Genomic DNA, 57,671 nt, shown 5'->3' with positions numbered 1-57,671 from the left:
ACGAACGCATCGCCGCCGCCGGATTCGCCTACGGCCCCGCCTTCCGCGGGCTGCGCGCGGCCTGGCGCGACGGTGACGACGTGTACGCGGAGATCGCCCCCGAGGACGGCGAGCACCTCCAGGGCACCGACCGCTTCCGCGTGCACCCCGCCCTGCTCGACGCGGCACTGCACACGGTGGCACTCGCCGCGGCCGAAGGCGCCGGCACCGTCCTGCCGTTCACCTTCTCCGACGTCACCCCGCACTCCGCAGGCGCCACCGCCCTGCGGGTGCGCCTCACCCCGGCCGGCGAGCACACCTACCGGGTGAGCCTGCTCGACGGCGCCGGACAGCCGGTCGCCGACATCGACGCGCTCGCCCTGCGCCCCGTGGACACCAACACCCTCCCCTCCGCCCCCGGCCGGGGAGCACTCCACCGCGTCCGCTGGACGCCGCTCGGGCTCGGCACCCCGCCCGCGGACACACTCCACCTCGTCGGCGAGGTGAACCCGCCCGCCACCGAGGCACTCGCGAGCGCCGTCCGCCACACGGACGCCACCGCGCTGCACACGGCCACGGCCGGGGCAGCCGTACCGGCGACGGTCCTGGCCGCCGTGCCCACCACCGACCCGGACGCCGACCTCACCGCGGCAACCCGGCACACCACCCGTCACGCCCTCGCCCTGGTCACCGACTGGCTCGCCCAGGACGGCCTGGCGGGCTCCCGGCTGGTGGTGCTTACCCGGCACGCCGTCACCACCGGCCCCGAGGACGCGCCGCGCACGGACCCCGCACAGGCCGCCGTCTGGGGCCTGATCCGCGCGGCCCGCGCCGAGAACCCGGGCCGGTTCGCGCTCGTCGACCACGACGGCAGCGCCGCCTCCCTGGCGCGGCTGCCGGCCGTACTGGCCCTCGGCGAGAGCGAGATCGCCCTGCGCGACGGCACCGCGCTCGCCCCCCGGCTCACCCCGGTGAGCGGGCCCGCCGAAGCCTCCGACGGCATCCCCGCGGACGGCACCGTGCTGGTCACCGGAGCCGGCGGCGTCCTGGGCCGGGAGATCTCCCGCCACTTGGTCACCGCCCACGGAGTCCGCTCGCTGGTGCTGGCCGGACGCCGGGGCGCGGCGGCCGAGGGCATGGCGGAACTCCGCGACGAACTCGCCGCCCTCGGGGCCCGGATCACCGTCGCGGCCTGCGATGTCGCCGACCGCGACGGACTCACCGCCCTGCTCGGTGACATCCCCGCCGACCGCCCGCTGTCCGCCGTCTTCCACACCGCGGGTGTCCTCGACGACGGCATCGTGCAGTCACTGACCCCCGAACGCGTCGACACGGTGCTGCGCACCAAGGCCGACGCCACCGTCCTGCTGGAGGAACTCACCCGCGACAACGGCGCCACGCTCGTCCTGTTCTCCTCCATCGCCGGCACCCTCGGCGGCGTCGGACAGGCCAACTACTCGGCCGCCAACGCCTTCCTCGACGCCTTCGCCGCCCGCCGTACCGCCGACGGGCGCCGCGTACAGTCCCTCGCCTGGGGGCTGTGGGCCCAACGCAGCGGCATGACAGGCAAGTTGGGTGAGGCAGACCTGCGCCGTATCGCCCGCAGCGGAGTCCGTCCCATGGCGACCGACGACGCGCTCGCCCTGCTCGATCTGGCGCTGCGCTCCCCGGAGCCGTACTACGCGCCCGCCGACCTCGACCCGGCGGCGCTGCGTGCCTCGGACGGATCGGTGCCCGACATGGCCGCCGGCCTCGTCCCGGCCCGCACCCGACGCCCTGCCGCCCCCGTGGACACCGCGCCGACGGCACCCGCCGGAAGCGAGCTGCCCGCCCGCCTCGCCCAACTCCCGTCCGGCGAACGGCACACCGCGGTCCTGGACGCCGTACTCGCCCAGGCCGCCCTGGTCATCGGGCTCGACAGCCCGGACTCCCTCGACCCTGAAGGAGGGTTCCTGGACAGCGGGTTCAACTCGCTGACCGCGGTCGAACTGCGCAACCGGATCGGCGCCCTCGCCGGAGTACGGCTGCCCGCGACCCTCATGTTCGACTACCCCACCCCGGAGCGCCTCGCCGCGCACCTCCTGGAACGCATCGACCCCGGAACACCGTCGGCCACCTCGCCGGTCCTCGATCAACTCGACGCGCTGGAAGCCCAGTTCACGATCACGGAACTGGACGCGGGCGTGCAGGAGCGGCTGCGCGGCAGGCTCAACGGCCTGCTGGCCCGACTGGACGCCGCCGGCGGACAGCCGACGCAGGCCGCGCCCGAGGACGAGGTCTCCGACGACGAACTGCTCGCCTTCCTGCAAGGCGACCCCGACCAGACCTGAATCCACAGGACCCGTCCGGGGCCGGACAACACCGTCCGGCCCCGGACGACCGCCACTCCAACTCACCACCAGCCACCCGTCACCTGGATGGAACAGTGAAGGCTCTCGTGCTCGCGGGGGGATCCGGTACGCGACTGCGACCGATCACCCACACGTCCAGCAAGCAGTTGGTGCCGGTCGCCAACAAACCGATCCTCTTCTACGGCCTCGAATCGATCGCCGCGGCGGGCATCACCGACGTCGGCGTCATCGTCGGCAGCACCGCCCCGGAGATCGAGGCCGCCGTCGGCGACGGATCCGCCTTCGGCCTCAAGGTCACCTACATCCCGCAGAGCGAGCCACTCGGCCTCGCCCACGCCGTGCTCATCGCCCAACCCTTCCTCGGCGACGACGACTTCGTCATGTACCTCGGCGACAACTTCGTCCTCGACGGCATCACCGACGTCGTCGACGAGTTCCGCAAGGACCCGCGCGACGCTCAGGTCCTGCTCACCCGCGTCAGCGACCCCACCGCCTTCGGCGTCGCCGTCACCGACGACAACGGCAACGTCCTCTGCCTGGAGGAGAAACCCAGCAAACCGCGCAGCGACCTCGCCGTCGCCGGCGTGTACCTCTTCACCACCGCGGTCCACGAAGCGGTACGGGCGATCCGCCCCTCCGCCCGAGGTGAACTGGAGATCACCGACGCCCTGCAATGGATGATCGACCAGGGCATGGAGGTCCGCTCCACGGTCATCACCGGCTACTGGAAGGACACCGGCAACGTCGCCGACATGCTGGAGGTCAACCGCACCCTCCTCGAACGCCTCCAGCCCAGCGTCGACGGCTACGTGGACGACGAGAGCGAGATCATCGGGCGCGTACGCATCGAGGCGGGCGCCGAGGTCCGGCGCTCCCGCATCGTCGGACCCGTGATCATCGGCGCCGGCAGCATCGTCAGCGACTCCTACGTCGGCCCCTCCACGTCCGTCGCGGAGAACTGCCGCATCATCCACAGCGAGATCGAGTACTCGATCGTGCTGCGCGAGTCGTCCTTCGACCGCATCCGGCGCGTGGCCGCCTCCCTCATCGGCCGCAACGTCAAGGTCACCCTCGCCCCCGGACTCCCCGCCACTCACCGCCTGGTCATAGGCGACCACGGGTACGTCCAGTTCTCCTCATGACAACGATCCGCCTCCTCGTCGTCACCGCCGTCGACGCCGAACGCGACGCCGTCGCCCGCGGCCTCGGACCGGTCGAGCCGGCCGGGCGCGGCGACCTGCCGGGCCGCGAACTGCTCCGCGTCACCTGCGCCACGGACGGTGTCCCGGCGCAGGTCGGCCGGACAGTTGGCGGCCCTGGCCCCGGCTCCGTCCGGCACCGGCCGCTCACCGCCGACCTGGTGGCCGGGGGAGTGGGCCCGGCGGCCGCAGCCGCCGCGACCGACGCGGCGCTCACCGCTGCCGCCGTCCGCGGAGACCCCTATCACCTGGTCATCTCCGCGGGGATCGCGGGAGGCTTCGCACCCGTCGCCGACGTCGGCTCCGTCGTCGTCGCCGACCGCGTGATCGCCGCCGACCTGGGCTGCGAGACCTCCGACGGGTTCCTCTCCGTGGAGAGCCTCGGCTTCGGAACCTCCGAACACACCTGCGCACCCCACCTCTCGGCCGCCGTCGCCCGGATGCTCGGCGCCGTCCACGCCCCCGTCCTGACGGTCTCCACCGTGACCGGGACCGCCGAACGCGCCCGAGCCCTACGGCAACGCCACAGAGCGGCGGCCGAGGCGATGGAGGGCTTCGGCGTCGCCGAGTCCGCCGCCGTCCACGGCATCCCCCTGCTGGAAGTGCGCACGATCTCCAACCCCGTCGGCCCGCGCGACCGTGCGGCCTGGCGCATCCCCGATGCCCTCACCGGCCTCCGGGACGCCTTCACCGGCCTGCGGAGCGTCCTCACCCAGGGCGCCCCACCGCCGTACAGCTGAACGCCCCAGCCCCCAACAGCCGTGCGTCCAGCGGCTGTTCGGTTACCCGGCCTGCCGCGGCCGTCTCCTCGGACACCGCTCCGGCCTGCGCTAACGACGAACCGCCCATGATTTCCAAGGGTTTCCCCAGACAACCCCGCCGGGTGCCGAAAAAGGGTCCAGGGCCGGGTCATGCTGTCCCCACCGCACGAGGAGAACACCACCGGCCTGCCGCCCAGGGGCGCCGGTCGGCCCGCGCGGACAGCACGTTCCGTCAGCGAACCGAACAGCATGGGGGCAGTCCATGACGAATGAAGCGCAGCTTCGGGACTACCTCAAGCGGGTCACCGTCGATCTCCACAACACCCGCCGCAAACTGCGGCAGTTGGAGGCCCGTGAGCAGGAGCCCGTCGCCATCGTCGGTATGAGCTGCCGCCTCCCCGGCGGCGTCCGTACCCCCGATGACTTCTGGGACCTGCTCATCTCCGGGACCGACGCGGTGACGGACTGGCCCGCCGACCGCGGCTGGCCGACAGCGCCCGGGACGACCGGCGGCGAAGCGCGCCGACGCGGCGGCTTCGTCCACGACGCCGACCGGTTCGACCCCGCCTTCTTCGGCATCTCCCCGCGCGAGGCACTCGCCATGGACCCGCAGCAGCGCCTGCTGCTCGAAGTGGTCTGGGAAGCCTTCGAACGCGCCGGAATCGACCCCGCGACCCTGCGGGGCAGCCGCTCCGGAGTGTTCGTCGGCTGCAGCGACCAGGGCTACACCTCCGGCCTGCGCGAAGTCCCCGACGACGTCCGCGGACACCTCCTCACCGGCAACTCCATGTCGGTCCTCTCCGGCCGGGTCGCCTACACCCTCGGCCTGGAGGGCCCCGCCGTCACGGTCGACACCGCCTGCTCCTCCTCCCTCGTCGCCCTCCACCTCGCCGCCCAGTCACTGCGCTCCGGCGAGTGCTCCCTCGCCGTCGTCGGCGGCGTCACCGTCATGTCGAGCCCCGGCGCCTTCATCGAGTTCGACCAGCAGGGCGGTCTCGCCGGAGACGGCCGCTGCAAGGCCTTCTCCGACGACGCCGACGGCACCGGCTGGGCCGAGGGCGCCGGCACCATCGTCGTCGAACGGCTCTCCGACGCCCGCCGCAACGGCCACCAGGTCCTCGCCGTCCTGCGCGGCAGCGCCGTCAACCAGGACGGCGCCTCCAACGGCCTCACCGCCCCCAACGGCCTCGCCCAGCAGCGCGTCATCCTCGCCGCCCTCGCCAACGCAGGCGTACCCGCCGCGGAGATCGACGCCGTCGAGGCGCACGGCACCGGCACCTCACTCGGCGACCCCATCGAGGCCCAGGCCCTGCTGGCCACCTACGGCCAGGGGCGCCCCGCGGACCGGCCGCTGCTGCTCGGCTCCGCCAAGTCGAACATCGGCCACACCCAGGCCGCCGCCGGCGTCGTCGGCGTCATCAAGTCCGTCCTCGCCCTGCGCCACGGCGTCCTGCCGCCCACCCTGCACGCCGAACACCCCTCCACACACGTCGACTGGACCGCGGGCCACGTCCGACTGCTCACCGAATCCGCCGACTGGCCCCAGGCCGACCACCCGCACCGCGTCGGCGTCTCGGCCTTCGGCGTCTCCGGCACCAACGCCCACGCCGTCATCGAGCAGGCACCCGAGCCCACCGAGGACGAGACCACCCCGCCTCCGGCACAGCGCACCACCCTGCCCGTGCTGCCCTGGCCCCTCTCCGCCCGCGACGAAGACAGCCTCCGCGCCCAGGCCGGCCGCCTCGCCGCCCAGCTGGCCGCCCACCCCGACACCGACCCCTACGACCTGGCCGCCGGCCTGGCCACCACCCGCCCGTCCTTCGAGACCCGAGCCGTCATCCAGGGACACGACCGATCCGAACTCCTCGACGCCCTCTCGGCGTTGGCCTCGGGCCAGCCCGATGCCCACACCCTGATCGGAACCGTCAAGGAAGGCCGGACGGCGTTCCTGTTCTCGGGTCAGGGTGCGCAGCGGGTCGGGATGGGGCGCGAGTTGTATGACGCGTTCCCGGTGTTCGCCGATGCCTTCGATGCCGTGTGCGCTCTCGTGGGCGAGGAGTTGCGGGAGGTCGTGTTCGGTGACGACGCCGACCGGCTGAGCCGTACGGAGTGGGCGCAGCCTGCGTTGTTCGCTGTCGAGGTGGCGTTGTTCCGGCTGGTCGAGTCGTTTGGTGTGCGGCCGGACTACCTCATCGGTCACTCCATAGGCGAGATCGCCGCCGCGCATGTGTCTGGTGTCCTCGGTCTGGAGGACGCGTGCGTGCTGGTGGTGGCGCGTGGCCGGCTGATGCAGCAACTGCCGTCCGGCGGTGTGATGGTGGCGGTCGAGGCGTCCGAGGACGAGGTCTCTCCGCTCCTTGAGGGTCGCGCGGATGAGGTGTCGATCGCTGCGGTCAATGGTCCGAGTGCGGTGGTGGTGGCGGGTGTTGAGGCGGCTGTCGCCGAGGTCGTCGCGGAGTTGAAGGCGCGGGGTCGGCGGACGAGCAGGCTGCGGGTCTCGCATGCTTTCCATTCGCCGTTGATGGAGCCGATGCTGGCGGAGTTCCGACAGGTCGTAGAGGGCATCACCTACGGCACTCCGTCGATTCCGCTCGTGTCGAATGTGACTGGACAGCTGGCCGCCGAGGGCGAGTTGGGGTCGGCTGAGTACTGGGTGCGGCATGTCCGTGAGGCCGTGCGTTTCGCCGACGGTGTGAGTGCGCTCGCTGCTGTGGGTGTGACGCGTTTCCTGGAGATCGGCCCCGACGGCACGCTCACCGCGCTCGCGCAGAACAGCGCACCGGACGAGGCGTTGTATGTACCGGTACTCCGCAAGGACGGTTCCGAGGCCCAGCACCTCGTCAGCTTCCTCGCGCGCCTTCACCTGTCGGGTGTCGCGGTGGCGTGGTCCGTACTGCTTCCGGGGGCTCGCCCGGTCGAGCTGCCCACGTATGCCTTCCGCCGTGACCGTTACTGGCTGGAGCGTTCCTACGCCGAGGACGGGGCTGCCGTCGAGGTGACCGGCCCGCATCACCGTGTCGTCTGGCGTACGGTCACCGGCCTGCCCGAGGGCTCCCGGCTGTCCGGGCGCTGGCTGTTCGTGGCGCCAGTGTCCTTGGACGGCGCCGATGGCTGGGACGGTGCGCTGACCGGTGCGCTGCTCGGCGCCGGCGCGGAACTGATCGTCGTGGAGCACCATCACAGCGACTCCCGGGCCGAGTTCGCGCGCCGTATCGCCGTCGCGACCGAGGGCGGTTCGGTGAACGGTGTCATCTCCACCCTCGCGCTGGAGCGCGGAGGGAACGGGGACGTGCCGGACGGAGTCCTCGCGACCGCGACGCTCGTGCGGGCACTCGGAGACGCCGAGGTCGCGGCACCGCTGTGGAACGTCACCCGGGGAGCCGTCACCGCAGCGGTCGGCGACCCGGCCCCGGATGCCGAACAGGCCGCGGTCTGGGGCCTCGGCCGGGTCGCCGCGCTGGAACACCCCGACCGCTGGGGCGGTCTCGTGGACCTTCCGGCTGCGCTCGACCAGCGCTCGGCGGCCCGGCTCGTCACCCTCCTCTCCGAGAGCGTGACGTCTTCGGGTACGTGGGAGGACCAGGTCGCCGTCCGTACCGGCGGTGTCCTGGGCCGCCGTCTCGTTCCCGTGCCCTCGCCTCCGCACACCGAGACGGCCTGGCAGCCCGCGGGTACGGTGCTGGTGACCGGTGGTACGGGCGCGCTGGGCGCCAGGGTGGCCCGCTGGGCGGCCCGACAGGGCGCGGCGCACCTCGTCCTGGTCAGCCGTAGTGGCGCCCAGGCGCCGGACGCCCAGACTCTGGAAGCTGAACTGCGCGCACTCGGTGCCGAAGTCACCTTTGCCGCGCTTGACCTGACAGATCGTCAAGCGCTGCGTGCGCTGCTCGACGCTCACCCCGTCGACGCGGTCGTGCACACCGCGGGAGTACTTGAGGACGGTGTCCTCGACGGACTCACGCCGGGCGCGTTCAGGACGGTCTTCGCCGCGAAGGTGGCCGGTGCGCGCAACCTGGATGAGATGACCCGAGACAGGGCCCTCTCCGCCTTCGTCCTCTTCTCTTCCTTCGCCGGCACGGTCGGTTCGGCCGGGCAGGCCAACTACGCCGCCGCCAATGCCCAGTTGGATGCCATCGCGGAGCGGCGCCGTACCGAGGGCCTGCCGGCCACGTCTCTCGCGTGGGGCCCGTGGGCGGGCGGCGGCATGGCGGCCGACGCCGACGCGGAAGGCCGCCAACTGCGTGGCGGAGTAGGCCTGATCGACCCGGACCGAGCGCTGGACGCCCTTGCCGCTCGCGTCGCCGACGGGTCCGCCGCCGCCTTTGTGGCTGACGTCGACTGGAACCGCTTCGGCCCCGCCTTCACCGCGGTACGGCCCAGCCCACTGCTCAGCGAGGTCTACCGCGCCCCGGCCGGCCCCGAGGCCGCTGCCGTGACCCTCGCCACCGGCCTGCGGGCCCGCCTGAACGGCCTCGCCGTCGAAGCCCGACGCCATGAACTCCTCACCGAGGTCCGCGCCCGAGCCGCAGCCGCACTCGGTTACGCCGGTCCCGAACAGATCGGCGCCGAGCGGGCCTTCCGTGACCTCGGCGTGGACTCGCTCATCGCGGTGGAGCTGCGGAACGTCCTGGCCTCCGTGTCCGGAGTAACCCTTCCCACGACGGCCGTCTTCGACCACCCGACCCCGCTGGCCCTTGCCACGTTCCTGTACGCCGAACTGTTCGGGGACGACACCGCCGCCATCGCCGAGCCGGGTGCGGCAACCGCGATCGCGACGGACGAGCCGATCGCGATCGTGGGCATGGCGTGCCGGTTCCCCGGCGATGTGGAGACGCCCGAGGATCTGTGGGATCTGCTCGCTGAGGGCCGTGACGGCATCGTCGACTTCCCCACCGACCGCGGCTGGGATCTCGACCTGCTGTTCGGCCAGGACCCCGACAACCCGTACGCGACTCACACGAGGAGCGGGGGTTTCTTGTCGGGTGTGGGTGGTTTTGACGCGGGGTTCTTTGGGGTGTCGCCGCGTGAGGCGTTGGCGATGGATCCGCAGCAGCGGTTGTTGTTGGAGGTGGTGTGGGAGGCGGTTGAGCGGGCTGGTGTGGGTCCGGGGTCGTTGCGGGGGAGTCGTACGGGTGTGTTCGTGGGGACCAACGGCCAGGATTATCCGGCTCTGTTGAGTCTGTCCGACGGTGACTTCGGCGGTTATGTCGGCACGGGCAACGCGGCGAGTGTGGTGTCGGGCCGTATCTCTTATGTGCTGGGTCTTGAGGGTCCGGCGGTGACGGTGGACACGGCGTGCTCGTCGTCGCTGGTGGCGTTGCATCTGGCGGCTCAGGCGCTGCGGTCGGGTGAGTGTGATCTCGCGCTTGCTGGTGGTGTGACGGTGATGTCGACGCCGGGTGCGTTTGTGGAGTTCGGTCGGCAGGGTGGGTTGTCGGGGGATGGCCGGTGCCGGGCGTTCGGTGAGGGTGCGGACGGGACGGGTTGGGGTGAGGGTGTCGGTGTTCTGCTGGTGGAGCGGCTCTCTGATGCTCGCCGTCGGGGGCATCGGGTGTTGGCGGTGGTGCGGGGTTCTGCGGTCAATCAGGATGGTGCGTCGAATGGTCTGACGGCTCCGAACGGTCCCTCGCAGCAGCGGGTGATTCGGGCCGCGTTGGCATCGGCCGGTCTCTCCGGTGGTGACGTGGATGTGGTGGAGGCGCACGGCACGGGCACCAGGCTGGGTGACCCGATCGAGGCGCAGGCGCTGATCGCGACGTATGGCCAGGAGCGCGACGGGGATCGTCCGTTGTGGTTGGGGTCGGTGAAGTCGAATCTGGGTCATACGCAGGCGGCTGCTGGTGTGGCTGGTGTGATCAAGATGGTGGAGGCGTTGCGGCACGGTGTGCTGCCGGCGACGTTGTACGCCGACGAGCCGTCCTCGCATGTGGACTGGTCTGCAGGCGGAGTGGAGTTGCTGCGGGAGCAGCAGCCGTGGCCGTCGGTGGATCGTGTGCGGCGTGCTGGTGTGTCGTCGTTCGGCCTGAGCGGCACCAACGCTCACATCATCCTGGAAGAGGCTCCGGACGGCGGGGTGGAATCACCCGAGGTCGCGGCTCTGCCCGCAGTGCCGTGGGTGCTGTCCGGGCGAGGCTCCGACGCCCTCCGCTCCCAGGCCGCCCGCTTGCTGGATGCCGTACGGACCACGCCTGATGTCGAGCCCGTCCGGGTCGGCGCCGCACTCACCAGTACGCGTACCGCGTTCGAGGACCGGGCGGTCGTCTGGGGCCGGGACCACGATGAACTCCTGCTGTCCCTGGCTGCGTTGGCATCGGGGCAGCCCGGCCCGCACACCACTCTCGGAACCGTGGGAGAGGGACGCACGGCGTTCCTGTTCTCGGGTCAGGGTGCGCAGCGGGTCGGGATGGGACGTGAGCTGTATGACGCCTTCCCGGTGTTCGCGGAGGCCTTCGATGCCGTATGCGCCCTGGTGGGTGGGGAGTTGCGGGATGTGGTCTTCGGCGAGGATGCCGAAAGGCTGAATCGTACGGAGTGGGCGCAGCCCGCACTGTTCGCCGTCGAGGTGGCGTTGTTCCGGTTGGTCGAGTCGTTGGGCGTGCGGCCGGACTTCCTCATCGGTCACTCCATCGGTGAGATCGCTGCCGCGCATGTGGCGGGGGTGTTGTCGCTGGAGGACGCGTGCGTGCTGGTGGTGGCGCGTGGCCGGCTGATGCAGCAACTGCCGTCCGGCGGTGTGATGGTGGCGGTCGAGGCGTCCGAGGACGAGGTCTCTCCGCTCCTTGAGGGTCGCGCGGATGAGGTGTCGATCGCTGCGGTCAATGGTCCGAGTGCGGTGGTGGTGGCGGGTGTTGAGGCGGCTGTCGCCGAGGTCGTCGCGGAGTTGAAGGCGCGGGGTCGGCGGACGAGCAGGCTGCGGGTCTCGCATGCTTTCCATTCGCCGTTGATGGAGCCGATGCTGGCCGAGTTCCGCCAGGTCGCAGAGGCCATCACCTACGGCACCCCGTCGATCCCGCTCATCTCGAATGTGACCGGGCAGCTGGCCGTCGAGGGCGAGTTGGGGTCGGCTGAGTACTGGGTGCGGCATGTCCGTGAGGCCGTGCGTTTCGCCGACGGTGTGAGTGCGCTCGCTGCTGTGGGTGTGACGCGTTTCCTGGAGATCGGCCCCGACGGCACCCTCACCGCCCTCGCGCGTACGGCAGTTGGTGACATCGACGGTCTGGTCTGTGTCCCGGTGCAGCGGAAGGACCGTTCCGAGGTCGACGCCCTGTACTCCGCGGTGGGCGCGCTGTACACCGCCGGGGTTCCGGTCGGGTGGGACGGGCTGTTCGCCGGGGTGCGGCCCGCGCCGTTGCCGACGTACGCCTTCCAACATGACTGGTATTGGCCGGAGTTGAGGAGCGAGATCGCTCGCGCGAGCGTGGTGGCTACGGCGGGCGAGGCCGCGTTCTGGGCGGCCGTCGATCGTGGTGACGCCTCGGAACTCGCCGGTGTGCTCGACCTCGACGGTGTCGAGCTGGACGGTGTCGTGCCTGCGCTGTCGGCGTGGCGGCGTGCTCAGGTGGAGCGGAGCACCACCGACGCGTGGCGCTACCGCGTCCGTTGGGAGCGGCTGGAGCCGAGCGGGACGTCCGTGGTCGGTGGCAGGTGGCTGCTGCTGCAGGCCGGCGACGACGAAGTGCTGCCGGGCGTCGAGGAGTTCGTGCCCAGGATCGAGCGCGTGGTCTGTGACGCGGCCGACCTGGGGCGTGCGACGCTGGGCGGGCTGCTCGCCGCGGCCGTGGCGGAGGGTGCACCCGTCGCCGGGGTGCTGTCGTGCCTGCCGGGTGTGGACGGTGCCTTCGCCCTTGTGCAGGCCCATGCCGACGCGGGGCTCGGCGCGCGGCTGTGGGTCGTGACCAGCGGTGCCGTGGCCGTGGGCGCCGGGACCGAGGCCGCGGTCGAGCCGGACCGGGCCTCCGTGTGGGGCCTCGGCCGGGTCGCCGGACTTGAGCATCCCGATGTCTGGGGCGGCCTGCTCGATCTGCCCGCGAGGCCGGACCGGCGTGCTCTCGCCCGGGCCATCGCCGTGCTCGCCGCCGCCGACGAGGACCAGGTCGCCGTACGCGGGACCGATGCGTACGCCCGTCGGCTCGTGTCCGCGCCCGCCCCCGCCGCGGTGGGGGAGTGGACGGCCCCGGAACGGGTCCTCATCACCGGTGGTACCGGTGCCCTCGGCGCGCGGGTCGCGCGCTGGGCCGTCGAGCGTGGCGCGCGGGAACTGGTGCTGACCAGTCGGCGCGGGCCCGACGCGCCGGGCGCCGACGAGCTGCGGGCCGAACTCGTCGAGCTCGGGGCACGGGTGACGGTGGTCGCCTGTGACATGGGCGAGCGGAACGCGGTCGAGGAACTGCTCGCCGCGCATCCCGTGGACGCGGTGATGCACTGCGCGGGTGTGCTCGACGACGATGTGATCGCCGCCTGCACGCCCGACCGGCTCGCGGCCGTGCTGCGGGCCAAGGCCGACGCCGCCGACCACCTCGACGAACTGACCCGCGACAGTGGCCTGTCGGCCTTCGTGGCCTTCGCGTCCATCGCCGGGGTCTGGGGAAGCGGTGGGCAGGCTGCCTACGCAGCGGCCAACGCCCACCTGGACGCGCTCGTCGAGCGCCGTCGTGCCCGTGGCCTGGCGGGTACGTCCGTGGCCTGGGGTCCGTGGGGCGGCAGCGGCATGGCCGCCGGTGAGGAGGCGACGGAACTGCTGGTCCGCCGTGGTCTGCGGCCGCTGGATCCCGCAGCCGCGCTGACGGCGCTCGGTCACGCCCTTGCCGCCAAGGACACCACGGTGGTTGTGGCCGATGTCGACTGGGACCGGTTCACGCCCGCGTTCACCACCGGCCGTCCCAGCCCCCTGCTCGCCGGTCTGACGGACGGCCCCGCGACACCGGTCGCGGGCGGCTCGGCCGTCGGGACGGGCGGCGCGCTGCGCGACCGGCTCGCGCAGCTCACCGCGGAGGAGCGCGACGCCGCGCTGCTCGACCTGGTGTGCCGTCGGGCCGCCGCGGCGCTCGGCCACGCCGACCCGGCCGCCATCACCGCCGGACGTGCTTTCCGCGAGATGGGCTTCGACTCGCTGACCGCGGTCGAACTGCGCAACGACCTCATCGCCGAGAGCGGTGTCGCCCTTCCCACCACCCTCGTCTTCGACCATCCGACCCCGCTGGCCGTCGCCGGGCAGCTGCGGGACGCCCTCTTCGGGAGCACGGACGACGAGCACGAGGTGGCGGTGCGGGCCACCGACACCGACCCCGTGGTCATCGTCGGCATGGGCTGCCGCCTGCCCGGTGGCATCGACGGGCCCGACCAGCTGTGGGAGCTGCTCGCCGCGGGTGGTGACACCGTCGGCGGGTTCCCCGAGGACCGGGGCTGGGATCTGACGGCCCTGCTGGAGGCCAGCGACACCGGGTCCGGCGGCTTCCTGGCCCGGGCGTCCGCGTTCGACGCCGCCTTCTTCGGCATCAGCCCCCGCGAGGCCCAGGCGCTCGACCCGCAGCAGCGGCTCGTGCTGGAGACCTCCTGGGAGGCGCTGGAGTTCGGCGGTATCGACCCCACCGCGCTGAAGGGCTCACGGACCGGCGTCTTCGTCGGAGTCGGCAGCTCCGGCTACGCCACCGGCCTGACCGAAGTCCCCGAGGGGCTCGGCGGGCATCTGCTGACCGGGCAGGCGGGCAGCGTGGTCTCCGGCCGTATTGCCTACTCCCTCGGCTTGGAGGGGCCGGCCGTCACCATCGACACCGCGTGCTCCTCCTCGCTCGTCGCCCTGCACCTGGCCGCGCAGTCGCTGCGCTCCGGGGAGAGCGACCTGGCGCTCGCCGGCGGTGTCACCGTCATGGCCGACCCGGGCGCCTTCGTCGAGTTCAGCCTGCAGGGCGGGCTCGCCCCGGACGGCAGGTGCAAGGCGTTCTCCGACGACGCCGACGGTACCGGCTGGGCGGAGGGCGTCGGTGTCCTCGTCGTGGAACGGCTGTCCGACGCCCGGCGCAACGGTCACCGTGTGCTGGCCGTCGTGGAGGGAAGCGCGGTCAACCAGGACGGCGCCTCCAACGGCCTGACCGCCCCGAACGGGCCTTCGCAGCAGCGGGTCATCCGGCAGGCGCTCGCCTCGGCCGGGCTCTCCCCGCAGGACGTGGACGTCGTCGAGGCGCACGGCACCGGCACCACCCTCGGCGACCCCATCGAGGCGCAGGCACTGCTGGCGACCTACGGCAGGGACCGCGCCGAGGAACGACCGCTGTGGCTGGGCTCCGTCAAGTCCAACCTCGGGCACACCCAGGCCGCGGCCGGAGCCGTCGGCGTCATCAAGATGATCCTCGCCCTGCGCAACGGCACCCTGCCGCGCACCCTGCACGCCTCCCAGCCCTCCTCCCGTGTCGACTGGGAGGCGGGGCGGGTCCGGCTGCTGGAGGAGGCGGTGGCCTGGGAGGCCGGTGAGCGCACCCGTCGCGCCGGGGTTTCCGCGTTCGGTGTCTCCGGTACCAACGCGCACGTCATCCTCGCCGAACCGGCGGCCCCCGAGCCCGAGCCGACCGCGCCCACCGGTGACGCCACGGACCGCGGTCGTACCGCACTGCCGTGGCTGCTGGGCGCGCGCAGCGCCCCCGCCCTGCGCGACCAGGCCGCCCGACTCCTCGCCCACGTCGAGCTGCGTCCTGAGCTGGACATCGCCGACGTCGCCCACGCCCTCGCCTTCACCCGGGCCCCGCTGGAGCACCGTGCCGTCGTGACCGGCACCGGCCGCACCGCGCTGCTGGCCGGCCTCGGTTCACTCGCCACGGGGGGGACCAGCCCCGCCGTCGTCACCGGGGACACCCTCGGTGCGGGCGGTACCGCGTACCTCTTCGCCGGGCAGGGCACCCAGCGTCCCGGCATGGGCCGCGGCCTGTACGACGCGTTCCCCGCGTACGCCGACGCCTTCGACGCCGTCTGCGGCCACTTCGACGGGATGCTCCCGCGGCCTCTCGCCGAGGTCGTGCACGCGGGCGACGCGGACACCCTGAACCGCACCGAGTACGCCCAGCCCGCGCTGTTCGCCGTCGAGGTCGCCCTCTTCCGGCTCCTGGAATCCTTCGGAGCCCGGCCCACCCACCTCATCGGCCACTCCGTGGGCGGGATCGCCGCCGCGCACGTCGCCGGAGTGCTCACCCTGCCCGACGCCTGCCGCCTGGTCGCCGCGCGCGGCCGGCTGATGCAGGCCCTGTCGGAGGGCGGCGCGATGATCGCCCTCCAGGCGGCCGAGGACGAGGTGCTCCCGCTGCTCGCCGGACGCGAGGACGTCCTCGGTCTCGCGGCCGTCAACGGTCCCCGGTCCGTCGTCGTCTCCGGTGACGAGGACGCCGCACTCGCCGTCGCCGCGCACTTCACGGAGCAGGGCCGCAAGACCACCCGGCTGCGGGTCAGCCACGCCTTCCACTCGCCGCGCATGGAGGCGATGCTCGACGACTTCCGCGCGGTCGCGTCCGCCGTCGAGTACGCCGAGCCGCGCGTCCCGGTCGTCTCCGACCTCACCGGCCGGCTCGCCGGACCCGGCGAACTCACCGACGCCGAGTACTGGGTGCGGCACGTACGACACGCCGTGCGGTTCGCCGACGGAGTAGCCGCCCTGGAGGAACAGGGCGTCTCCCGACTCGTTGAACTCGGCCCCGACACCACCCTGACCGCCCTCTCCCAGGGCACCTGGCAGGGCGCCGCGCCGCTCGCCGTGCCCACACTGCGCGACGACCGCGACGAGGCGGAGACGCTGCTCACCGCCGTCGGCGCCCTGCACGTGAGCGGCGCCCCGGTCGACTGGCGGACCGTGCTCGACGCCACCGCGCGCGGTGCCCGCCCGGTGCAACTGCCCACCTACGCCTTCCAGCACCGGCCCTACTGGATCGAGACCGGCACCGCCACGGGCGACCCGGCCGCCGCCGGACTCGTGGCCGCCGGCCACCCCCTGCTGGGCGCGGTCCTGCCCTCCGCCGTCGACGACACCCTGGTCCTCACCGGCCGCCTCTCCACCCGCACCGCGAGCTGGCTCGCCGCACACCGCATCGCCGGCACGGCCGTCGTACCGAGCACCGCCTTCGTCGAACTCGCCTTGGCCGCCGGTGCCCACGCCGACCGCCCCCAGGTACGCGAACTCGTCCTGGAACGCCCGCTGGCGCTGCCCGAACACGACGGCGTCGCCCTGCAGATCCGGGTCGAGGCCCCCGACGCCCGCGGCGACCGCGCCTTCGCCGTGCACGCCCGCCCCGCCACCGATGCCACCGCCGAGTGGACCCGGCACGCCGCCGGTGTCCTCACCGCCGAGGCCGAACCCGCCCCGGCCCACGACCTGACCAGCTGGCCGCCGCCCGGCGCCGAGGAACTGGACACCGAGGGACTCTACGAGCGGCTGCGCGAGGCCGGGCTCGACTACGGGCCCGTCTTCCAGGGCCTGTCCGCCGCTTGGCGGGACGACACCACCGTGTACGCGGACGTCGCGCTGCCCGAGTCCGCCACGGCCGACGCCGGCCGCCACGACCTGCACCCGGCCCTCCTGGACGCCGCCCTGCACCCGCTGGGCCTGGGCGTGTTCGACGGGCTGGGCGAGGGACGCGTGCTGTTCTCCGCGGGACCGGTCACCCTGTTCGCGACCGGCGCCACGACCCTGCGCGTCCGCCTGGACCGCACCGGAGGGGACACGCTGTCCCTCACCGCCGCCGACGCCGTCGGCGAACCCGTCCTGAGCATCGGCTCCCTGCTGCTGCGCCCCGTGACCGGCGCGAGCGCCGCGGCTCCGGCCTCCCGGCAGGAGACGGCCCCGGCCGCCGAACCCGTCCGCCGCCGGGCCGCCGCCCGCACCCAGCCGCCCGGCAGCCTCCTGGAACGGCTGGCCGACCGGCCGGCCGCCGAACGCGAGCGCACCCTCCTCGCCACCGTCCGCGACCGTGTCGCCGCCGTCCTCGGTCACAGCGGCCCCGACGAGGTCGAACCGGCCCGGCCCTTCACCGACCTCGGCCTGACCTCCCTGACCGCGGTCGAACTGCGCAACGGACTCAGCGCCGCCCTCGGCGTCACCCTGCCCGCCACCCTCGTCTTCGACCACCCGACACCGGCCGTGCTCGCCCGGCACCTCGCCGCCGACCTGTTCGGCACCGCCGACACCGGTGCACCCGCCCGCGTCCGCCGCGCCGTCGACGACGACCCGATCGCCGTCGTCGGCATGGCCTGCCGCTACCCCGGCGGCATCGCAGGACCCGACGACCTGTGGAACCTGGTGCGGACGGGATCCGACGGCATCTCGCCGCTGCCCACCGACCGCAACTGGAGCCCCGAGCGGCTCTACCACCCCGACCCCGACCACCCCGGCACCGTCTACACCCGCCAGGGCGGCTTCCTCCACGACGCCAGCCAGTTCGACCCGGCGTTCTTCGCGATCAGCCCCCGCGAGGCGCTCGCCATGGACCCCCAGCAGCGCCTGCTCCTCGAAGTGTCCTGGGAGGCCCTGGAACGGGCCGGCGTCGACCCCGCCACGGCCCGCGGCTCCGCCACCGGTGTCTTCGCGGGTGTCACCTACCAGGACTACGTGACGATCCTCGCCGCCTCCGACGACAACTTCGAGGGCTACGTGGGCACCGGCAACTCGCCCAGCGTGCTGTCCGGCCGTATCTCCTACGCACTGGGGCTGGAAGGCCCGGCGGTCTCCGTCGACACCGCCTGCTCCTCCTCGCTGGTCGCCCTGCACCTGGCCGCGCAGTCGCTGCGGCAGGGAGAGTGCGAACTCGCCCTGGCCGGTGGTGTCACCGTGATGTCGACGCCCGGCTCCCTCATCGAGTTCAGCCGTCAGCGCGCGCTCGCGGAGGACGGCCGCTGCAAGCCGTTCTCCGCCGACGCCGACGGCGCCAGCTGGGCCGAGGGCGTCGGCATGATCGTCCTGGAACGGCTGTCGGACGCCCGCCGCAACGGCCACGAGGTGCTCGCCGTCATCCGCGGCTCCGCCCTCAACCAGGACGGCGCCTCCAACGGCCTGACCGCCCCGAACGGGCCCTCGCAGCAGCGGGTCATCCGGCAGGCGCTGGCATCCGCGGGACTCACCCCGCAGGACGTGGACGCCGTAGAGGCGCACGGCACCGGCACCACCCTCGGCGACCCCATCGAGGCACAGGCACTGATCGCCGCCTACGGTCAGGACCGCGACGAACAACGCCCGCTGTGGCTGGGCTCGTTGAAGTCCAACATCGGCCACAGCCAGGCCGCCGCGGGCGTCGGCGGCGTCATCAAGATGGTCATGGCGCTGCGCGAAGGACTGCTGCCCCGCACCCTGTTCGCCGAGAACCCGACCCCGCACGTCGACTGGAGCGCAGGAGACGTCCGGCTGCTCACCGAGGAACAGCCCTGGCCCGACACCGGCCGCGCGCGCCGCGCCGGAGTCTCCTCCTTCGGCATGAGCGGCACCAACGCGCACGTCATCGTCGAGCAGGCGCCCGCCGCCCCGGACCGGCCCGCCCCGCGGACCACGCTGCCCGCCGTGCCCGTGCTGCTGTCCGCCCGGACACCGGCCGCGCTGCGCGCCCAGGCGGCCCGGCTCCGCGCCCACCTGCGGGCCAGGCCCGACACGCCGCTCGCCGACCTCGGCTACACCCTCGCCGTCGGACGCGCCGCTTTCCCCCACCGCGCCGCCGTTCTCGCCGCCGGCACCGACGAACTCGACGAGACGCTCGCCGCCCTCGCCGCCGACGGACCCCTCACCACCTCGCTGGTCGGCACGGCCGTCCCCGGCGGCGCCGAACCCGTCCTGGTCTTCCCGGGCCAGGGCGCCCAGTGGACCGGCATGGCCCGCGAACTCCTCGACGAGTCACCGGTGTTCGCCGACTGGATCGACCGCTGCGAGCGGGCACTCGCCCCGCACGTCGACTGGTCGCTGACCGAGGTACTGCGCTGCGCCGAGGGGGCCCCGGACCTCGGCCGCGTCGACGTCGTACAGCCCGCCCTGTGGGCCGTCATGGTGGCCACGGCCGCCCTGTGGCGCGCCCACGGTGTCCGCCCGGCCGCCGTCGTAGGCCACTCCCAGGGCGAGATCGCCGCCGCCTGCGTCGCCGGAGCACTCACCCTGGAGGACGGGGCCCGCGTCGTCGCCCTGCGCAGCCGGGCCATCACCCGCATCGCCGGCACCGGCGGCATGATGTCCGTGCCGCTGTCCGCCGACGACACCCGCGACCGCATGGAACCCTGGAAGGACCGCCTCTCCGTCGCCGCCGTCAACGGCCCCGAGTCCGTGGTCGTCTCCGGCGAGGCCGCGGCACTGGACGAACTGCACACCGCCCTGACCGACGACGGCATCCGGGCCCGCAAGGTCAACGTCGACTACGGCTCGCACTCCGCGCAGGTCGAGGCGATCCGCGACACCGTCCTCGACGCCCTCGACGGCATCACCCCGCGCGAGGCGGACATCCCCTTCCGCTCCTCCCTCACCGGGGACTGGGCCGACACCACACGCCTCGACGCCGCCTACTGGTACACGAACCTGCGGGAGACCGTCCGCTTCGAGGAGGCCGTGCGCGGCCTGATCGCCGCCGGACACCGCACCTTCGTCGAGGTCGGCCCGCACCCCGTGCTCACGGTCGGCCTGCGCGACACCCTCGACGCGGCCCGCGCCGACGGCGCCGTCCTCGGCTCCCTGCGCCGCGACCGGGGCGACCTCAGGCAGTTCCTCGGCGCGCTCGCCGAAGCCCATGTGCACGGCGTGGACGTCGACTTCACGACGGTGTTCGACGCCACCGGCGCCGCCCGCACCGACCTGCCGACCTACCCGTTCGAGCACCGGCGCTACTGGCCCACCCTGCGCGAGACGGCCGCCGCCGGCCTCGCCGCAGACGGGGGACTCACCGCCGACTCGGTCGAGGCCCGCTTCTGGGAGACCGTCGAGCAGGGAGACCTGGAGAGCCTGACCGACGCCCTCGACCTGCCCGCCGACGCCCCGCTCAGCAACGTCCTGCCCGCGCTGTCCAGTTGGCGGCGCACCCGCCGCGAACTGGCCACCACCGACGCCTGGCGCTACCGCGTCGCCTTCACCCCGCTCACCCCGGGCCCGGCCACCCTCACCGGCACCTGGCTGCTGCTCACCCCCGCCGACGCGGCCGGCCACACCGCCGTGGCCGACGCGGTCGCCGACGCGCTCACCGCGGGCGGTGCCCGCACCGTCCGGCGGGTCGCCCTGCCCGACGACGCCCCCGACCGCGCCGCACTCGCCGAACTGCTCGCGGACGACGAGGACCCGGGACGCGTCGACGGCGTGCTCTCCCTGCTCGCCCTCGACACCCGCGACCACCCCGCCCATCCGGCCGTCCCCGTCGGACTCGCCTCGACCCTCGCTCTCGTACAGGCACTTGGCGACGTCGGCATCGAAGCACCCCTGTGGTGCGCGACCCGCGGCGCCGTGACCGTCGGCGACTCCGACGCCGCGCCGGACGCGGCCCAGGCGCTCGTGTGGGGCTTCGGTCGCGTCGCCGCCATGGAACACGCCGAACGCTGGGGCGGACTGATCGACCTGCCCGACGGCCTCGACGCCCGCTCCGCCACCCGCCTCGCCTCGGTCCTCGCCGACCCGGGCCAGGAGGACCAGATCGCGCTGCGCGCCACGGGAGCCCACGGCCGCCGCCTGGTCCACGCCCCGAGCGGCGACATCCCCGCCGAGACCTGGCGGCCCCGCGGCACCGTCCTGGTCACCGGTGGCACCGGCGCCCTGGGCGGGCACATCGCCCGCTGGCTCGCCGACCGCGGCGCCACCAGCCTGGTGCTGGCCGGCCGCCGCGGCGCCGACGCCCCGGGCGCCGCCGAACTGCGGGACGAACTCACCGCCCGCGGCGTCGACGTGACCCTCGCCGCCTGCGACGTCTCCGACCGGGCCGCGCTCACCGGCCTGCTCGCCGCCGTCCCCGCGGACCGGCCCCTGGACGCGGTGTTCCACGTGGCCGGCTCCCTGGACGACGGTGTGATCGACTCGCTCGGCGCCGGCCGGATGGACCCCGTCCTGCGCGGCAAGGCCACCGCCGCCCGTGCCCTGCACGAACTCACCGCCGGCCTCGACCTCTCCGCGTTCGTCCTGTTCTCCTCCACCGCGGGAGTCCTGGGCGGCGCCGGACTCGGCAACTACGCCCCCGGCAACGCCTACCTCGACGCACTCGCCGCGGAACGCCGCGCCGCGGGCCTGCCCGCCACCGCGGTCTCCTGGGGCCTGTGGGCCGACGGCGGCATGGTCGGGGACGCGGCGGGCGACCGCATGCGCCGCTACGGCGTCCACCCCATGGACACCGCCGCCGCCTGCGACGCCCTCGGCCGCGCGCTCGACCTGGGCGACACCCACGTCGTCGTCACCGACCTGCGCTGGGACACCTACGCACTGTCCTTCACGGCCCCCCGGCCCAGCCGCCTGCTGGACGAACTGCCCCTCGCACGGCGGGCGTTGGACGCCGCCGAGCAGGACGCGCCGAAGGCCACCGCCGACACCTCCTCGCTCCACGCCCACCTGGCCTCCCTGGCCGACTACGAACGGGCCGGAGCGGTCCTGGAGATCGTCCGCGGACACGTCGCGAGCGTCCTCGGCTATCCCTCCGTCGACGCCGTCGAAGCGGAACGACCCTTCGCCGATCTCGGCATCGACTCGCTCAGCGCCGTCGAACTGCGCAACGGCATGAACCGGGTCACCGGCCTGCGGCTGCCCAGCACCGTGGTCTTCGACCACCCCAACTGCCGGGCGCTGGCCGACTTCCTGCTCGCCGAGGTCGTCGACGACACCGCGCCCGCCGTACCGGACGACACGCCGCGGCGGGCCCTCACCGACGACGACCCGATCGCCGTCGTCGCCATGGGCTGCCGGTTCCCCGGCGACATCCGCACCCCCGAACAGCTGTGGCGGATGCTCCAGAACGGCGAGGAGGGCCTCGTACCCTTCCCGGAGGACCGCGGCTGGGACCTCGACGCCCTCTACCACCCCGAGCCCGGGAAGGCCGGCACCGTCTACACCAGGACCGGCGGATTCCTCGACGACGTGGGCGGCTTCGACCCGGCGTTCTTCAACATCTCGCCGCGCGAGGCCGTCGCGATGGACCCCCAGCAGCGACTGCTGCTGGAGATGGCCTGGGAGACGTTCGAACGGGCCGGTATCGACCCGCGGTCGCTGCGCGGCAGTCGCACCGGTGTGTTCGCCGGCACCAACGGCCAGGACTACACCGGCATGCTGGCCGCCTCCGGCGAGGACTTCGAGGGCTACATGCTGACCGGCAACGCCGCCAGCGTCGTCTCCGGCCGACTGTCGTACACCTTCGGTCTCGAAGGCCCCGCGGTCACCGTCGACACCGCCTGCTCCGCCTCCCTCGTCGCCCTGCACCTGGCGGCCCAGTCCCTGCGCAGCGGCGAATGCGACCTCGCCCTCGCCGGCGGCGTCACCGTCATGGCCTCACCGGGCCTGTTCGTCGACTTCAGCCGCCAGCAGGGTCTGGCGGAGGACGGCCGGTGCAAGGCGTTCGCCGAGAGCGCGGACGGCACCGGCTTCTCGGAGGGCGGCGGTCTCCTCCTCGTGGAGCGGCTGTCGGACGCGCGGGCGAACGGGCATCCGGTGCTCGCGGTCGTGAAGGGTTCCGCGGTCAACCAGGACGGCGCCTCCAACGGACTGAGCGCACCCAACGGCCCCTCCCAACAGCGCGTGATCCGCGCCGCGTTGGCGGACGCGGGCATCGTCCCGTCCGGCGTCGACGCGGTCGAGGCGCACGGTACGGGCACGAAACTGGGCGACCCGATCGAAGCGCAGGCGCTCCTGGCGACGTACGGACAGGAGCGTGAAGGCGGTCAGCCGCTGTGGCTCGGCTCGGTGAAGTCGAACGTGGGACACACCCAGGCCGGTGCCGGTGTGGCCGGCGTGATGAAGATGGTGCTGGCGATGCGGCACGGAGTGCTGCCCGCGACCCTGCACGTGGACGAACCGTCCTCGCACGTGGACTGGTCGTCCGGCGCCGTGGAACTCCTGACGGAGGCCCGCGAGTGGCCCGGGACGGGCGAGCGTCCGCGCCGCGCTGGTGTGTCGTCGTTCGGCATCAGCGGCACCAACGCGCACATCATCCTGGAAGGGGTCGCCGAGGAGCCGCACACCGCGGACACGGCCTCCGACACCCCGCACGCACCGCTGGTCCTCACCGCGCGCAGCCGCGACGCGCTGCACGCCCAGGCCGCCCAACTCCTGCACTTCCTCGGGGAGTTCCCCGACGTCACGGGCGCCGACCTCGGTCTGTCGCTCACCGCCACCCGCGCCGTCTTCGAGCACCGGGCCGTCGTCCTCGGCGGCGACCGCGCCGCACTCGCCGACGGACTGCGGCTGCTCGCCTCCGGTGAGACCGGGCCGCACACCGTCACCGGTGTGCACCGCGGGGAAGGGAAGACCGCCTTCCTCTTCTCCGGGCAGGGCGCCCAGCGCCCGGGAATGGGCCGCGAACTGTACGAGGCCTTCCCCGCCTACGCGGACGCCTTCGACGCCGTCTGCGCCCACCTCGGCGACGACCTGCGCGACCTCGTCCTCGGCGACGACGCCGAGCGGCTGAACCGCACCGCATGGACCCAGCCCGCCCTCTTCGCCGTGGAAGTGGCCCTGTACCGGCTGCTGGAGTCCTGGGGCGTCCGCCCCGACTTCGTCGCCGGGCACTCGATAGGCGAGATCGCCGCGGCCCACGTCGCCGGCGTGATGTCACTGCGGGACGCCTGCGCCCTGATCACCGCACGCGGCACCCTGATGCAGGAACTCCCCACCGGCGGCGCCATGTTCGCCGTGGAGGCCACCGAGGACGAGGTGCGGCCCCTGCTGGAGGGACACCCGGACGCCGGCATCGCCGCCGTCAACGGGCCCCGCTCCGTGGTCGTCTCCGGAGCCGAGGACGTGGTCGCGGGCATCGCCGCCCGCCTGGCCGCCGACGGCCGCCGCACCACCCGGCTGCGGGTCAGCCACGCCTTCCACTCGCCGCTCATGGAGCCGATGCTCGACGCGTTCCGAGAGATCGCCGAGAGCATCACCTACGAGCAGCCGCGGATGGCGGTCGTGTCCACCGTCACCGGCCGCGTCGCCGCCGACGGCGAACTGGGCGATCCCGGCTACTGGGTACGCCACGTCCGCGAGTCCGTCCGCTTCGCCGACGGTGTCCGGTGGCTCGCCGAGCACGGCGCCGACCGCTTCCTGGAGATCGGCCCCGACGGCACCCTCACCGCGATGGCGCAGAGCTGCCTGCCGGACGCCGGGAACACCGTGTTCGTACCGTCGCTGCGCAAGGACCGCGCCGAGGGCGAGACACTCCTCGAAGGCGTCGCACGGGTCTTCGCGCACGGTGCGGCCGTGGACTGGCCGCGCCTGTTCGACGGCACCGGTGCCCGCAGCGTGCAGCTGCCCACCTATCCCTTCCAGCGCCGCCGCTTCTGGCCGAAGCCGCCCGCGCTGCTCGGCGACGTCACCTCCGCCGGCCTGGGTGCGAGCACCCATCCGCTGCTCGGCGCGGCCGTCGAACTGGCCGACGGCGACACCCAGGTCCTCACCGGCCGCCTCGCCCTCGGCACCAGCCCGTGGCTGAAGGACCACGCGCTCACCAGCACCGCCCTGTTCCCCGCCACCGGCTTCCTCGACCTGGCCCTGCACGCCGGGGCAGGCACCGGATGCGAGCAGGTCGCCGAGCTGACGATCCTGGCACCGCTCACCCTGCCCGCCCAGGGTGGTTTCCAGATCCAGGTCCGCGTCGAGGCACCGGACGCCACCGGCGCCCGCCCCCTCACCGTGCACGGCAGGCCCGACGACGCCGAGCCCGGCACACCGTGGACCCTGCACGTCAGCGGCCTCCTCGTGCCCGCCGCCGAACCCGCCGCCGCGCCCTACGACTTCACCGCGTGGCCGCCCGAGGACGGCAAGGAGATACCGCTCGACGGCTTCTACGAGGCCTTCGCCGACCGCGGTCACCTCTACGGCCCGCTGTTCCAGGGGCTGACCCGGGTCTGGACGCGCGGCGAGGAAGTGTTCGCCGAGGTCGCGCTGCCCGCCGACGCCGACCCCGCGGCCGGCGCCTTCGACCTGCACCCGGCTCTGCTCGACGCCGCGCTGCACGCGGTGATGTTCGTGCCGATGAAGGACGCCGGACGGCTGCCGTTCTCGTGGAGCGACGTGCGCCTGGACGCGATCGGCGCGTCCGCGCTGCGGGTGCGGATGGTCCAGGAGGGCCCGGAGGCCATCGGCCTCGCCCTGGCCGACCCGGCGGGGCGCCCGGTCGGCTCGGTCGGCTCGCTCACCCTGCGCGAACTGACCGGCGACCTGGCGGGCGCCACCGTCGGCGCCCCGGACCAGCAGGGCCTGTACGAACTCGACTGGCAGCCGGTCCCGGCGGCGGACACGGCCGCACCGGCCACGTGGACGGTCGTCGGCGGCGACGAGGCGCGGGAACTCGCCGACTCGCTGCGCACCGCAGGCCACACCGTGCGCCAGGTGACCGGCCTCGACGCCCTGGCCGAGGCCGACGAGGTGCCCGACACCGTCCTGTACGCCGTGCCGGTCGCGGAGGACACCACCGGCACCCTCGCCGACGCCGCCCGCGACACCGTCACCGGCGTCCTCGCCCTCGTCCAGCAGTGGGTGGACGACCCGGCGTTCGCACACGCCCGCCTCGCCGTCGTGACCCGCGGCGCCGTCCCGGCCGCCGGCCGCGGCGCCGATCCGGCGCAGGCGGCGGTGTGGGGGCTGGTGCGGGCCGCCCGCACCGAGAACCCCGACCGGTTCGTCCTCGCCGACACCGACGACGGCGACCTCTCGGCGGCCACGCTGCCCGGAGCACTCGACGGGACCGCGTTCGAACTCGCCGTCCAGGACGGGAAGGTGACCACACCGCACATCGTGCCGCTCGCCGCCGACCGCGCCCTCGTCCCGCCCGCGGACTCCGACACCTGGCGGCTCGGCGTGGCAGCCAAGGGCAGCCTCGACGGGCTGCGGCTCGCCGCCTGCCCGGAGGTCGCAGCGCCGCTCGCCCCGAACGAGGTGCGCATCTCGATGCGCGCCGCCGGAGTCAACTTCCGGGACGTCCTCACCGCCCTCGGCATGTACCCCGGCGACGCCACCGCGATCGGACTCGAAGGCGCGGGCGTGGTCACCGAGACCGGCACCGGCGTCACCGGATTCGCCAAGGGCGACCGGGTGATGGGCATGTTCGCCGGCGCCTTCGGACCCGTCGCGGTCGCCGACGCCCGGATGATCGCGCGGATCCCGAAGGGCTGGACCTTCGCCGAGGCGGCGACCGCCCCGATCGTCTACCTCACCGCCTACTACGCGCTCGTCGACCTGGGCGCGCTCCAACCCGGCGAGAGCGTCCTCGTGCACGCGGCGGCCGGCGGTGTCGGCTCCGCGGCCGTCCAGCTGGCCCGGCACCTCGGCGCCGACGTCTACGGCACCGCGTCGTCCGACAAGTGGGACGCGCTGCGCGCCGCCGGTCTCGACGACACCCGCATCGCCTCGTCCCGCGACCTCGGCTTCGAGGAGCGGCTGCGCACGGCGACCGAGGGCCGCGGCTTCGACGTCGTCCTCGACTCCCTCGCCCGGGAGTTCGTGGACGCGTCCCTGCGGCTGCTGCCGCGCGGCGGCCGGTTCCTGGAGATGGGCAAGACCGACGTCCGCGACCCCGCACAGGTCGCCGCCGACCACACCGGCGTCGCCTACCGGGCCTTCGACCTGGTCGAGGCCGGCCCCGACCGGATCGGCCAGATCCTCACCGAACTGGTCGACCTCTTCGCACGCGGTGTGCTCAAGCCGCTGCCGATGGCCGTGTGGGACGTGCGCCGCGCACCCGACGCCTTCCGCTTCCTCAGCCAGGCCCGGCACATCGGCAAGGTCGTGCTGACCCTGCCGGTCGCCCCCGATCCGGCCGGCACCGTCCTGCTGACCGGCGGGCTCGGCGGACTCGGACGCATCACCGCCCGTCACCTCGTCGCCGAACACGGCGTACGGCATCTGCTGATCGCCGGACGGCGCGGCCCGGACGCGCCCGGCGCGGCCGAACTGCGCGCCGAACTCGCCGAGTCGGGAGCCGACGTCACCGTGGTCGCCTGCGACGTGGCTGACCGCACCGGCCTCGCCGCACTCCTGGCGGGCATCCCCGCCGACCGGCCGCTGACCGCTGTGGTGCACACCGCCGGTGTCCTCGCGGACGGTGTGCTGTCCTCGATGACCCCGGACCGGCTCGCCGAGGCGCTGCGTCCCAAGGCCGACGCCGTGGTCGCGCTGCACGAGCTCACCCGCGACCTCGACCTCGCCCGGTTCGTGGTCTTCTCCTCCGTCGCCGGCACGTTCGGCGGCGCGGGGCAGGCCAACTACTCGGCCGCCAACGCCTTCCTGGACGCCTTCGCGCACCACCGGCGCGCCCAGGGACTGCCCGCGGTGTCGCTGGCCTGGGGCACCTGGCTGCCCGGGGCCGGCATGACCGGGGAACTCGCCGACGCCGACCGCGAACGGCACGCCCGCACCGGCATGGTGCCGCTGGGGGCGGTCAACGGCATGCGGCTGCTCGACCGTGCCGCCGACGGCGACCGGGCCGCGCTGCTGCCGATGGACCTGGATCCGGCCGCCCTCCGCGAACACCACGACATCCTGCCGACGCTGCTGCGCGGCCTGGTCCGCACCCCCGTACGGCGCCGTGCCGCGGCCGCCGCCGGAACGGCACCCGCCGGCCAGGCACCGCAGTCGCTCGCCGACCAGCTGGCACCCCTGTCCGTCGCCGACCGCGAGCAACGGCTCCTCGACGTGGTCGCCGAGCAGGCCGCCGCGGTCCTGGGGCACGGCTCGGCGGCCGAGGTCGACCCCGAACAGACCTTCAAGGAGCTGGGCTTCGACTCCCTGACGGCGGTCGAGCTGCGCAACCGGCTCGGCGCGGCAACCGGCCTCCGGCTGCCGGCGACCCTCGTCTTCGACTACCCGACCGTCCTCGCCCAGGTCCGGTATCTGCTCGGTGAGCTCTCGCTGCCCGAGCCCGCCGGCACCGCACAGGCCCTCCTCGGTGACATGGAACGTCTGGAGAGTGCGCTCCTGACCTCCGAGGTGGCCGGGCAGGACCGGGAGAAGGTCACCGCCCGGCTGCGCGACCTGCTCGCCCGCTGGCAGGGCGAGCCCGTCGGGCCCCCCGCCGCGGAGTACGACCACGAGCTCGCCGGGGTCGAGAACGCGAGCGACCTCTTCGACCTGATCGACCGCGAACTGGGGGACGAGTGAGCATCCCGCCGGTCCCTCCGCACGCAACCGACATCCCGGCCCGCCCGGTTCAAGGAAGTGACACACGTGGCTGACGACGACAAGTACGTGGAATACCTCAAGCGGGTCACGGCCGAGTTGCGGCAGACCCGTCGCCAGCTGCGCGATGTGGAGGAGAAGAGCCGCGAGCCCATCGCGATCGTCTCGATGAGCTGCCGATTCTCCGGCGGGATCGAGACCCCGGAGGACCTGTGGGAGCTGGTCGACGCGGGCGGCGACGGCATCGGACCGCTGCCCGACGACCGCGGCTGGGACATCGAGGACCGCTACGACCCCGACCCCGACACCCCGGGCACCTTCTCCACCCGTGAGGGCGGCTTCCTGCGTGACGCGAGCGCGTTCGACGCCGGGTTCTTCGGCATGAGCCCCCGGGAGGCACTCGCCACCGACCCCCAGCAGCGGCTGCTCCTCGAGGCGTCCTGGGAACTCCTGGAACGGGCCCGGATCCGTCCGGCCGGCCTGCGGGGCAGCGCCACCGGCGTGTTCGTCGGGGCGGCGAGCTCCGGCTACGGGCAGGGCCCGGTGGAGGTTCCCGAGGAGGTCCACGGGCTGATGCTGGCGGGCAACGCCACCTCAGTCGCCTCGGGCCGCATCGCGTACGTGCTCGGCCTGGAGGGCCCCGCCGTCACCGTCGACACCGCGTGCTCGTCGTCGCTGGTGGCCCTGCACTGGGCGGTCCAGGCGCTCCGGTCCGGCGAATGCGACCTCGCCATCGCGGGCGGAGTCTCCGTGATGGCGACGCCCGGACTGCTGTTCGAGTTCAGTCGGCAGCGTGGCCTCGCCCCCGACGGCCGCTGCAAGGCGTTCTCCGACGACGCCGACGGCACGGGCTGGTCCGAGGGCGTCGGACTGCTGCTGGTGGAGCGGCTGTCCGACGCCCGCCGCAACGGTCATCCCGTCCTCGCGGTGGTCCGCGGTTCGGCCGTCAACCAGGACGGCGCCTCCAACGGCCTGACCGCCCCCAACGGCCCCTCCCAGCAGCGCGTGATCGAACAGGCCCTGCTCAACGCCGGGGTGACCGCGGCCGACGTCGACGCCGTCGACGCCCACGGCACCGGCACCACGCTCGGCGACCCGATCGAGGCCCAGGCACTCCTCGCCACGTACGGACGCGCCAAGGACGCCGAGAACCCGCTGCTGCTCGGCTCCCTGAAGTCGAACCTGGGACACACCCAGGCCGCCGCCGGTGTCGCCAGCGTCATCAAGACGGTGCTGGCCCTCCGGCACGGCCGCCTGCCGCGAACCCTGCACATCACCGAGCCCTCGACCCACGTCGACTGGACGGCGGGCCACGTCCGGCTGCTGACCGAACCCGCCGACTGGCCCGACACCGGGGACCGCCCGCGCCGCGCCGCGGTGTCCTCCTTCGGCATCAGCGGCACCAACGCCCACGCCGTCATCGAAGCGGCCCCCGAGGAGTCCGCCGAGGCCGCGGAGGAGACCGCCGCGGACGAGACCGAGGCGGTCACCCCCGACGCCTCGGCACCGTTGCCCGCCGTCCCGTGGATCCTCTCCGCGCGCAGCGCCGCCGCACTGCGCGGACAGGCCGCCCGGCTCCTCGCGCACGTCGACGGTCCGGCCGCCGGCACGGATGCCCGCGACGTCGCACGCGCCCTCGTCACCACCCGGCAGACCTTCGAGCACCGCGCGGTCGTCCTGGCCGAGGACCGCGCCGCCGCACTGCGGGGACTGGCCGCACTCGCCGACGACGGCCCCGACGCGCGCCCCGGACCGGACGTCGTCACCGGCCGGGTGCTGCGCGGCACGACCGCGTTCCTGTTCTCCGGCATGGGCACCCAGCGTGTCGGCATGGGGCGTGAGCTGTACGCCGCCTTCCCCGTCTTCGCCCGCGCCTTCGACGCGTGCTGCGAGCACCTCGACCCGCTCCTCGGTACCTCCTTGAAGGCCATCGTGCTCGAGGGCGCACAGGGTGCCGACGTACTGGACCGCTCCGACATCCTCCAGCCCGCCGTGTTCGCCGTCGAAGTGGCTCTGTACCGGCTGCTGGAGTCCTGGGGCGTCAGGCCCAAGTACCTCATCGGACACTCCCTCGGTGAGCTGTCCGTCGCACACGTCGCCGGCGTGTGGTCGCTGGCGGACGCCTGCCGTCTGGTCGCGACCCGGGGACGGCTCACGCACTCGGTGCCCAAGACCGGTGCCATGGTCTCCGTCGAAGCCGCCGAGGACGAGGTCGTCCCGCTCCTGGCCGGGCACGGGGGAGCGGTGTCCATCGCCGCCGTCAACGGCGCGCGCGCCACGGTGATCTCCGGATCCGCGGCTGCCGTCGAGGCAGTGGCCGAAGAACTCACCCGCCGGGGCCGGCGCACCCGCCGCCTGCGCATCGACAACGGCTACCACTCGGCTCTCCTGGAGCCGGTGCTCGACGAGTTCCGGTCCGTCGTCGCCGGGGTCACCGCCCACCCGCCGCAGATCACCGTCATATCGAACGTCACGGGCGACGTGGCCACCGCCGACGAACTCGGCTCACCCGACTACTGGGTCCGCCACCTGCGTGAGGGGGTGCGCTTCGCCGACGGGATCTCGTGGCTCGTCGAGCACGGCGTGACGAGGTTCCTCGAAGTCGGCCCCGACAGCACCCTCGTCGCGCTCGCGCAGGAATGCCTGCCCGACGACACCACCGAACGCATCTGCCTTCCCCTCCTGTACAAGGACCGGCGCGAGGTGCCGACGCTGCTCGCCGCGGTCGCGGGGCTGTTCGCCCACGGTGTCGCCGTCGACTGGACCCGACTGCTCGGACCCGCTCCCGGCACACCCGTCGACCTGCCCACCTACGCCTTCCAGCACGACACCTACTGGCTGCCCGCGAGCACCCAGAACCCCGGCGACCTCGCCGGTGCCGGACTCGGCACCGCCGCACACCCGCTGCTGAGCGCCGTCGTACGCGTGGCCGACGACGGACGCATCCTGCTCACCGGGCGCCTGTCCACCCGCAGCCAGCCCTGGCTCGCCGACCACGCCCTCTCCGGCACCGTGCTCCTGCCCGGCACCGCCTTCGTCGAACTCGCCCTCCGCGCGGGCGACGAGGCCGGCTGCGACCTGCTGGAGGAACTCACCCTCGAAGCCCCGCTCGTCCTTCCGGAGCGGGCGGCCGTCCAGCTCCAGATGGTCATCGGGCCTCCCGACTCCTCCGACCGGCGCACGATCGCCGTCTACGCCCGCCCAGGAGAGGCCGAGGGCGCCGACCCGGACGCGCCCTGGACCCGGCACGCCACCGCGACCCTGGCCCGGGGCACCGCCGAACCGTCCTTCGACCTCACCGCCTGGCCCCCGCCGGGGGCGCGTCCGGTGCCGCTCGACGGCTTCTACGCGGCCCTCGCGGACACCGGCTACCAGTACGGGCCCGTCTTCCAGGGCCTGAAGACCGTCTGGCGCCACGACGGCGCCTGGTACGCCGACGTCGAGCTGCCGGAGGCACAGCACAAGGAAGCCGCCCGCTACGGGCTGCACCCCGCACTGCTGGACGCGGCCCTGCACGCGCAGTTGACCGACGCGGAGGGCGACGGCGGCGGTGGCGTCGGTCTGCCGTTCGCGTGGAGCGGGGTGACCCTGCACGCCGTGGGCGCCACGTCTCTGCGCGTCCGGGTCGAGCCCTCCGGATCGAGCGGCGTCTCCCTCCAGGTGGCGGACGCCACCGGACGGCCCGTCGCCACCGTCGGCACACTCGTCTCGCGTGCCGTCGCGGGCGAGGCACTGCAGGCACGGGGACCCGAGCACGGGGCGCTGTACCGGGTGCAGTGGACCCCCGCCGCGACGTCCCGCGCGACCTCGCCCGCCGACGGCCTTCTCCCGCCGCCGGACGGCCGGACGGCCTGGCGGCTGGACACCGGCGGGAAGGGCACCCTGGAGAGCCTGAGGCTCGTGCCCTGCCCCGAGGTCGAGGGACCGCTGGGACCGCACGGCGTGCGCGTGTCGATGCGGGCCGCCGGACTCAACTTCCGCGACGTGCTGATCACGCTCGGCATGGTCCAGGGCGACGGAAGCGCGCTCGGCCTGGAGGGCGCGGGAGTGGTCACCGAGGTCGGCGCCGAGGTGACGCGCGTCGCGCCCGGTGACCGGGTGATGGGCATGTTCACCGGCGCGTTCGGTCCGGTGGCCCTCACCGATGAGCGGCTGATCGCCCGCGTTCCCGGCGACTGGACGTTCATCGAGGCGGCCACGGTGCCGGTCGTCTTCCTGACGGCCTACTACGCCCTGGTCGACCTCGGGTCCGTGCGGCCCGGCCAGTCGGTACTGGTTCATGCCGCGACCGGCGGCGTCGGCTCGGCGGCGGTGCAGCTGGCGCGGCACCTGGGCGCCGAGGTGTACGGGACGGCCAGTCCCGGCAAGTGGGAGGCGCTGCGGGAAGCGGGAGTGCCGCAGGAGCGGATCGCCTCGTCACGCGATCTGGACTTCGTGGAGCGGTTCCTGGACGTGTCCGGCGGCCGGGGCATGGACGCGGTGCTGAACTCGCTCGTCGGTGAGTTCGTGGACGCGTCGATGCGCCTGCTGCCGCGCGGTGGCCCGTTCCTGGAGATGGGCAAGCGGGACGTCAGGGACGCGGCGCAGGTGGCCGCGGAGCACGCCGATGTGCTCTACCGGGTCTTCGACCTGGTGGAGGCCGGTGAGCAGCGGGTCGCGGAGATGCTGGACGCCCTGCTGGAGTTGTTCGACAGCGGCGCGCTGCGGCCGTTGCCGGTCGCTTCCTGGGACGTACGGCAGGCGCAGGGCGCCTTCCTGCACCTCAGCCAGGCCCGGCACGTCGGGAAGGTGGTCCTCACCCTCCCCGGCGCCGACACCGACGCCACTCCGCAGCTCCCGCCCACCGACCACTGGTACGTGGCCGGTGAGGATGTCGCGCTCGACCCCGCCTGGCCGCGCGTCGACGGGCCGGACGCACTCGCCGGGAGCCCCGAGGTGGTCGTCCTGGCCTGTCCGGCCGGACAGGACGGCGATCCCGTCGAGGCCGCCACGCGCATGCTCGGCACCCTCCAGACCTGGCTCGCCGCCGAGCGCGCCGGGGACGCACCGCTCGTCGTCGTCACCCACCGGGCTGTCGCCGCACGCGCCGACGAGGACGTGCCCGATCTCGCCGGCGCCGCCGTATGGGGCCTGGTCCGGTCCGCCCAGAGCGAGAACCCCGGCCGCGTGGTGCTCGTCGACGTCGACGACACTGCTGCCTCCCTCACGAACCTGCCGGTCGCCGTGGCCTCCGGCGCACCTCAACTCGCCCTCAGGAACGGCGAACTGCTCATCCCGAGCCTGGCTCGTGCGATAGGGGCAGCCACCTCTGCCCCGGCGGCGGAGGACAGCGCCGACGGGGAGGTTCCGCACACGGCGGCCGTCTGGGACCCGGACAGCACCGTGCTGATCACGGGCGGAACGGGCGCCCTGGGTGCCCTCGTCGCCCGGCACTTGGTGACGGCCCACGGGGTGCGCAGTCTCGTCCTCGCCTCACGGCGCGGTCCCGACGCCCCCGGCGCCGCCGAACTCACCGCGGAACTCACCGCGCACGGAGCCCACGTACGCGTCGAGGCCTGCGACACCGCCGACACCGGGGAACTGGCCGCCGTACTGGACGGAGTCCCCGCCGACCTGCCGCTGCGCGGTGTCGTGCACACCGCGGGCGTCCTCGACGACGGTGTCCTCGACGCGCAGACCCCCGAACGGCTGGCGCGCGTCCTGCGAGCGAAGGCCACCTCCGCCCTCGCCCTGCACGAAGCCACCCGCACCGCCGATCTGACCGCGTTCGTCCTGTTCTCCTCCGCCGCGGGCCTCCTGGGCGGGGGCGGACAGTCCGGCTACGCGGCCGCGAACACCGTCCTCGACGCGCTGGCCCACCACCGACGCGCCCAGGGCCTGCCCGCGACCTCGCTCGCCTGGACCCTGTGGGCGGACGCCAGCGGCATGACCGGGGGCCTGCGGGACGAGGACCTCCAGCGCATAGCCGCCTCCGGCCTGCCCGCCCTCGCCTCCGAGGACGGCCTGCGCCTGTTCGACGAAGCCCTGCGGACGGACGAGGCGCTGCTCGCCCCGCTGCGAGTCGACCCCGCCGCGCTCCGGACCGCCGCCGCGGCCGGCCGGCTGCCGCTCCTGCTGCACGGACTCGCGCCCGCACCGGTCCGGCGTACCGCGGCCACGGCCACCGCCGAGACACCCGGCTTCGCCGGACGGCTCGCCGGTCTCACGGAGACGGAGCAGGAACGCCTCCTGCTCGCCCTGGTGCAGCGGCACGCCGCCCTCACCCTCGGATACGCCGAGGACAACGCCGTCGGCGCCGACCAGGCCTTCAACGACCTCGGCTTCGACTCCCTCACCTCGGTCGACCTGCGCAACCGCCTCAACGCCGAGACGGGACTGCGGCTGCCCGCCACCCTGCTCTTCGACCACCCGCGGCCCACGGCCCTCGCCCGCCACCTCAGGGAGGAACTCGCCGGCACCGTCGGCACCGCCGTCGACTCGGCCACCGTGACAACCGTCGCGACCGACGACGACCCGGTCGCCATCGTCGGCATGGCCTGCCAGTTCCCCGGAGGCATCGCCTCCCCCGAGGACCTGTGGACCTTCCTGGCCCAGGGCGGCGACGCCATCGCGGGCATGCCCGCCGACCGCGGCTGGGACCTGGACCATCTGTCCGGCCTGCAAGGCGGATTCCTCTACGGGGCCGCCCACTTCGATGCCTCCCTGTTCGGCATCTCTCCCCGCGAGGCGCTGGCGATGGACCCCCAGCAGCGGCTCTTCCTGGAGAGCTCCTGGGAGGTCTTCGAGCGGGCCGGCATCGACCCGCTCACCCTGCGCGGCAGCCGCACCGGCGTGTTCGTCGGCGCCATGGGCTCCGGCTATGGCACCGGGATCTCCGAGATCCCGGAGGGGCTGGAGGGCTACATCGGGCTCGGGGTCGCGGCCAGCGTCCTGTCGGGGCGCGTGGCCTACACCTTCGGTCTCGAAGGACCGGCCATGACCGTCGACACGGCCTGCTCCTCCGCGCTGGTCGCCCTCCACCTCGGCGTCCAGGCGCTGCGGCAGGGGGAGTGCGGTCTCGCCCTCGCCGGCGGTGTCACCGTCATGGCCACCCCCGGCACCTACACCGCGTTCACCGCCCAGAACGGACTGTCCGCGGACGGCCGGTGCAAGGCGTTCTCCGCGGACGCCGACGGCACCGGATTCGCCGAGGGCGTCGGCGTCCTGCTCCTGGAGCGCCTCTCGGACGCCGAACGCAACGGCCACCCCGTGCTCGCCGTCGTCCGCGGCTCCGCGACCAACCAGGACGGCGCCTCCAACGGCCTGACCGCGCCCAACGGACCGGCCCAGCAGAACGTCATCCGGCAGGCCCTGACGGCCGCCGGCCTCACCCCGGCCGACGTGGACGCCGTAGAGGCGCACGGCACGGGGACCAGTCTCGGCGATCCCATCGAGGCGCAGGCGCTGTTCGCCACCTACGGACGGCAGCGGCCCGAAGGCCGGCCGCTGCACCTCGGGTCGGTCAAGTCCAACCTCGGTCACACACAGGCCGCCGCGGGCGCCGCGGGCGTCATCAAGATGGTCATGGCCATGCGTCACGAGGAACTGCCCCGCACCCTCCACGCCGACGAGCCCTCACCCCACATCGACTGGTCCGGCGACACCGTCGAACTGCTCACCGCGTCGCGCCCCTGGCCCGCCGGAACGGGCCGGACCCGCCGCGCCGGCGTGTCCTCGTTCGGCATCAGCGGCAGCAACGCCCACGTCATCCTGGAGGAACCGCCCACGCCACAACCGCTGCCGCAGCGGCCCCGGCCCGCGGACGAACCCCGTGTGTTCGTCCTCTCCGGACACAGCCCGGACGCGCTGCGCGGCCAGGCCGCCCGGCTGCGCACCAGCCTGCTGGCGGAGGAGCCCGACCCGCGCGACCTCGCCCACAGCCTGGCCGCCGGCCGGCGGACCCTGGACCACCGCGCGGTCGTCGTCGCCGCCGACCACACCGAACTCCTCGCCGGCCTCGACGCCGTCGCCCAGGACAGGCCCGCCGACCACACCGTCGTCGCGGCCGCCGGCGCGGGCAGGACCGCGTTCCTCTTCAGCGGCCAGGGCGCTCAACGCGCCCGCATGGGACAGGAGTTGTACGAAGCGCACCCGGTGTACGCGGACGCCTTCGACGCCGTGTGCGCGGAACTGGACCGACACCTGGACGGTCCGCCGCTGCGTGACGTGGTCTTCGCCGCCGAGGGGACGCCGGAGGGGGCGCTGCTCGACCGCACCGCCTGGACACAGGCCTCCCTGTTCGCACTCGGCACCGCCGCGCACGCGCTCGTACGGTCCTGGGGAGTCACGCCCGACCTGCTCATGGGCCACTCGATCGGCGAACTGACCGCCGCACACGCCGCCGGCGTGCTGTCGCTGCCGGACGCCTGCGCGCTCGTCGCCGCCCGCGGCCGGCTCATGCAGGCACTTCCCGAGGGCGGCGCGATGGCCGCGATCGAGGCCACCGAGGACGAGGTGCTCCCGCTCCTCGCCGGCCTGGAGGACCGCGTCGCGATCGCCGCGCTCAACGGTCCCGCGTCCGTGGTCCTCTCCGGTGACACCGACGACGTGGAGCGCCTCGCCGCAGACTTCGCCGCACGCGGCCGCCGGACCCGGCGCCTGCGGGTCAGCCACGCCTTCCACTCCCCGCGCATGGACGCCATGCTGGAGGAGTTCGAACAGATCGCGGCAGGCGTGGCCTACGCGCCGCCCGAGGTGCCCGTGGTCACCAACCTGACCGGCGGCGTCGCCACGCCGGAGGACCTGTGCTCACCGGCCCACTGGGTCCGGCACGTCCGCCAGGCCGTGCGCTTCGCCGACGGGGTACGGACCCTGGAGGCCGAGGGCGTCACCACGTACCTCGAACTCGGCTCCGACGCCACGCTCACCACCATGGTCCGCGACAGCCTCACGGACCCCGCTTCGGCCGACGCCGTGCCCCTGCTGCGGCGCGACGCCTCCGAGCGGACCACCGCCCTTCTCGCCGTCGGCCGCTTGCACGTCCGCGGCCACGGGGTGGACCTGACACGGCTGCGCGACGCCGACGCCCGCGGTGTCGGCCTGCCCACCTACGCCTTCCAGCGCGAGCGCTACTGGCTGGAGCCGGTGACCGCGGTCGTGGAAGGAGAGGACACGCCGTTCTGGGACCTGGTCGAACAGGGCGACCCCGGCGCGCTCGCCACGCGGCTCGACCTCGCCGCCGACGCCCCGCTCAGCGCCGTCCTGCCCGCGCTCGCGACCTGGCGCCACGGCAGGCAGCAGCGGAACGAGGAACTCCGCTGGGACCACCGCGTCGCGTGGCAGCCCGCCCCCGCCCAGAACTCCGCGGCTCTCACCGGACACTGGCTGCTGCCGGTGCCGGACCATCTCGCAGACAGCCTCTGGGCCGCCTCGGTCGCCGACGCGCTCGCCGCGCACGGGGCCCAGGTGACACGGCTGCCCGTCGACTGCGCCACCGCCGACCGCATCACCCTGGCGGCGGACCTCGCCGCGCTCCGCGACGCCGCCGACGGACCGCCCACCGCCGTCCTGTCGCTGCTGGCCGCCGACGAACGCCCGCTGCCCGGACATTCGTCGACACCGGCCGGTCTCGCCGCCACCGTCGCCCTCGTCCAGGCCCTGTCCGAGGACGCGACCGGCGTCACCGCCCCGCTGTGGTGCCTGACCGCGGGCGCCGTCGGAGCCCTCCCCGGCGAGGCGCCCGCCACGCCGGGACAGGCCGCCGTCTGGGGGCTGGGCCGCTCCGCGGCCCTGGAGTACCCGCAGAGCTGGGGCGGTCTGGTGGACCTCCCGGCCGACACGGCGACAGCCGTCCCCGCCGACCTGGCACAACGTCTGTGCGCCGCCCTGACCGCCGCGGACGGTGAGGACCAGCTGGCGGTCCGCCCCTCGGGCACCTTCCTGCGCCGCCTCGTCCGCGTCGAACAGCCGATGGACCCGGGCCCCGCAACCTCCTGGAAGGGCACCGTCCTGGTCACCGGCGGCACCGGCGCGCTCGGCGTGCGCACCGCCGCCTGGCTCGCCGAGCAGGGCGCCACCCGCCTGCTCGTCGCGAGCCGCTCCGGCGGCGACGCCGAGGGCGCGGACCGGCTGCGGGAGGCACTCGCGGGCACCGACGCCGAACTCGTCCTCGTCGCCTGCGACGTCGCCGACCGGGAGGCGCTGTCCGCGCTGCTCACCGAGCACCCCGTGGACGCCGTGGTGCACACCGCCGGCGTCCTGGACGACCGGCTGATCGACACCCTGGACGCCGCGAGCCTGGACACCGTGCTCAGGCCGAAGCTGGCCGCGGCACGCAACCTCGACGAACTCACCCGGGACCGGAACCTGTCGGCGTTCGTCCTGTACTCCTCCGTCTCCGGCACCATCGGCTCCATCGGCCAGGCCAACTACGCCGCGGCCAACGCCTCCCTCGACGCCATCGCCCAGCAGCGCCGCGCCGCCGGACTGCCCGCGACGTCGATCGCCTGGGGCCCGTGGGCAGGCGGCGGCATGGCCACGGAGACCTCCGGCACCGCACAGCGCATGCGGCACAGCGGCATGACCCCGCTCGCCCCCGCACGGGCGGCGCAGGCCGTCGGACGTGCCGTGGCCCGGGGCGAGGCCGTCGTGGCCGTCGCCGATGTGGACTGGGCCCGCTTCGCGCCCGGCTTCACCTCGGCCCGGCGCAGCCCACTGCTGTCGGAACTGCCGGAACTGCGCGACCTCGCCGCCGCGCACTCCGCCGCGGGCGGCCCGGACGCGGCGCGTGAACTGAAGGACCGGCTCGCCGGGATGCCGCCCGCGGAGCAGGTGCGCACCCTGGTCTCCCTGGTGCGCACCCAAGCCGCCGGCGTCCTGGGGCACGCCTCGACCGACAAGGTGGACGCGAGCCGGGCCTTCAACACCCTCGGCTTCGACTCCCTCATGGCGGTCGAACTCCGCAACCGGCTCGGCGCGGCCACCGGGCTCCCGCTGCCCGCGACCCTGCTGTTCGACCAGCCCGACGCGACCGCGGTCGCCGGATACCTGCGTGGCCGGCTGACGAACAGTGCAGACGGCGCCGCCGCGGTCCTCGCCGACCTGGACCGGCTCGACACCGCCCTCGACGAACTGCCCGAGGACGACGCCCGGCGCGACCGCATCGGCGTACGCCTCAAGGCGCTGCTCGCCCGCTGGGACGGCGGTCGCGTGCCCTCCGGCGCCGGGGACGACGTCAGCGACCGGATCAACTCCGCCGCGGCGGACGAGATCTTCGACTTCATCGAGAACGACCTTGGCATCTCCTGAACGCAGGACAGGGACTGGGAAACGGGTGCGAAACGCATGAAGGACGACGAGAAGATCCTCGGCTACCTGCGGAAGGTCACGGCCGATCTCCACCAGACACGACAGCGGCTGCGCGAGGCCGAGGCGCGCCATCAGGAACCCATAGCCATCGTCTCGATGGGCTGCCGGTTCCCCGGAGGCGTCGGTGATCCGGACGACCTGTGGCGGCTGGTCAGCTCCGGAACCGACGCCATGGGCGAATGGCCGGCGGACCGCGGCTGGGACGTCGACGCGCTCTACGACCCCGAACCCGGCACCCCGGGCAAGAGCTACACACGCGTCGGCGGGTTCGTCGACCGGGCGGGGGATTTCGACGCCGGCTTCTTCGGCATCTCGCCCCGCGAAGCCGTCGGCACCGACCCGCAGCAGCGGATCCTGCTGGAGATCTGCTGGGAGGCGCTGGAGCGCGCGGGCATCGACCCGGTCTCCCTCCGCGGCAGCCGCACCGGAGTGTTCGCCGGAACCAACCTCCAGGACTACACGACCCTGTTGGGCCTGTCCGACAACGCCGGCGACGACGGGGTGGGCAACGCCTCCAGCGTGGTGTCGGGTCGCGTCTCGTACACCCTGGGCCTGGAGGGTCCCGCGGTGTCCGTCGACACCGCGTGCTCCTCCTCCTTGGTGGCTCTGCACCTGGCCGCGCAGGCGCTGCGGGCCGGCGAGTGCGACCTGGCGCTCGCCGGCGGTGTCACCGTCCTGTCGACGCCCACGATCTTCCTGGAGTTCAGCCGCCAGCGCGGACTCTCCCCGGACGGGCGCTGCCGCGCCTTCGCCGACGGTGCCGACGGCACCGCGTGGGGCGAGGGCGCGGGCGTGCTGGTGGTGGAACGGCTGTCGGACGCGCGCCGCAACGGCCACCCCGTCCTCGCCGTGCTCCGTGGCTCGGCCGTCAACCAGGACGGCGCCTCCAACGGCCTGACCGCCCCCAACGGCCCCTCCCAGGAACGGGTCATCTGGCAGGCGCTGACTGCCGCCGGACTGTCGCCGGGCGACGTCGACGCCGTCGAGGCGCACGGCACCGGCACCACGCTCGGCGACCCGATCGAGGCCCAGGCACTGCTGGCCACCTACGGCCAGGACCGGCCCGCCGACCGGCCGCTGTGGCTCGGCTCGGTGAAGTCCAACATCGGCCACACGCAGGCGGCGGCGGGCGTCGCCGGTGTCATCAAGATGATCCTCGCCCTGCGCGAGGAGGTCCTGCCGCCCACCCTGCACGTCGACCGGCCCTCCACCCACGTGGACTGGTCCGAGGGCAACGTCGAACTCCTCACCGCCGACCGGCCGTGGCCGCGCACGGAACGGCCGAGGCGCTGCGGTGTCTCCTCGTTCGGAGTGAGCGGCACCAACGCGCACGTCATTCTCGAACAGCCCCCCGAGCCGGAGGAACCGGACACCGCTTCGGAGAGCGTCGGCGACGGCACCGCCGAGGTACTTCCCGCCGCCCGCGGCCCGTTCGCCTTCACCGTCTCCGGCCGCACCGCCGCCGCCCTGCGCGCCCAGGCCGCCCGGCTGCGCACCCACGTGCGGACCGGCCCCGGCCGCACCCAGACGCCCGCGGACCTCGCCTGGTCCCTGACCGCCACCCGCCCCGCGCTGGAGCACCGCGCCGCCGTCGTCGCCCACGACCACGACGCACTCGTACGCGCGCTGACCGCCGTCGCCGACGGCACCCCGGCCGCCGGCGTCGCTCTCGGCGTCGCGGACACCGAGGGCGGCCCCGTCTTCCTCTTCCCCGGCCAGGGCGCGCAGTGGGAGGAGATGGCCACAGCCCTCATCGAGGACGACGCACGGTTCCGTACCCACTTCGACGAAGTGGCCGCGGCCGTCGAGCGGTTCACCGACTGGTCGGTCCTCGACGTGCTGCGCCGCACCGACGACGCCCCGCCCCTCGACCGGCTCGACGTGGTCCAGCCGACCCTGTTCGTGGTGTGCGTGGCGCTCGCCCGGCTGTGGCAGTCCTGCGGGGTGCGGCCCGCGGCCGTCGTCGGGCAGAGCCAGGGAGAGATCGCCGCGGCCCATGTCGCGGGCGCGCTGACCCTGGAGGACGCCGCCCGGATCGTCGTCGTCCGCTCCCGCGAACTGCTCGCGATCACCGGCCGCGGAGGCATGGCCTCGCTGCCCCTGCCGCTGGCGGAGGTGCAGGAACGCCTCACCCGCTGGGAGGGGCGGATCTCCGTGGGCTCCGTGAACGGCCCGCGCTCCGTCGTCGTGTCCGGCGAGGAGGCGGCCCTGGTGGAACTCCTCGACGCTCTCACCGCCGAGGGCGTACGCGCCCGGCGCGTCCCCGTCGACTACGCCTCGCACTCCGAGCAGGTCGAGGAGGTCCGCGACGCCCTGCTGGCCGGCTTCGCGCCCGTGCGGCCCCGGCCCGCCGAGGTGCCGTTCTACTCCACCGTCACCGGCGGCCGGGTCGAGGACACCACCGAACTGGACGCCGCCTACTGGTACCGCAACATCCGCCAGACCGTTCGCTTCGAGGAGACCGTCCAGGCACTGGCCGCGGCCGAGCACCGGATCTTCGTCGAGGTCAGCCCGCACCCGGTGGTCACCACCGCGGTCGCCGACATCCTGGACGCGGCGGGCGTGACCGCCGGCGCCGTCCTCGGCACGCTCCGTCGCTCGGAGGGAGGCCCCGAGCGGTTCCTGCTCTCCGTCGCCGAACTGTCCGTGCGCGGAGGGCACGTCGACTGGTCGGCGGTCCACGGCGGCCCCGGCCGACGGGTGGACCTGCCCGTCTACGCCTTCCAACGCCGCCGCTACTGGCCCGAGTTCACTCCGGTCGAGGAGACCGTGCCGCAGGCCGACACGGCGGACGCGCCCTTCTGGGACGCCGTCGAGAACACCGACCTCCGGACCCTGGCCGCCGCCCTCGGCCTCGCCGAGGACGCCGTCGCACCGCTCGTACCGGCCCTCGCCGACTACCGCCGGCGCAGCACCGAGCACAGCACCACCGACGCCTGGCGCTACCGCATCGCCTGGCGCGCCCTGGAGGAACCGCCCGCGCCCGGCCTCACCGGCACCTGGCTTCTCGTAGTGCCGCGAGGCCACGAGGAGGGCCCGCAGGCCGCCGTCGTCACCGCCGCGCTCGACCGGGCCGGTGCCCGGTGCGTCACCGTCGTGACCGACGCAGCGGCCGGGCGCGAGGCACTCGCCGAAGCCCTGTCGGGAGCGACCGGTGAGGCCGCGGGCGTGCTGTCACTGCTCGCCCTGGACGAGGACCTGCACCCCGAACACCCCGGCCTCCCGCGCGGCTTCGCCGCCACCGTCGCCCTCGTCCAGGCGCTGGACGACCTCAACGCGCATCTCCCGGTGTGGTTCGTCACCCGCGGTGCCGTCGCCACCCGTCCCGGCGACGGCGTGGACGCCCCCGCCCAGTCCCTGGTGTGGGGCTTCGGGCGGGTCGTCGCCGCCGAACAGGCCGACTACTGGGGCGGACTCGTCGACCTTCCGGCCGACGCCGACGACCGTGCGGGCGACCGCCTCGCCGCCGTGCTCGCCGGTACCGACCACGAGGACCAGATCGCCGTCCGCGCCACCGGCGTGCTCGCCCGCCGTCTTGTACAGGCACCCACCCGCGGCCGGCCCGGCAGCCGACAGTGGCGCCCGGACGGCACGGTCCTCGTCACGGGCGGCACCGGCGCCCTCGGCGCGCAGGTGGCCCGCTGGCTCGCCCGCTCCGGCGCCCGTGACCTGCTGCTCGTCAGCCGCTCGGGACCGGACGCCGACGGCGCCCAGGACCTCCTCGCGGAACTCACCGCATTCGGAGCACGCGCCGAGATCGCACGCTGCGACATCGGCGACCCCGACGCCCTGGCGGCCCTGCTCGCCGCCGTCCCCGCCGACCGTCCGCTCACCGCGGTCTTCCACACCGCGGCGGTTCTCGACGACGGCGTGATCGGCTCCCTCACCCCCGCACGCCTCGCCGACGTCCTGCGGGTGAAGGTCGGCGGCGCCCTCAACCTCGACGCGGCCACCGCGCACCTCGACCTGTCCGCGTTCGTCCTCTTCTCCTCCGCCAGCGGTGCCTTCGGCGCTCCCGGACACGGCAACTACGCGCCGGGCAACGCCTTCCTCGATGTCCTCGCCGAGGTCCGGCGCGCCCGAGGCCTCACCGCGACGGTCGTCGCCTGGAGCGCCTGGGCCCAGGGCGGTATGGCCAAGGGCACCGTCGGCGAACGCCTGGAGCGCCACGGCGTCCGCCTGATGGACCCGGCCCTCGCCGTCACCGCCCTGCAGCAGGCCCTCGACCACGACGACTCCGCCCTCGTCGTCACGGACATCGACTGGGAGGTCTTCGGACCCGAACTCGCCCGCGGCAGGCCGCGCCGCCTCTACGCCGACCTGCCCCAGCTGCGCCGCATCCTGGCCGACGCCCGCCGCGCCACGCCGGGACAGGACGCCGAGGCCGGGACAGGGCTCGCCGGACAACTCGCGGCGCTCGGCGAGAGCGAACGCAAGCAGGCACTGCTGCAACTCGTCCGCGCCCACATCGCCTACGTCCTCAACCACCCGAGCCCCGACGACGTCGAACCGGCGCGCGCCTTCCGCGAACTGGGCTTCGACTCGCTCACGGCGGTCGAACTGCGCAACACCCTGGGCGAGGCGACCGGGATGCGCCTGCCGGCCACCCTGGTGTACGACTACCCGACGCCCGCCGCACTCGCCGAGCACCTGAGCGCCGGTCTCGGCCCCGCCTCCGCCGCCGTGCCCGTCGCCCCCGTGCACACCGCGCGGGCGGCCGACGACGATCCCGTCGTCATCGTCGCCATGGCGTGCCGCTTCCCCGGGGACGCCGCGTCCCCGGAGGAGTTCTGGCGGCTGCTCGCCGACGGCACCGACGCGATGGGCCCCTTCCCCGAGGACCGCGACTGGGACACGGCCGCGCTCTACGACCCCGAGCCGGGCACGGCCGGCCGTACCTCCACCCTGGTCGGCGGCTTCATCCCCGGGTTCGCCGACTTCGATCCGGCCTTCTTCAACATCTCGCCGCGCGAGGCGACCGCGATGGACCCGCAGCAACGACTGCTGCTGGAGATGGCCTGGGAGGCCTTCGAACGGGCGGGCATCGACCCGGCGACCGTGCGCGGCAGCCGGACCGGTGTGTTCGCCGGCACCAACTACCAGGACTACTCCTCGCGGCCGCTCGCCGTCGGCGAGGACACCGCCGCGCACCTCGGCACCGGCACCTCGGCCAGTGTCCTGTCGGGCCGGCTCTCGTACACCTTCGGCCTGGAAGGCCCCGCGGTGACCGTGGACACCGCGTGCTCGTCCTCGCTGCTGGCCCTCCACCTGGCCGCCCAGTCGCTGCGTTCCGGCGAGTCCGACCTCGCTCTGGCCGGCGGTGTCACCGTCATGTCGACACCGGGTCTGTTCGTGGACTTCAGCCGCCAGCGCGGAGTCGCCGCGGACGGCCGTTGCAAGGCGTTCGCCGACGCGGCGGACGGCACCGGTTTCTCCGAGGGCGGCGGACTGCTCCTGGTGGAACGGCTGTCGGACGCGCGCCGCAACGGCCACCCCGTCCTCGCCGTGCTGCGCGGCTCGGCCGTCAACCAGGACGGCGCCTCCAACGGCCTCACCGCCCCCAACGGCCCGGCCCAGCAGCGTGTCATCCGCGAGGCGCTGGCCACCGCCGGTCTCGCACCGCAGGACATCGACGTGGTCGAGGCCCACGGCACCGGCACCACGCTCGGCGACCCGATCGAGGCACAGGCCGTGCTCGCGACCTACGGGCAGGAGAGGCCGCAGGACCGGCCGCTGTGGCTGGGATCGGTGAAGTCCAACATCGGGCACACGCAGGCGGGCGCCGGCGTGGCGGGCGTGATCAAGATGGTGCTGGCGATGCGGCACGAGACGCTGCCCGCCACGCTGCACGTGGACACGCCGTCCTCGCACGTGAACTGGGAGGAGGGAGACGTACGGCTGCTGACACGGCCCCGGCCGTGGCCGCGGGCGGAAGACCGTCCGCGACGGGCGGGCGTTTCGTCGTTCGGCATCAGCGGCACCAACGCCCACGTCATCCTCGAAGCCCCCGAGGACACCGCCGCCGCACCGGACACCCCGCGACCGCAGGCCGCTCCGGACGCGATGGTGCCCTGGGTGCTGAGCGCGCGCAGCGCCGACGCGCTGCACGGCCAGGCCGCCCGCCTGCGCGACCACCTCCTCGCCCACCCGGACGCCGACCCGCACGACATCGGTCTGTCCCTGGCCACCACCCGCACGGCCTTCGAACACCGCGCGGTCGTCCTCGGCGGCGACGCGGCCGAAAGGCTCCGCGCGCTCACCGGACTGGCGGAGGGCGAACCCGACCCCGCCACAGTCACCGGCACGTCCCGTCAGGGCGGCAGGACGGCCTTCCTCTTCGCCGGGCAGGGCGCCCAGCGCCTCGGCATGGGACGCGAACTGCACGAGCGCTACCCGGTGTTCGCCGCCACCTTCGACGAGGTGTGCGCCCGCATCCCCGGACTGCGCGATCTCGTCCTCGGCACGGACGGAACCGACGACGAGGCGGACGCCGGCCTCCTGGACCGCACGGAGCACGCCCAGCCCGCGCTGTTCGCCTTCGAGGTCGCCCTGTTCCGGCTCCTGGAATCCTGGGGCGTGCGCCCCGACCTGCTCACCGGCCACTCCGTCGGCGAACTCGCCGCCGCGCACGTCGCCGGTGTGCTCTCCCTGGACGATGCCTGCACGCTGGTCGCCGCCCGCGGCCGGCTCATGCAGGAACTCCCCTCCGGCGGCGCGATGGCCTCCTTGCAGGCGTCCGAGGAGGAGGTGCTGCCCCTGCTGGCCGACCGGGCCGCGCAGGTCGGCATCGCCGCCCTCAACGGTCCCGCCGCCACGGTGGTCTCCGGCACCGAGGAGGCCGTCGCCGACGTCGTCGCGGCGGTCGCCGCGATGGGGCGCAAGACATCCCGGCTCCGCGTCAGCCACGCCTTCCACTCACCGCTGATGGAGCCCGCGCTCGACGCGTTCCGTGCCGTGGCGTCCCGGCTCACCTACGAGCCGCCCCGGCTGGCCGTCGTCTCCGCGTGCACCGGTGAGACCGCCACCACGGAGCAGCTCACCGACCCCGAGTACTGGGTACGGCATCTGCGGGAACCCGTCCGCTTCCACGACGCGGTCCGCCGCCTGCGCGACCAGGGAGCCACCCGGTTCCTGGAGATCGGCCCCGACACCACGCTCACGGCCCTCGCCCAGGCCTGCGTGGACGACGCCGACCGCACCGGCGCGGTCTTCGTCCCGGCCATGCGCCGGGACCACCGCGAGGAGCGGCAACTGCTCACCGCCGTGGGCCGGTTGTACGCCCACGGCGCCGCGGTCGACTGGCAGGCGCTGCACCCCGGCGGCCGTACCGTGCCGCTGCCCACGTACGCCTTCCAGCGCGAGCGGTACTGGCTGCCGAGCGCGCCCTGGACCGGCGATCTGGAAGGCGCCGGCCTGGAGACCGCCGGGCACCCCCTCCTGGGCGCCGCCGTCCTCTCCGCCGGCTCCGACGCCGTCCTGCTCACCGGGTCACTGTCCCTGCGCACCCACCCCTGGCTCGCCGGTCACGCCGTGCTCGGCCGGGTCATCCTCCCGGCGACCGGCTATCTCGACCTCGCCGTCCACGCGGGCGACCGCACCGGGTGCGCACACGTTGCGGAACTGACCCTGAACAGTCCACTGACCATCCCTCAGACGGGCGCCGTACAGCTCCAGATCGCCGTGGACACTCCCGACGAGACGGGCCGCCGCTCCTTCACCATGCACGGCCGCCCCGCGGGAGCCGACGACCCGTGGCAACTCCACGCACAGGGCGTCCTCACCCCCGAGGCCCCGCCCGCCCCGGTGGACGACCTCGCCGCCTGGCCACCGCCGGGCGCCCGGCTCGTGTCCGACGACGACCCCTACGACGCCTTCGCGGCCGCCGGATTCGACTACGGCCCCTGCTTCCGCGGCCTGCGCGCCGTCTGGCACCGCGGCGAGGAGGTCTTCGCCGAAGTCGCCCTGCCCGAGCAGTACCGCGCGGACGCGGCCGGCTTCGGCCTCCACCCCGCCCTGCTCGACGCCGCCGTCCAGTCACTGCTCGTCACCCAGCCGGGCGTGGCGGGCGAGACACCGCCGCTCGACGAGCCGAAGCTGCCGTTCGCCTGGAGCGGCCTGACCCTGCACGCCGACGGCGCCACCGCACTGCGGGTACGGCTCGCGCCGACGGACCACGAGCACGGTTACACCATCCTCGCCGCCGACACCGAGGGCCGTCCCGTCGCCTCGATCGCGTCGCTCACCCTGCGCGCCGTCCCGGCCGACCGGTTCGGCGAGAACTCCCGGCCTGCGCCCGAACTGCTGCGCCTGGACTGGAAACCGGCCGCCGCGGTAGCGCCCAGCCCGGGATCCGTGCGCTGGATCATCCTGGGCGACGGCGACGACAGGGTCGCCGAGGCCCTGGACGCGACGGGCGTGCACCTGGAGTCGTACGTCGACCTGGAAGCGCTCGGCAAGGCCGTCGACACCGGCATGACCATGCCGGAACTGGTCCTGGTCGCCCCCGATCCCCAGCGCCTGCCCGAAGCCGGTGTCCCGGCGGCGGTGCGCGGCCTGCTCACCCGGGCCCACGACAGCATCCGGGGCTGGCTCACCGACGAGCGGTTCGCCGGCTCGCGGCTCGTGTTCGTCACCCGGAGCGCCCTGGCCGCCGGGGACGACACCGGTGACCTGGACCTCTCCGGGGCCGCGCTGTGGGGCCTGGTGCGTGCCGCGCAGGCCGAACACCCCGGCCGGTTCCAGCTGGTGGACCTGCCCGGCGCGCCCGACCCGTCCGACGGTCCGGCCCTGGCGGCCGCCGTGGCGAGCGGCTCCGCCCACAGCGCGGTGCGCGCCGGCCGGGTACTCCTGCCCGGTGTCGCCGCGGCCGACGTCACGGACGCGGCCACCAGGCCCGACCTCGGTGCCGGCACCGTCCTGGTCACCGGCGCCACCGGCGCCCTCGGCCGGCTCGTCGCCCGCCATCTCGTCACCGCCCACGGTGTCCGCTCCCTGTCGCTGACCAGCCGCAGCGGAACCGCGGCCGACGGCGCCGACGAACTCGTCGCCGAACTGACCGCCCTGGGCGCGAGGGTCGCCCTGCATTCCTGCGACACGGCCGAACGGGCCGACGTGGAACGCGTCCTTGCCGACATCCCTGAGGACGCACCGCTGACCGCGGTGGTGCACGCCGCCGGCGTCGTCGACGACGCCACGGTGACGGCTCTGGACGGACCCCGGTTCGACCGGGTCCTGCGGCCCAAGGCCGACGGCGCCTGGCTCCTGCACGAACTCACCGCGGGCCACGGCCTGTCCGCCTTCGTCCTGTTCTCCTCCGCGGCCGGCACCTTCGGTTCGCCCGGTCAGGGCAACTACGCCGCCGCCAACGCCTTCCTCGACGGACTGGCCGCTCACCGGCACGTCCAGGGGCTGCCCGCGACGTCGCTGGCGTGGGGGCTGTGGGAGGCCACCGGTGGCATGACGGCGGGCCTGTCCGCCACCGACCGACGACGTCTGGCCCGCGGGGGAGTACGGCCGCTCACCGACGAGCACGGGCTCGCCCTCCTCGACGCGGCGCTCACCGCAGCTCACCCCGCGGTGATCGCCATGGACACCGGTGCCGGCCGGGCCGGGGTGGAGGCGCTGCTGCGCCCCGCCGCCGCGACACCCGCCCGGCGCAACGCCTCGACCGGTGCCCCCACCGCCCGGGCGCTGCTGGCCGGGCTGGGTCCCGAGGAACGCCGTGACACCCTGGTCGGCCTGGTGCGCGACCTCGCCGCCACCGTCCTCGGACACACCTCCGTCGACGGCGTGGCCGTCGACCGGCTCTTCACGGAACAGGGCTTCGACTCCCTGACCGTCGTCGAACTGCGCAACCACCTCGCGTCGGCGACCGCGCTCCGCCTGCCGCCCACGCTGCTGTTCGACCACCCCACGCCGGAGTCCCTCGCCGCTCACCTCGACGAGCGGCTGCGTACCGCGGACTCCGCCCCGGTGGGCGCGGACGAGCCGTCGCAGCAGGGACCCGCCCCGCGGGCCGAGGACACGCTGGGCGCCTTGTTCCGGCACGCCTGCGAGACGGGCCGGGTCGACGAGGGCTTCACCCTGCTCCAGGCCGCGGCCGAACTCCGGCCCACCTTCGACTCACCGAAGGAACTGCCCGTCCTGCCCGAGGCGATCAGGCTGTCGGCCGGAGACGAGGCGGCCCCGCTGATCTGCTTCAGCTCCTATGTCGCCCTCGCCGGTGTCCACCAGTACGCGCGGTTCGCCTCGGCCTTCCGCGCGCGACGCGACGTATGGGCCGTACCCACACAGGGCTTCGGCACGGGAGAGGCCCTGCCGGCCACCTTCGACGCCGTCGCCGAACTGCACGCGGACGCCGTGCTGCGGACCGTGGGCGACACCCCGGCGGTCCTGCTCGGCTCGTCCTCGGGCGGCATCCTCGCCCTGTCCGCCGCCCGGCGGCTTCAGGAGCGGGGAACGCCCGCCGCAGCCGTCGTCCTGCTGGACACCTACATGCCGCGCGCGGACTCTCCGTTCCTGCGGTTCTCCCAGCAGATGCTGGGCGGCATGTTCGAGCGGGAGTCGATGTTCGCGCACATGGACACCGACCGGCTCACCGCGATGAGCTGGTACGTCGCGCTGATCGGAGAGTGGGAGCCCGGCCCGCTGGACTGCCCCGTCCTGCTGGTCCGCTCCTCGGAGCCTCCGGTGCCCGCGGGACCCGGTGAGAGGGAACTGCTGCCCGAGGAGTGGCAGACGGCCTGGGACCGGGCCCACACCGTCCTCGGTGTCCCCGGCAACCACTTCACCATGATGGAGGACCACGCCCGGTCCACCGCCGAGGCCACCCACACCTGGCTGACCGACCGAGGTGCCTGACCGGCATCCGCCCCGCACCAAGGGCCCGCTCTTCCTGACAGGAGCGGGCCCTTGGCCGTGCCGGGGGCCCGCTCCACAGGACGAAGACAGAAGAGAAGACAGAAGAAGGGGTACGGCACCGATCGGTGCCGTACCCCTTCATCCGCTCTATCCGAATCCCGCGGGCCGTCTCAGCCGGCGAGCAGCACCTCCGTGAGATGGCGGGCCAGAACCGACGGCGTCGCGAAGTCGAGGACCACCGACGTGGGGAGAGCGAGTCCGGTCGACGTCTCCAGCGCGTTGCGCGCGACCAGCGTCGTCAGCGAGTCGAAGCCCAGGCCGCGGGTCTCGCCGTCGACCGGGACCAGCCCGGCCGAGGAGAGCCCGAGCGCGACCGCGAAGTGCTCGCGTACCAGCCGCAGTACGGTCGCCTGCTGCTCGGCCCCGGTCAGTGCCGCCAGCCGGCGGCGCAGCCCTCGTGGATCGGTGACGGCGTCGCGCGCGGAGCGCCGGACCACGCCCACCGCCAGATCACGGTGGAACGCGGCCGTCCCCCCGAGCGGACCGATGCCGCGGGGCGCCGACAGATCGGGCCGGTCGGCGATCAGCGCGGACCGGCCCGAGGCGACGGCCGCCGCGAACAGGTCCGCCGCCTCCTCGTCCGCCCGGGCCGGGCCGCGTACCGACACCGCCGACACGCCGGCGGCGCGCAGGGTGCGGGCCCACACGTCGAACACCGCCGCCACGGCCGCGTCCGCCAGTCCCGCCGAAGCGGGCGCGGGCGTCGAGAACACCACTCGGGTGACGCCCCGGCCCGGTGCCGTACGGACCAGCTCCAGCGCGGGGTCGATCAGTGGACGCAGCACCGCGTCCACGTCGTCCTGCTGCCCGGCCGGCGCGGCGGCGGTGAACACCACGGTCCGGGGGGCGCCGTCGAGCAGGGCCCGTACGGCACCTGCCGGATCCATCGGTTCCCAGCGAACGGACTCCGCCGTCCGAGCGGCGTCCGCCGTCCGGTCCGCGGCGTTCTTCGCGAACGGGCCCGCGACCAGCAGGTCACGGGCGCCGCCGCGGCCGAACAGCCTCTCGGCCACGAGGTGGGTCTCACTCCCGGCGAACAGGGCCACCCGGCCGTCCGGCGGCACGGCCGGAGCACCGGCCGCCACCCGTACCGCGCGCGGCACGAGGGCCCGGCCCGCGCGCAGTGCCAGCCGCGGTTCGCCGCACGCCAGGGCATCCTCCACACGCTGCCACGAGTGCTTCGTCCCGTCCGTGTCGATGAGCACGAAACGCCCCGGCGCCCGGTCCTGCGCGGCGGCGATCAGACCACGCGCGGCCGTCACGCCCACATCCGGCGAAGGACCCGTGTCGTCCGCCTGCCGGGTGACGACGACCAGCCGGCTGTGCGCCAGCCGCGGATCGGCGAAGTGCCTTACCCAGTCGAGCGCTTCGACCACCGCGGCACGTACCGCGTCGGCCGGGTCCGCGGCGCTTCGCGAGGCGGAGGGCGAGACGAGCACCACGTGCGGGGCGAGAGCGCCCTCGTCCAGCGAGCGCAGCAGCGACGCCGGATCGGGATGACGCTCGCAGTACCGGCCGGTCGACATCAGGCCGGCCCGGGCGTGGACCGTGTCCGGACCGGCGACCGCCCAGCGATCGGGGCGGGCCGCCGTTCGCGGCAGTTCGTACGGTTCCCACGACACCTCGAACAGGGCGTCCTGCTGGGCCGCGGACGTGCTGCGCACCTCGCTGGTCCGCAAGGGGGCGCACGCCACCGACCGCGCGGTCAGCACCGGGTCCCCGGCACCGTCGGCCGCGTCGAGATCCCAGGAGCCGTCCGCGCGCCGCCGCAGCGCCACACGGAGTACGGACGCACCCGTGGCGTGCAGTGTCACGTCCCGCCAGTGCACGGCCGTCGTGGGGACGGCAGGGGTCGGCAGAGCGTCCTGGGCCTGGCGTACTGCCGCGGCCAGCGCCGTGTCCAGAAGTGTCGGATGGAGCGCGTGGCGGTCCCGGCCGGGCACCCAGTCGGGCAGCGCCACTTCCACGAAGACCTCGTCGTCGCGCCGCCACAGTCCCTGCGGCATCCACGCGGTGTCCGTACGGTCGGTGCCGGTGTCCTCGGCGATCCGGCAGGCTCCGTGCGGAGGCCACACCGGTCGGCGCACGTCGGGCTCCGGACCGGGGGCAGGTGCCACCAGCGCCGTCGCGTGCCGGGTCCACGGGCGCTGTGACGCGCCCTTGTGGTCCCGGCGGCCGTACACCGTCACCTCCCTGGTCCCCTCGGAGCCCGGCGCACCGACCGTCACCCGCAGCTGTACGCCGCCCTCGCGCGGCAGCACCAGTGGCTGCGCCGCCGAGAGTTCCCGTACGCGGGCGCAGCCGGCCCGGTCCGCGGCGTGCAGCACCAGGTCCAGCAGGGCGGCTCCGGCGAACACCGTGGTGTCGCCCGCGCGGAGCAGCAGGGTCGGGTCGGTCCCGGTCGCGGTGATCCGGCCGGTGCAGATCAGTTCGTCACGCCCGGGAAGTTCCACTGTCGCCGAGAGCAGCGGGTGGTCGGCCGAGTCCAGGCCCAGGTCCATGGTGTCGGAGGAGCGGGGCGACGCCTCGGGCAGCCGCCGCGACCGCTGCCAGAGCAGGCGGGCGGGCAGCTGTGCGAGGAGCTTGCGGGTGATCTTTCCGGCCGGGTTGCGGGGCACCTCGGCGATCGCGTGGATCTCCTCGGGGAGCTTGAACGCCGACAACCGTCGCTGGCAGGCCGACAGCACCGCCCCCACGTCGAGTTCACCGCAGGCGGGAACGACGTAGGCGACCGGGACTTCCCCGAGCGTTCTGTGGGGGATTCCGGCCACCGCCGCGTCCGCGACCCCGGGCGCCTGGAGGAGGGCCTGCTCGACCTCGCGCGGGTGGATGTTCTCCCCGCTCCGGATGATCAGCTCCTTCAGCCGGCCAGTGATCGTCAGGTACCCGTCCGCCCGCTGACGCGCGAGGTCACCGGTGCGGTACCAGCCGTCGGTGAGCACGGCGGCGGTCTCCGCCGGCTGCCCGTGATAGCCCAGCATCAGCGCCGGGCTCGACACCCACACCTCGCCCTCCGCGCCCTGCTCCACCTCGTCGCCGGTGCGCGGGTCCGTGATCCGCAGCGTCAGCCCCGGCAACGGCACACCGCAGGAGCCCGATACGTACGGGCCCTGCGGCAGATTCGTGGTGATCGCTCCACCGGTCTCGGTGCAGCCGTAGCTGTCCAGCAGCTCGATGCCGAACGCGGAGCGGAACGACTCCTGCAGAGCGGGCGGACAGGGCGAACCCGCCACCATGTACACCCGCAACCGCGGGACGTCGACCGTTCCGGACCGGGCGAGCTCCACCATCTGGTGGTACATGGTCGGCATGCCCACCAGGAAGGTGGCGTCCTCCGCTCCGGCCCGGCGCAGCACCTCGTCGGCGGCCAGTTCGTCCATGACCCGGACCGTGGCCCCGACCGCCACTGCACCGAGCACGCACACGTTGTGCGCCACGGTGTGGAAGAGCGGCAGCGGCCATACGATCCGGTCCTGCGAGGACAGCCCCAGGAGCGGGGCGTTGCAGGCGGCCGTCGCCCACAGCGAGGACCGCTGCGTGGACACCACGCCCATGGGCCGGCCGGTGGTCCCGGAGGTGTAGAGGATCCAGGCCGGTTCGTCCAGGCCCAGGTCGTCGCGGGGCGGGTCGCGCAGCGACCACGTCGACGCCAGCTCCTCCCAGTGCGTGGGCTCGTCGTCGGCCGCTTCCGCGAACCCCGGCTCGGAGTCCTGCCCGACGAGGATCACCGTGGTCCCGGGCCGGCCGGCCAGCACCCGGCGCACCTGGGGAAGCTGCGCCGGACCGGTGATGACCAGCCCGGCCGAGCAGTCGTCCAGGAGGTGGGCCAGTTCGGTGTCGGTGGACTTCGGATTGAGCGGTACGCCGACGGCGGCGGCCCGGGTGACGGCGAGGTAACTCTCCACCGTCTCCACCCGGTTGGGCAGATAGATCACCGCGGAGGCGCCCCGTTCCAGGCCCAGCCCCACGAGGTGTCCGGCCACCCGGGCGGTACGCCGGTCCAGTTCCGCCCAGGTCACCGCACGACGGTCGTCCTGGAAGGCGATCCGGTCGGGCTGCCGCGCCGCGTGCCGGGCGAGCAGTTCGTGCACCGGGTGGATCAGTTCCGCCCGGAACGTCGCGTCCGCGGTCACGAGTGGCTCCTCACGAACCGACGGAGTTGTAGCGGCGCACCGCCAGTGTGCGGGCCACGACCGCGACCAGAACCGACCAGGCCACCGAAACCAGCAAGGGGTGATGCGAGGGCCAGGCGCCCGTGGTGTTGATGCCCGGGTTGCCGAAGAGGTGGCGTGCCGCCTGCACCGTGGCGGTCAGCGGATTCCATTCCGCGAACCAGCGCAGCACCGTCGGCAGGGTCGAGGGCGCCACGAAGGCGTTGGAGAGGAACGTCAGCGGGAACAGCCACAGGAGGTTGGTGGTGACCGCGGCCTCCGGGGCACGGACCGACAGCCCGATGAGGACACCCACCCACGACAGCGCGTACCCCATGAGCAGAAGCACCGCGAACCCGGCGGCCGCCCGCAGCAGCCCGTGGTGGAAGCGCCAGCCGATCAGCAGCGCGCACAGGGTCATCACCGCGAGGACGAAGGCGTTCTGCACCAGGTCAGCGAGGGTGCGACCGGTGAGCAGCGCGCCGCGCGCGACCGGAAGGGACCGGAACCGGTCCACCATGCCGCTCTTGACGTCGTTGGCCATGCTGACACTGCTGTTGCTGGCCGTGCCGAACGCGAGACTCTGCGCGAAGATGCCCGGCATCATGTACTCCCGGTAGGCGTCCGCGCCCTCGACGCCGGGCAGCCGGAACGACCCGGCGAGGATGTACGCGAAGAGCAGCACGAAGATGAGCGGCTGCACCAGCCCCAGGACGACCACTTCCGGGATCCGCAACGTTCGCGTGATGTTGCGCCGGGTGAGGACCAGCACGTCACGCAGGGACTTGACCACCGTTCCGGGCTTCAGCTCGGGTACGGGCGGTGCCGTTGCCGACACGTTCATCACTCCTTCTCGGTCGCCGCGCCGACGCCGGCCGCGGTGCGCACTGTGTTCTGCGGGGCATCGCCGGTGAGGGCCAGGAAGACCTCGTCGAGCGTGGGGCGGCGCAGGCTTATGTCGGTGAGTTCCAGGCCCTCGGCGTTCAGCGCGCCGATCACCTCGGTGAGCAGGCGGACCCCGCCCTCGACGGGCACGGAAACCGTGCTGCGCAGCCGGTCCACGTCCGGAGCGCGGGTACCGAAGCGCGCCAGCAGGGCGGCCACGGAGTCGAGTTGCTCGGGCCAGGAAGCCACCACCTCGATGCGCTGGACGCCCGCCTGTGCCTTCAGGTCGCCCGGTGTGCCCCGCGCGATGATCCGGCCGTGGTCGACGACCGCGATCTCCCGCGCCAGACGGTCCGCCTCTTCGAGGTACTGGGTCGTCAGCAGCAGGGTGGTGCCTTGCGACACGAGGTCCTCGATGGCGTCCCACAGCATCAGCCGACTGGTCGGGTCCAGGCCGACGGACGGCTCGTCGAGGAACATCACCGAAGGACGGATGACGAGGGCGCAGGCCAGGTCCAGCCGTCGTTCCATGCCGCCGGAGTACGTGCTCGACGCACGGTCCGCCGCGGCTGTCAGGTCGAAGCGGGCCAGCAGTTCGTCGGCCCGCTGCCGGGCGGCCCGGGAGCCGAGACCGTACAGCTCGCCGATCATGCGGAGGTTCTCCCGGCCTGTCAGCCGGTCGTCGACGGCGGCGAACTGGCCCGAGAGGCCGATGGAGAGACGGACCTGGTCCGCGTCACGGACCACGTCGTAGCCCGCCACGGTGGCGGAGCCCGCGTCGGGGCGCAGCAGGGTGGTGAGCAGGCGCACGGTGGTGGTCTTGCCGGCTCCGTTCGGGCCGAGCAGCCCCAGCGTGCCGCCTTCCGGCACGTCCAGGTCTACTCCGTCCACGGCTCGGATGTCACCGAAGGTCTTGACCAGACCCGTGGCCTGAATGGCACCCGCCATGGGGTACTCCGTCCTTTTACGTGCGGGGATTGAGAGCGGTTTCGCCCGGCAGAGCGGGAACAGCGGAGGAGTCGGGCCGGGTGCCGGCGAGCCGGACACCCGGCCCGGGCTCAGCCGGTGGCGAGCAGCTTCAGCTCGGGGTGCGCCGTACCGCCCGCGATGGCGGTGGACGACACGTGGGAGACGATCCGCTCGTCGACCGGGTCGTCGGCCGGGTTCTCGTGCACCCGGATGTGCTCGTACGTCGTGTTCCGCTGCGCGGGGACACGGCCCGCGCCGCGCATCAGGCTGATCAGCTCCATCAGGTTGGAGCGGTGCTTGGCGCCGGCGGAGGAGACGACGTTCTCCTCCAGCATGATCGAGCCGAGGTCGTCCGCGCCGTAGTGCAGGGAGAGCTGGCCGACCTCCTTGCCCGTGGTGAGCCAGCTGCCCTGGATGTGGGCGATGTTGTCCATGAACAGGCGGGCGATGGCGATCATGCGCAGGTACTCGAAGAGCGTGGCCTGCGTGCGGCCCTTGAGGTGGTTGTTCTCGGGCTGGTAGGTGTACGGGATGAACGCGCGGAAGCCGCCCGTGCGGTCCTGCACGTCACGGATCATCCGCAGGTGTTCGATGCGCTCGGCGTTGGTCTCGCCGGTGCCCATGAGCATCGTCGAGGTGGACTCGACGCCCAGCCCGTGCGCGATCTCCATGATCTCCAGCCAGCGCTCGCCGGACTCCTTCAGCGGGGCGATGGCCTTGCGCGGGCGGGCGGGGAGCAGTTCGGCGCCGGCGCCGGCGAAGGAGTCGAGGCCGGCCGCGTGGATGCGGGTGACGGCCTCCTCGACCGACACCTTGCTGATGCGGGCCAT

General features: G+C 73.9%; 10 protein-coding genes (1 of these 10 running past the window's edge). 6 read left to right on the top strand and 4 right to left on the bottom strand.

The window, feature by feature from the left end; translation table 11 throughout:
• The 6 genes from ACIPTO_RS15755 to ACIPTO_RS15730 form a co-directional block, all read left to right on the top strand.
• Positions 1-2,309, top strand: the 3' portion of a protein-coding gene (locus tag ACIPTO_RS15755; protein ID WP_401193611.1) for a type I polyketide synthase. It extends 12,619 nt beyond the left edge of the window; 2,309 of the gene's 14,928 nt are visible here — the last part of the coding sequence; its start codon lies beyond the left edge, outside the window; its stop codon occupies positions 2,307-2,309.
• 95 nt (positions 2,310-2,404) lie between these two features.
• On the top strand, positions 2,405-3,472 hold the full coding sequence (locus tag ACIPTO_RS15750; protein ID WP_366325696.1) for a glucose-1-phosphate thymidylyltransferase: 1,068 nt from the start codon (positions 2,405-2,407) through the stop codon (positions 3,470-3,472).
• Positions 3,469-4,269: a futalosine hydrolase gene (locus ACIPTO_RS15745; protein ID WP_401192164.1), complete on the top strand. Its 801-nt coding sequence runs from the start codon at positions 3,469-3,471 to the stop codon at positions 4,267-4,269. Before ACIPTO_RS15750 ends, ACIPTO_RS15745 begins: the two co-directional genes overlap by 4 nt.
• A gap of 283 nt (positions 4,270-4,552) precedes the next feature.
• A complete protein-coding gene (locus ACIPTO_RS15740; protein WP_401192162.1) occupies positions 4,553-28,552 on the top strand; it encodes a type I polyketide synthase in 24,000 nt (7,999 codons plus the stop codon).
• Positions 28,553-28,618: 66 nt separating this feature from the next.
• On the top strand, positions 28,619-39,856 hold the full coding sequence (locus tag ACIPTO_RS15735) for a type I polyketide synthase (RefSeq protein ID WP_401192160.1): 11,238 nt from the start codon (positions 28,619-28,621) through the stop codon (positions 39,854-39,856).
• 36 nt (positions 39,857-39,892) lie between these two features.
• Positions 39,893-50,776, top strand: coding sequence for a type I polyketide synthase (locus ACIPTO_RS15730; RefSeq protein ID WP_401192157.1), 10,884 nt, complete (start codon positions 39,893-39,895; stop codon positions 50,774-50,776).
• A 170-nt stretch (positions 50,777-50,946) separates the two neighbouring features.
• Here the strand turns inward: ACIPTO_RS15730 and ACIPTO_RS15725 are convergent, their stop codons facing one another.
• The 4 genes from ACIPTO_RS15725 to ACIPTO_RS15710 all read right to left on the bottom strand — a co-directional run.
• Positions 50,947-54,969 (bottom strand): AMP-binding protein, encoded by a 4,023-nt coding sequence (locus ACIPTO_RS15725; RefSeq protein WP_401192155.1) that lies wholly within the window; start codon positions 54,967-54,969, stop codon positions 50,947-50,949.
• A gap of 10 nt (positions 54,970-54,979) precedes the next feature.
• Complete coding sequence (locus ACIPTO_RS15720) at positions 54,980-55,831, bottom strand: ABC transporter permease (RefSeq protein ID WP_366325684.1); 852 nt, start codon at positions 55,829-55,831, stop codon at positions 54,980-54,982.
• Positions 55,831-56,820 (bottom strand): ATP-binding cassette domain-containing protein, encoded by a 990-nt coding sequence (locus tag ACIPTO_RS15715; RefSeq protein ID WP_366325682.1) that lies wholly within the window; start codon positions 56,818-56,820, stop codon positions 55,831-55,833. Before ACIPTO_RS15715 ends, ACIPTO_RS15720 begins: the two co-directional genes overlap by 1 nt.
• A 110-nt stretch (positions 56,821-56,930) precedes the next feature.
• Positions 56,931-57,671 (bottom strand): radical SAM protein (locus ACIPTO_RS15710; RefSeq protein WP_401192152.1); only part of this gene is annotated, 741 nt, incomplete at its 5' end.

Origin of the sequence: Streptomyces sp. NPDC090083, assembly GCF_044747445.1 — a bacterium.
GTDB lineage: Bacteria > Actinomycetota > Actinomycetes > Streptomycetales > Streptomycetaceae > Streptomyces.
The sequence above is the reverse complement of the archived record's forward strand: the minus strand, read 5'-3'. Positions and strand labels throughout refer to the sequence as shown.

Bases quoted from the DNA above. Each gene is read 5' to 3' on its own strand.
- ACIPTO_RS15745 (WP_401192164.1), top strand. From the start codon at position 3,469: ATGACAACGATCCGCCTCCTCGTCGTCACCGCCGTCGACGCCGAACGC.
- ACIPTO_RS15740 (WP_401192162.1), top strand. From the start codon at position 4,553: ATGACGAATGAAGCGCAGCTTCGGGACTACCTCAAGCGGGTCACCGTC.
- ACIPTO_RS15730 (WP_401192157.1), top strand. From the start codon at position 39,893: ATGAAGGACGACGAGAAGATCCTCGGCTACCTGCGGAAGGTCACGGCC.
- ACIPTO_RS15720 (WP_366325684.1), bottom strand. From the start codon at position 55,831: ATGAACGTGTCGGCAACGGCACCGCCCGTACCCGAGCTGAAGCCCGGA.
- ACIPTO_RS15715 (WP_366325682.1), bottom strand. From the start codon at position 56,820: ATGGCGGGTGCCATTCAGGCCACGGGTCTGGTCAAGACCTTCGGTGAC.